The 57,671-nt window shown below is 54.5% G+C and carries 31 protein-coding genes, 1 pseudogene and 1 riboswitch (1 of these 33 running past the window's edge); of the genes and pseudogenes, 11 read left to right on the forward strand and 21 right to left on the reverse strand.

All coding sequences use genetic code 11. The features are described 5' to 3' along the window. Positions 1-188: 188 nt before the first annotated feature. The 4 genes from gltB to PPOP_RS15620 all read right to left on the reverse strand — a co-directional run bounded on the left by gltB (position 189) and on the right by PPOP_RS15620 (position 11,028). A complete protein-coding gene (gene gltB, locus PPOP_RS15605; protein WP_006287522.1) occupies positions 189-4,817 on the reverse strand; it encodes a glutamate synthase large subunit in 4,629 nt (1,542 codons plus the stop codon). Between the two features lie 452 nt (positions 4,818-5,269). Further along, positions 5,270-7,462 (reverse strand): Ig-like domain-containing protein, encoded by a 2,193-nt coding sequence (locus PPOP_RS15610; RefSeq protein ID WP_042229215.1) that lies wholly within the window; start codon positions 7,460-7,462, stop codon positions 5,270-5,272. A 281-nt stretch (positions 7,463-7,743) separates the two neighbouring features. Then, on the reverse strand, positions 7,744-8,316 hold the full coding sequence (locus tag PPOP_RS15615) for a TetR/AcrR family transcriptional regulator (protein WP_006287524.1): 573 nt from the start codon (positions 8,314-8,316) through the stop codon (positions 7,744-7,746). 291 nt (positions 8,317-8,607) lie between these two features. Further along, positions 8,608-11,028 (reverse strand): Ig-like domain-containing protein, encoded by a 2,421-nt coding sequence (locus PPOP_RS15620; protein WP_234399866.1) that lies wholly within the window; start codon positions 11,026-11,028, stop codon positions 8,608-8,610. Positions 11,029-11,526: 498 nt separating this feature from the next. On the opposite strand from PPOP_RS15620, the gene PPOP_RS15625 reads away from it, so the two are divergent. Together PPOP_RS15625 and PPOP_RS15630 are read left to right on the forward strand one after the other, a co-directional pair. After that, on the forward strand, positions 11,527-12,633 hold the full coding sequence (locus tag PPOP_RS15625) for a UDP-N-acetylglucosamine--LPS N-acetylglucosamine transferase (RefSeq protein ID WP_006287526.1): 1,107 nt from the start codon (positions 11,527-11,529) through the stop codon (positions 12,631-12,633). 47 nt (positions 12,634-12,680) lie between these two features. Continuing rightward, on the forward strand, positions 12,681-13,058 hold the full coding sequence (locus PPOP_RS15630; protein WP_006287527.1) for a hypothetical protein: 378 nt from the start codon (positions 12,681-12,683) through the stop codon (positions 13,056-13,058). A 147-nt stretch (positions 13,059-13,205) separates the two neighbouring features. Here PPOP_RS15630 and PPOP_RS15635 read toward each other — a convergent pair whose 3' ends face one another. From PPOP_RS15635 to PPOP_RS15650, 4 genes are all read right to left on the reverse strand, one after another. Then, positions 13,206-13,985 (reverse strand): C40 family peptidase, encoded by a 780-nt coding sequence (locus PPOP_RS15635; protein WP_006287528.1) that lies wholly within the window; start codon positions 13,983-13,985, stop codon positions 13,206-13,208. 593 nt (positions 13,986-14,578) lie between these two features. Then, positions 14,579-14,860: an acyl-CoA synthetase gene (locus tag PPOP_RS15640; RefSeq protein WP_006287529.1), complete on the reverse strand. Its 282-nt coding sequence runs from the start codon at positions 14,858-14,860 to the stop codon at positions 14,579-14,581. 17 nt (positions 14,861-14,877) lie between these two features. Then, positions 14,878-15,390 (reverse strand): hypothetical protein, encoded by a 513-nt coding sequence (locus PPOP_RS15645; protein WP_006287531.1) that lies wholly within the window; start codon positions 15,388-15,390, stop codon positions 14,878-14,880. Between the two features lie 410 nt (positions 15,391-15,800). Beyond that, entirely contained in the window at positions 15,801-17,432 is a 1,632-nt protein-coding gene (locus tag PPOP_RS15650; protein WP_006287533.1) for an ABC-F family ATP-binding cassette domain-containing protein, read from the reverse strand. A 111-nt stretch (positions 17,433-17,543) separates the two neighbouring features. On the opposite strand from PPOP_RS15650, the gene PPOP_RS22880 reads away from it, so the two are divergent. Next, positions 17,544-17,684 carry a hypothetical protein gene (locus PPOP_RS22880; protein WP_159101847.1) on the forward strand — a complete coding sequence of 47 codons (141 nt, stop codon included), beginning with the start codon at positions 17,544-17,546 and terminating at the stop codon, positions 17,682-17,684. 29 nt (positions 17,685-17,713) lie between these two features. Here PPOP_RS22880 and PPOP_RS15655 read toward each other — a convergent pair whose 3' ends face one another. After that, positions 17,714-18,676, reverse strand: a complete 963-nt coding sequence (locus PPOP_RS15655) for an MBL fold metallo-hydrolase (RefSeq protein ID WP_006287534.1) — start codon at positions 18,674-18,676, stop codon at positions 17,714-17,716. A gap of 459 nt (positions 18,677-19,135) precedes the next feature. Here PPOP_RS15655 and PPOP_RS15660 point away from each other — a divergent pair, with 459 nt between their 5' ends. From PPOP_RS15660 to PPOP_RS20895, 3 genes are all read left to right on the forward strand, one after another. Then, on the forward strand, positions 19,136-20,287 hold the full coding sequence (locus PPOP_RS15660; protein ID WP_006287536.1) for a virulence factor: 1,152 nt from the start codon (positions 19,136-19,138) through the stop codon (positions 20,285-20,287). Positions 20,288-20,593: 306 nt separating this feature from the next. After that, a riboswitch (Lysine riboswitch) is annotated at positions 20,594-20,780 on the forward strand. A 117-nt stretch (positions 20,781-20,897) separates the two neighbouring features. Then, a complete protein-coding gene (locus PPOP_RS15665) occupies positions 20,898-22,349 on the forward strand; it encodes an amino acid permease (protein WP_006287538.1) in 1,452 nt (483 codons plus the stop codon). A 335-nt stretch (positions 22,350-22,684) separates the two neighbouring features. Beyond that, positions 22,685-22,849, forward strand: a complete 165-nt coding sequence (locus tag PPOP_RS20895) for a hypothetical protein (RefSeq protein ID WP_422730655.1) — start codon at positions 22,685-22,687, stop codon at positions 22,847-22,849. 116 nt (positions 22,850-22,965) lie between these two features. Here PPOP_RS20895 and PPOP_RS15670 read toward each other — a convergent pair whose 3' ends face one another. Further along, positions 22,966-24,168 (reverse strand): transglutaminase domain-containing protein, encoded by a 1,203-nt coding sequence (locus PPOP_RS15670; RefSeq protein ID WP_042229218.1) that lies wholly within the window; start codon positions 24,166-24,168, stop codon positions 22,966-22,968. A 292-nt stretch (positions 24,169-24,460) separates the two neighbouring features. Then, the gene (locus PPOP_RS15675; RefSeq protein ID WP_148277974.1) at positions 24,461-25,432 is read right to left on the reverse strand and encodes an alpha/beta hydrolase; all 972 of its coding nucleotides are present in this window, start codon (positions 25,430-25,432) and stop codon (positions 24,461-24,463) included. A gap of 305 nt (positions 25,433-25,737) precedes the next feature. Between PPOP_RS15675 and PPOP_RS15680 the strand changes: the two genes are divergently transcribed. After that, complete coding sequence (locus tag PPOP_RS15680; RefSeq protein ID WP_006287541.1) at positions 25,738-25,947, forward strand: hypothetical protein; 210 nt, start codon at positions 25,738-25,740, stop codon at positions 25,945-25,947. A gap of 181 nt (positions 25,948-26,128) precedes the next feature. On the opposite strand, the gene PPOP_RS15685 is transcribed toward PPOP_RS15680, so the two are convergent. From PPOP_RS15685 to PPOP_RS15695, 3 genes are all read right to left on the reverse strand, one after another. Then, positions 26,129-26,863 (reverse strand): YkyA family protein, encoded by a 735-nt coding sequence (locus PPOP_RS15685; RefSeq protein ID WP_148277975.1) that lies wholly within the window; start codon positions 26,861-26,863, stop codon positions 26,129-26,131. A 23-nt stretch (positions 26,864-26,886) separates the two neighbouring features. After that, positions 26,887-27,744, reverse strand: coding sequence for a polysaccharide deacetylase family protein (locus PPOP_RS15690; RefSeq protein ID WP_234399867.1), 858 nt, complete (start codon positions 27,742-27,744; stop codon positions 26,887-26,889). Positions 27,745-28,175: 431 nt separating this feature from the next. Then, on the reverse strand, positions 28,176-30,308 hold the full coding sequence (locus tag PPOP_RS15695) for a DNA topoisomerase III (RefSeq protein WP_006287544.1): 2,133 nt from the start codon (positions 30,306-30,308) through the stop codon (positions 28,176-28,178). 313 nt (positions 30,309-30,621) lie between these two features. Between PPOP_RS15695 and PPOP_RS15700 the strand changes: the two genes are divergently transcribed. Continuing rightward, positions 30,622-31,329 carry a TraX family protein gene (locus tag PPOP_RS15700; protein WP_006287545.1) on the forward strand — a complete coding sequence of 236 codons (708 nt, stop codon included), beginning with the start codon at positions 30,622-30,624 and terminating at the stop codon, positions 31,327-31,329. A gap of 189 nt (positions 31,330-31,518) precedes the next feature. On the opposite strand, the gene PPOP_RS15705 is transcribed toward PPOP_RS15700, so the two are convergent. Beyond that, positions 31,519-32,559, reverse strand: coding sequence for a copper amine oxidase N-terminal domain-containing protein (locus PPOP_RS15705; protein WP_006287547.1), 1,041 nt, complete (start codon positions 32,557-32,559; stop codon positions 31,519-31,521). Positions 32,560-32,762: 203 nt separating this feature from the next. On the opposite strand from PPOP_RS15705, the pseudogene PPOP_RS26025 reads away from it, so the two are divergent. From PPOP_RS26025 to PPOP_RS15720, 3 genes and pseudogenes are all read left to right on the forward strand, one after another. Next, a pseudogene (locus tag PPOP_RS26025) lies at positions 32,763-32,975 on the forward strand (IS256 family transposase); the annotation flags it as partial. A gap of 656 nt (positions 32,976-33,631) precedes the next feature. Then, positions 33,632-34,039, forward strand: a complete 408-nt coding sequence (locus tag PPOP_RS15715) for a hypothetical protein (protein WP_006287549.1) — start codon at positions 33,632-33,634, stop codon at positions 34,037-34,039. A 39-nt stretch (positions 34,040-34,078) separates the two neighbouring features. Further along, entirely contained in the window at positions 34,079-34,690 is a 612-nt protein-coding gene (locus tag PPOP_RS15720) for a hypothetical protein (protein WP_006287550.1), read from the forward strand. Positions 34,691-35,912: 1,222 nt separating this feature from the next. Here the strand turns inward: PPOP_RS15720 and PPOP_RS15735 are convergent. The 6 genes in view from PPOP_RS15735 to PPOP_RS25345 are tightly spaced (at most 35 nt apart) and all read right to left on the reverse strand, a layout consistent with a single transcriptional unit that may run on beyond the window. Further along, entirely contained in the window at positions 35,913-41,450 is a 5,538-nt protein-coding gene (locus tag PPOP_RS15735) for a non-ribosomal peptide synthetase (RefSeq protein WP_006287553.1), read from the reverse strand. 35 nt (positions 41,451-41,485) lie between these two features. Beyond that, entirely contained in the window at positions 41,486-42,229 is a 744-nt protein-coding gene (locus tag PPOP_RS15740) for a VOC family protein (protein ID WP_006287554.1), read from the reverse strand. Next, positions 42,201-44,432 carry a bifunctional Gfo/Idh/MocA family oxidoreductase/class I SAM-dependent methyltransferase gene (locus PPOP_RS15745; RefSeq protein ID WP_006287555.1) on the reverse strand — a complete coding sequence of 744 codons (2,232 nt, stop codon included), beginning with the start codon at positions 44,430-44,432 and terminating at the stop codon, positions 42,201-42,203. Before PPOP_RS15745 ends, PPOP_RS15740 begins: the two co-directional genes overlap by 29 nt. 3 nt (positions 44,433-44,435) lie before the next feature. After that, positions 44,436-45,581: a saccharopine dehydrogenase family protein gene (locus PPOP_RS15750; protein WP_234399868.1), complete on the reverse strand. Its 1,146-nt coding sequence runs from the start codon at positions 45,579-45,581 to the stop codon at positions 44,436-44,438. Continuing rightward, a complete protein-coding gene (locus PPOP_RS15755; RefSeq protein WP_042229232.1) occupies positions 45,578-54,643 on the reverse strand; it encodes a non-ribosomal peptide synthetase in 9,066 nt (3,021 codons plus the stop codon). Before PPOP_RS15755 ends, PPOP_RS15750 begins: the two co-directional genes overlap by 4 nt. 32 nt (positions 54,644-54,675) lie before the next feature. After that, positions 54,676-57,671 carry the 3' portion of a salicylate synthase gene (locus tag PPOP_RS25345; RefSeq protein ID WP_006287559.1) on the reverse strand. 1 nt of this gene lie beyond the right edge of the window, so 2,996 of the gene's 2,997 nt are visible here — the last part of the coding sequence; its start codon straddles the right edge of the window (only 2 of its three bases are visible, at positions 57,670-57,671); the stop codon is at positions 54,676-54,678.

The following is a 57,671-nucleotide window of genomic DNA, read 5'->3' on the forward strand; positions in this document are numbered from 1 at the left end:
ATTTCCCCTGTATATTTGCTCATCAGGCCGCCCGACACGTGCGGCATCAGTTCCAGGTAATTGTACCGTCAGTCCCCCGGAAGTTCGGCCTTCCCGCCAACGGGCAAGAGCCTTGCTCCGCCGCCAGACCCGAGGGATCCGTACTGGCGAATCAAGGCTACCGTAATCTATTTTAGTTGCCTCCGGTCTTAGCTGCCTCCGGCACGTGTCACTTCTTTTACATTGGCCATAAATGCCGCATGCAGCGCATCCCTGCCCGTCATGCCGGACGCTTCCGCGAGCGCGATATGCTCCTGCATCCGCTTGTAATCCTTCGGAATGACCCGGACGAATTGCTGGCGCACCAATTCCCACCGCGCCAGCAGACGTTCGGCAAGACTGCTGCCGGTGTAGGCCGCATGTCGTTCCAGCATACGGCGAACCTGCTCTTCCTCCGCGTCCGAATCCAGCCTCTCCAGCAGGACCATCTCCAGATTGCAGCGTCCGGCGAAGTCGCGTTCCGGATCAAGCACATAGGCGATGCCGCCGGACATTCCGGCCGCGAAGTTGCGTCCGGTCGGGCCCAGGACGACGACCGTTCCGCCGGTCATATATTCGCAGCCGTGATCGCCAACGCCTTCGACGACCGCTTCGGCGCCGGAGTTGCGCACCGCGAACCGCTCGCCTGCCACACCGCGGATGTACGCCTCGCCGCCGGTTGCGCCGTACAGCGCCGTATTGCCGATGATCACATTGTCCTCCGGCCGGAACGTCGATTTCGCCGGCGGCTGTACGATCAGCTTGCCGCCGGACAGCCCTTTCCCGACATAGTCGTTGCAGTCGCCCATGACGGTCAGCGTCACGCCAGGGGGAACGAATGCGCCGAAGCTCTGCCCTGCCGAACCGTGGAAGCTATACCGGATCGTGTCCTCCGGCAAGCCGGCAGCGCCATGGCGGCGCGTAACCTCGCTGCCGAGCAGCGTGCCGGTCGCCCGATCCTCGTTGCAGATGGCGTATACCCCTTCCACCGGAAGGCGGTGCTCTAGCGCCTGCTTAGCGTGTGGGATCAGTTCCCGTGCATCGAGGGTCGCGGCCAGCTCCCGCTCCTTCCGCTCCGCCATCACTTCCTTGCCAGCCGCGGCGCCGTTCCCAGCGGCACTGGTCGGGCGGTGAAGGAGCGTCGACAAATCCAGATGCCGCAGCTTCTCGTGGCACGTCATATCCATGCCGGCCTGCAGCAGGTCGGTGCGGCCAATCATCTCCTCCAACGAGCGGAAGCCAAGCTCCGCCATCAGCTCCCGCAGCTCCTTGGCGATGAAGCGCATGAAGCGGACGACGTGCTCCGGGTCGCCCTTGAAGTTGTGGCGCAGCTCCGGATTCTGCGTCGCTATCCCGACCGGGCACGTATCAAGCTGGCAGACTCGCATCATCACGCAGCCCAAGGCGACCAGAGGAGCGGTGGAGAAGCCGAACTCCTCGGCCCCGAGCAGCGCGGCGACAGCGACGTCGCGGGCGGTCATCATCTTCCCGTCCGTCTCCAGCACAACGCGCTCCCGCAACCCGTTCAGCAGCAGCGTCTGGTGCGTCTCGGCCAGGCCGAGCTCCCACGGCAGGCCCGCATGGCGGATCGAGCCTTGCGGCGACGCCCCCGTCCCGCCGTCGTAGCCACTGACCAGGATGACATCGGCCTTGCCTTTGGCGACCCCGGCGGCGATCGTGCCGACACCCGCTTCTGACACGAGCTTCACATTGATGCGGGCGTGCGGATTGGCGTTTTTGAGATCGAAGATCAGCTCCGCCAGATCCTCGATCGAATAAATATCATGATGCGGCGGCGGCGAGATGAGTCCGACGCCAGGCGTCGAGCCGCGCACTTCCGCGACCCACGGATACACCTTGCGGCCCGGAAGCTGTCCGCCCTCGCCCGGCTTGGCGCCCTGCGCCATCTTAATCTGAATCTCGTCGGCCTCCACCAAATATTGCGAGTTGACGCCGAACCGTCCGGAAGCGACCTGCTTGATCGCGCTCCGCCGGGAGTCCCCGTTCTCATCCCGCTGGTAGCGCGCCGGGTCCTCGCCCCCTTCTCCTGAATTCGAACGACCGCCGACCCGGTTCATCGCGATGGCCAGACTCTCATGTGCCTCCTTCGAGATCGATCCGAACGACATCGCCCCCGTCTTGAAGCGATGCAAGATGTTCTCCGCAGGCTCCACTTCCTCCAGCGGAACCGCCGGGCCGTTCGGCTTCAGCTCCAATAAGGAACGCAGCGTGGAATGGCGCTCGCCCTCACCCTGCACCCGCTCCGAATAAATCTTGTACTGCGCATAATCGTTGTTGCGGCACGCTTGCTGCAGCGCATGGATCGTGTGAGGATGGAATAGATGCTCCTCCCCGTCCCGCCGCCACTGATACTCCCCGCCGGGATCCAGGGTACGGTCGCGATGCTCGACTGCGGCGAACGCCCGCTCATGCGGAAGCAACGCTTCCCGGGCGACCTCCTCCAGTCCGATTCCCCCGATACGGGACGGCGTTCCGGTAAAGTACTGCTTCACGAGCGCCTGATCGAGACCGACCGCTTCAAAGATTTGTGCCCCGCGGTACGACTGGATCGTCGAGATCCCCATTTTGGACAGCACTTTGACGATCCCTTTGATCGCCGCTTTGCGGTAATTTTTCACGGCCTGCTTCGGCGAGACGCCGGCGAGCAGACCCTCCCGAATCATATCCTCGATCGATTCGAACGCCAGATACGGATTGATCGCGTTTACGCCGTAGCCGAGCAGCAGCGCGAAATGATGCACTTCCCGCGGCTCACCCGATTCCAGCAGCAGGCTCACCTTCGTCCGCGTCCCCTGCCGGATGAGATGGTGGTGCAGGCAGGATACCGCCAGCAGTGCCGGAATAGCCGCTTCCTCCTCGCTGACGCCGCGGTCGGAGAGGATAAGCAGATGATGTCCCTTCCCAACGACTCGATCCGCCGCTTCGCACATCGTATGAAGCGCCTCCCGCAGACCATCTGTTCCCCCAGACGCCGCGAACAGGATCGGCAGTGTAATCGCCCGGAAGCCTGGCAAACGGATATGGCGCAGCTTCGCGAATTGCTCATTCGACAGAATCGGGTTCTCGATTCGAATCTGGCGGCAACTCTCCGGCCCAGGCGCCAGCAGATTCCGCTCCGGACCGATGGTCGTGCCCGTAGCTATCACGATCTCTTCCCGAATCGCATCGATCGGCGGATTGGTGACCTGGGCGAACATCTGCTTGAAATAATTGTACAATCGCTGGGGACGTCGGGACAGCACGGCCAACGGCGCATCATAGCCCATGGAGCCAATCGGCTCCACCCCGCTGGACGCCATCGGCTCCAGCACCTTGCGCAGATCCTCGAACGTGTAGCCGAACGCTTGCTGGCGGCGGCGCACGCTCACATGCTCCGGATCGGGCATGCGCGGCGCATCCGGCACCTCGTCCAGATCGACGAGATGTTCATCCAGCCACTGCTGGTACGGCTGTTCGCCGGCGATGGCAGATTTCACCTCTTCATCGGAGATAATCCGGCCCTGCTCCGTATCGACCAGCAGCATCCGCCCCGGGCGGAGGCGATCCTTGCGGAGCACCTGCTCCGGAGCGATGTCAACGACCCCGGTCTCCGAGGAGAGGATAATGACATCATCCTTCGTCACCCAGTATCGGGAAGGGCGCAGCCCGTTCCGATCGAGAATCGCCCCGATCTGGACCCCGTCGGTGAACGCCATCGCGGCCGGTCCGTCCCACGGCTCCATCAGACAGCTGTGGTACTCATAAAATGCCCGCTTCGCCTCCTCCATCCGCTCGTCATTGGCCCATGGCTCCGGCACCATCATCATGGCGACATGAGGCAGCGGCCGTCCCGCGAGATATAAAAATTCCAAGGCATTGTCGAACATACCCGTATCGGAACCGTCCCCGTGGATAACAGGAAACACTTCTTCCAGTCCGACGCCGAACGCCTCGGATTCAAATTGCTTCTCGCGGGCATTCATCCAATTGACGTTGCCCCGCATCGTATTGATCTCCCCGTTGTGGATCATATAACGGTACGGATGGGCCCGCTCCCAACTCGGGAACGTATTGGTGCTGAAGCGCGAATGGACCAGCGCCAGCGCCGTGTCCAGCGACTCCTCCTGCAAATCCAAATAAAAACGGCCAAGTTGAGCCGTCGTCAGCATCCCTTTGTACACGATCGTACGGCTGGACAGGCTTGCGATATACATCGCGCCATCCCCTATGCCGGACGCATAGCGAATCATGCGCTCCGCGCGCTTGCGGATCACATATAGCTTCCGTTCGAAATCAAGCGGACTTTCCGCTCCCTCCCGCAACGCCTTCCCGCGGCCGATAAAAACTTGCCGGATGCACGGCATCGCTTCAAGGGCGGTGGCCCCCAGTCCGTCCACATTCACTGGCACCGTCCGGAAGCCGAGCAGCATCTGCCCTTCTTCCCCAATCAGCTTGCCGAGAGCCGCTTCCTGTCCGGTACGGATCGATTCATCCGGAGAGAGAAAAAGCATGCCGACGGCATAGTCTCCGGGCGGAGGAAGATCTATTCCTTGAACGGCCATCGCTTGCACGAAAAATGGATGGGGAAGCTGAAGCATAATTCCAGCCCCGTCCCCGGTATTCGGCTCGCTGCCTTGTCCGCCGCGATGCTCCATCCGGACGAGCATGCCCAACGCTTGGCGGACGATATCATAGGATCGCTTGCCCTTGATATGAGCGACAAAGCCCATGCCGCATGCATCTTTTTCGAATTGGGGATCATACAAGCCTTGCTGTGGAGGTAAACCATTCGGCTTCATGAGGGCACCGTCCTTTCCTGATGTAATTGTATTCTGAACATGCGAAATCACATATTTATGCATTTCTATTGTTTCATCATTTTATCATCATGTTTTTTTTAGAGCAATTGAATGTTTTTATGGATTCGATAACTTATTCGGATATCGAGAGATTACGGTTCTATTATCCGTATTTTACACTACACTTGTATATAAGAACGTCCATCGATAACAATCTTATATATTGGTAATTATCATATATAATACTATATTTTATTAATCAATCCATAAGCGTACTCCTAATCATTTCCTGTAGGAATCGAATTTTTATACATAAATCAAAAAAACTGTCCCTTTTTTCGGAAGATACAGTCTGCGGTTCACATTCTGTTTTGGTCTGGGACGCAGATTTGCCCGCCAAATAAGGACGGCCTGCCGCTTCCTAGGAAGCCGACAGGCCGTACATGATTGCTTTATTTCACGCTGACACGCAGCGACGTGCTCTTGCCATCGAAGGTCAGCTTCACGCTGGTCGAGCCTTTCGACACACCCTGAACGCTGCCCCGCTCCACCTTCACATTCGTATTGGATGGTACGAACGTGACAGAGGAAGTGACATCGACGACTTGCCCGGTGTCGTAGATCGCACTCACCTTCCAGTTCTCTTTCTGACCGACAGTCAGCTTCACACTGTTCGGCTCGGCAATCAGCTTCGTCAGCTTCGGTTCCACTGTGACAGGCACTTCCAGCTTCTGTCCCTGGAACTCGCCGACCAGCAGCGTGCTGCCGATAGCGACTCCCTTGACGGATGCGCCTTTCACCGTCGCTACCTTTTCATTGTCAGACTTCCAATCCACCTTGGATCCGAGCGAAACCTTCTTCCCGTTCTTGTAGTAGCCCGTTACCTTGATGCTCTGGCTCTTCTTGACATTCAAGGTGAGCTTCTCCGGTTCAATCTCGAAGCGGACAACCTCTTCTTCAATCGTGACTTTGACCGATATTTTGAGATTCGCATAGGTTCCGTTCAACGTCACCTTGCTTGCCACCAGTCCTTTGAGCTTGCCGTTCACGACGAGCAGATTCGGAGAGCTCGACTCCCACTCCACTTCGGAGGTGATATTCTCCTCGTCCCCGTTCATATAGATGACCGTCACATCCGGAACCAGCTGCTCCCGTCCCGTTACGATATTCATTTCCGCCGTGTTCGTTTGGAGAATGAGCGCTTTGCGCTTTACGGTCACTGCCATCGAAATCGTATGGTCGCGCACAGTCGCGGTCAGGGTAGCCGTTCCCAAGCTCTCCGCCTTCATCTTCTCGTCTTCAATGGAAATGACGCTGGTATTGGAACTCTTCCATTCCGTCAGATCGGATACATCTACGGTGTCTCCTCCCAGTGTAACCGCGCTTACTTTCGGCAGGCTTTGGGATTCTTCCAAATAAATATCCATCTTGCGGATGCCGTCTTTATCTTTATCCTTGTCTTCCTCCGGCCATTTCAGCTTCTCGATCGCCGGAATGACATTCACTTCAATCGATTTGGACAGTCCTTTGTACTTCGCCGTCACGGTCGCTGTGCCGGCTGCCTTGGCATAGACCTGGCCCTTCTCGACCGTCACTGCCATCATATTGCTCGATGTCCATTCCGCGAGATGCGTGACCTCTTCCTGCGTGTCGGCCGAGTTCAGGACGAACGTCTGCACATTCAGCGGCGCGTCGCCCAGAAGCATCGTCTGCTTCTTGTCCGGCGAGATGCGCATCGCCTGGTACGACGGACGAACAACGACCGTGACCGATTTCGTCACGCCCAGATAGGTGGCTGTAATCGTTGCCGTACCAACGCCGATCGGCTTGACGGTACCGTCCTTCACTTCCGCGACGCTGCTGTCGCTTGTCGACCAATCCGCCTTGTCGGTCACATCCTCCAGATCGCCATCCTTCATCTTTGCCTTCGCGATCACGTTGACCGCCTCGTCGCCGAACTCAAATTCAATCAGCTTGTCGGGAGACAATGTCAATTCCTCATACGGAAGCTCGACTTTGATCTTGATTTTGCTGCTCAAGCCTTTATGCTTGACCGTGATTTCGGCTTCGCCCTTATCCTTCAGCGTAAGCTTGCCCTTGTCCACCTCGACAACACTCGTATCGGAAGAACTCCATGAAGCGTCGGTGGTTACATCGTTCTCCGTATTTGCTTCCTGGTCAAAAGCGAATGCCTTCCAGTTCGGATTCATGCCAAGGTAAAGAGTCGTTTCTTTGTCGATATCTACGCCGGTATCTGCGGCACGTATACTCAATTCATCATACATGAGATTGGAGATGACCGTCTTCTTCAAGGTATACCCTTGGTACTTCGCCGTAATCTCCGAGGTCCCCTTGCCGACGCCCTTTACCCAGCCCGCGTCTACCTCGACCGCGCTCGGATTGGAGGAGCTCCATGTCGCCTTACCGGTCACATCCTTTCTTTCTCCATCGATCGTACCGATCAGCTTCAATTGAACGGACTGTCCATCCACCAAGACATGAATCGGTGACACATCAGATTCGAATTGGACATCCGTTACCGTGTCCGCAGCGTTAGCCACTCCATTGATCGGCAGTAAGCCGATCACAAGCGCGAAGACCAACACGACGCTGAGCCACGAAGTTCTTTTCCAAGTTGGGTTCACTCTTTATCTTCTCCCTTCCAGCCTTACCTTTCACTATGTACATTATTATATAACGGACAAAAGACGGTAAAATGTTACCTCATCCCAGAAAAAAATAAGTGTTCCTCCTCGATTTAGGTCTTATTTCCTATACCCATCCACATACGTCTCACAGGGCCGTTCGTCGCATCATCCAACAAAAAAAGCCCTTGGTAGCGGTCATCCGCCGCAACAAAAAAGATATCTGGCCAACAGCCTTGCGGTCGCGGACCAGATATCTCCTCTATTGTAATCGGCAAATTTCACGGCGCAAGCCCTTCCATAAAATGAAGCCGGAAATGGATTTTAATCTCTTCCTTGTCAAGTGGATGATACAGCTTATTCCATTCTGTCGTCAGCGCCTTGTACATCTGCAGCATAACAAAGCTGATAATCCTCGGATTATCCCCCTTCACTTCGCCCTTATCCATGGCGAGACGCACCTGGCGTTCAATATAGGCGAGCAGCTCGCTCTCCAGCTTCTGAAACGCCTCTCGGGCCATTGGCGTGCCCAGGTCGCGGACTTCCTGCGAGAGCTTGATGGCCAGCTCATGGCGGCCCCGGAATTCAAGCACCCGATCAAGGACGCGATACAGATTGTCGAAGAAAGGCTTGTCTTCCTGAATTTCTCGGTCGGCAATTGCTTTCATTTCCATAATCAATTGTTGTAAAATCTCATCAAAGAGTTCTTCCTTGTTCGTGAAGAACGTGTAAATCGTTCCCTTCCCTACCTTGGCGATCTTGGCGACTTGATCCATCGTCGTCGCCTTATAGCCGAACAAAGCAAAGGACTGGGCGGCCGCATCTACGATGAGCTTACGGCGGTCAACGGACATGTACTCCGCCTCCTTCCTCCCGCTGGGAGGCTGATGTGACTGAATGACCATTATAATTTTCCGGTTAACCTCTTTATACTATCGAAAATAGCATATATCCGGCTTGTTTTCAACTTTGACAGCTTCCGCATACTGTTCTTCTATAATATTGTCACCCTATAACGGGTCTGAGATAAAAGAAGTGAAGGTACTCGTCGTGGAAAATCATAGATGGGCGGATGCTGAACTCGCGTATCGGCGCCAGGATGGCCTGCCGCTTCCCAGGAAGCCGACAGGCCGTACATGAACGCCTTATTTCACGCTGATACGCATCGACGTGCTCTTGCCTCCGAAGGTCAGCTTTACGCTGGTCGAGCCTTTGGACACGCCCTTCACTCTGCCCCGCTCCACCTTCACATTTGCATTGGATGGCACGAACGTGACGCTGAAAGTGACATTGACGGCTTCCCCAGTGTCGTAGATCGCCTTTACTTTCCAGTAGGCTTCCTCGCCGACAGTCAGCTTCTCACTGTTCGGTTCGGCAATCAGCTTCATCACCTTCGGCACTACTGTGACAGGCACTTCCAGCTTCTGCCCCTGGAACACGCCGACCAGCATCGTGCTGCCGATAGCGACTCCCTTGACGGACGCGCCTTTCACCATCGCTACCTTTTCATTGCCCGAATACCACTTTACCTTGGATTCGAGCGAAACCTTCTTCCCATTCTTGTAGTAGCCCGTTACCTTGATGCTCTGGCTCTTCTTCAGATTCAAGGTGAGCTGCCCCGGTTCAATCTCGAAGCGGACAAGCTTTTCTTCAACATCTTCAACCGCTTCCTGGCCAATGGTCAGCTTCACACTGTTCGATTCGGCAATCTGCTTCGTCAGCTTCGGCTCCACTATGACAGGCACTTCCAGCTTCTGCCCCTGGAACTCGCCGACCAGCCGCGTACTGCCGATAGCGACTCCCTTGACGGACGTGCCTTTCACCGTCGCTATCTTTTCATTGGCCGACTTCCAATCCACCTTGGATCCGAGCGAAATCTTCTTCCCATTCTTATAGTAGCCCGTTACCTTAATGCGCTGGCTCTTCTTCAAATCCAAGGCGAGCTTCCCCGGTTCAATCTCGAAGCGAACAACCTCTTCTTCAATCGTAACTTTAATCGTAACTTTGACCGATATTTTCACATTGTCATAGGTTCCGATCAACATCGCTGTGCCTGGCACCAGTCCTTTAAGCTTACCGTCCACGACAAGCAGATTCGGAGAGCTCGACTCCCATTTCATTTCGGAGGTGATATTCTCCTCATCCCCGTTCATATAGATGGCCGTTACATCCGGAACCGGCTGCTCCCGTCCCGCTACGATGTTCATTTTGCCCGTGTACGTTTGGAGAATGGGCGCTTTGCGCTTCACGGTCACTTCCATCGAAATGGTATGGTTACGCACGGTCGCGGTCAGGATGGCCGTCCCCCGGCTCTCTGCCTTCATCTTCCCGTCTTCAATGGAAATGACGCCGGTATTGGAGCTCTGCCATTCCGCCAGATCGGATACATCTACGTTTTCTATCCCCAGCCTTAAAATTGCCTCTACCTTCGGCAGACTCTGGGAATCTTCCATATAGATATCCATCTTGCGGATGCCGCCATTATCGGTATTGTCTTCTTCCGGCCAATCTAGCCGCCGCACGTTATCCGCCGAAATAACCTTCACGCTAATTGATTTCGACAGTCCTTTATACTTCGCCGTCACGGTCGCAGTGCCAGCTCTCTTCGCATAGAACTGACCCTGGTGTACCGTCACCGCATGGTTCGATGTCCATTCTGCGAGATGCCATTCCGTGAGATGCGTGACCTCTTCCTGCTCGCCCTCCGAATTCAGAACGAACGTCTGCACATTCAGCGGCTCACTGTCCAGGAACATCGTCTGCTGCTTGTCCGGCGAAATACGCATCGCCTTGTACGACGGACGAACAACGGCCGTGACCGACTTCGTCACGCCCAGATAAGTGGCCGTAATCGTTGCCGTGCCGACACCGATCGGCTTGACGGCGCCGTCCTTCACTTCCACGACATCGCTATCGCTTGTCGACCAATCCGCCTTGTCGGTCACATTCTCCAGATTGCCATCCTTCATCTTCGCCTTTGCGGTCACGTTGATCGCCTTGTCGCCGAACTTAAATTCAATCAGCTTGCCCGGAGACAATGTCAACTCTTTGCATGGAGGCTCGACCTTGATCTTGATGTTGCTGGTCAAGCCTTTATGCTTGACGGTAATCTTGGCCTCACCCTTGTCCTTCAGCGAAAGCTTGCCCTTATCCACCTCGACAACGCTCGGGTTGGAAGATCTCCATGAAGCGTCGGTAGTTACATCGTTCTCTGTATTCCCCGCTTTGTCAAAAGCGAACGCTTTCCAGTCCAGCTTCATGCCAGGGTATAAGTTCATTTCTTTGTCGATATTTACGCCGGTATCTGCTGAACGTATGCCCAATTTTTCATACATATAATTGGGGATAGCCTTCTTCTCCGAGGTTCCCCCTTGGTACTTCTCCGTAATCTCCGGAGTCGTCTTGCTGTCGCCGCTTCCCCAGCCCGCCGATTCATCAGACTCAAACTGGACGTCCGTCCCCCCCCATTCTGCGTTAGCCACTCCATGCAACGGCAGCAAGCCGATCACAAGCGCGCATACCAACATGACGCTGAGCCACGAAGTTCTTTTCCACGTTAGGTTCACTCTTCATCTTCTCCTCTCAAGCTATGTGTTGCACCAAAAATATACAAATCGGCGCTAGCTTTATATACGGATAAAAGACGAAAAAATGTTACCTCAAGGCAGATAAATAGGATAAGCGCCCCCCCCTATTCGGAACTTCCTTCCTATGCCATCTGCCTGTCTCACAGGTCCGTAAGTCGCATCATCCAACAGAAAAAGCCCATGACAGAGGTCATCCGCCGGGCTTGATGGCCAGCCTATGGCGGCACCGGAATTCAAGCACCTGAATCAAGGACACGATACAGATTGTACAAAAAAGGCTTGTCTTCCTAAATTTCTCGGTCGGCAACCCCTTTTATTTCCATAATCAATTGTTGTAAAATCTCATCAAAGAGTTCTACCTTGTTCCTGAAGTGACTGAATGACCATAATAATTTTTCGGTTACCCTCGTTATACTATTATCATGCAGTAAGATGCTTCCTTTTCATTTTCCGGTTATAATGAGAGTAGGTGAGAATATGCGAAAAAAAAGAATTCTTCTGTTATCCGAAGGCTTTGGAACCGGACATACGCAGGCAGCCTATGCATTGTCCGTCGGGATCAGGCAGTTGGCTCCGGAAGTGCAGACCCGCGTCATGGAACTGGGCAAATTTTTGAACCCAACGGTCGCTCCTTTAATTTTTGCAGCCTATCGCAAAACGATCAGCGTGTCTCCGAAGCTGGTCGGCATGCTCTACCGCAAGCAATATAAAAAATCATTGAATCGGGTTACGCAATCGGCGCTGCATCGCATATTCTATACGCAAGCTTCTCATGTCATCAGACAGCTGCGGCCGGATGCCATTGTCTGCACTCATCCGTTTCCCAGTATCGTCGTTTCCCGGTTGAAGCGGGCGGGATTCGACATTCCTTTGTATACGCTGATTACCGATTATGACGCACATGGCACCTGGATCACGCCGGAAGTGAACAAATATCTTGTCTCGGCCTCCGAGGTGGAGCAGAAGCTGCTCCAGCGGGGCATCTCCCCCGAGCAGATTATCGTCTCCGGCATTCCCGTCCATCCGAAGTTCTGGGAGCGCTGCCCGCAAGCAGAGGCCCAGCAGCGGCTCGGCCTGAAGCCGCTCCCGACCGTCATGCTGATGGGCGGAGGCTGGGGCCTCGCCCTGGACGAAGAACTGCTGCGTTATATGTCGAAGTACCGGGATCAGATCCAGCTTCTCCTCTGCATGGGAAGCAATGAGAAGGCGATGCAGCGGATCGAGCAGGACCCGATCTTCTCGCACCCGAATATCCGGATCTTCGGTTATACACAGGAAGTATCGATGCTGATGGACGCTTCCGACCTGCTTATTACGAAGCCGGGAGGCATGACCTGTACGGAAGGGATGATGAAGGGGATTCCTATGATCTTCCATGCGCCGATTCCCGGACAGGAGGAAGAGAACTGCGGCTTCTTCATTGAGCACGGCCTGGGGGAACTGCTGGAATCGAGAGAGACGATCGACCGCTGGTTCAATGATTTGAGTCAACACTATGAGACGCTTCGGAAGAAGCGGCAGCTCGGGCCTTCCCCGGAAATGAAGCCAGACGGCTGCCCGCGCGCCGTCATTGATTTGCTCTAACGCGACATCCGCAATCCTGAATATAAATATAAAGGAATGATTCACTTATGATGTTCACCCCGGTAGGGTTCGCAGGCTACCTTATTATTGGACTGGCACTGCTGTCCAGGACGCTCGGCTGGATAACGAATTCCTTCCTGTTCGCCGCGCTGATCATTGCCGGCTTCTTCTGCTTCGGCATCGTGGAGAACCGTTGGGGACGACGGCACTGGCTTGTCCGGTATCTCGATTACACGCCGCTTATGGTTCTCATCATTGCCTATGTGGCGGCCGGGAACGAGGTTCCCCAATACGTGGCGATTGCGCTGCTGTTCCCGCTCGGCGCCACCAGCTCCTACGGAGCGGTACGCCTCGCGCGCACGAAGAAGTACCGGACAATGCCGGTCATCGACGAGCATAAGAAGGAACCGCCGAAGTTCCAGTGACCCGATGCCATCCCCTCGCTCTGGCATCATACTCGCGTGCGCTAGCATATACCGTGAACGAAAAAAGAGGCCCTTGCGGCCTCTTTTCCTATAGAGATGAAAGGAAATATACGTGCTGATGAAAGCGTTCAGCAAGTGGTGCTAGTCTTACTTCACTACGCTGCCGCCGAATAGGAAGCGGTGCTCCCAAGTGGTGTTAAGTACATTGTCGACCCGTACACCGCCGGAGTTTTTGGAGTACGTATGCAGAATTTTGCCGTCTCCCAAGTAAATCCCCACATGCGTAATTCGCTCCGTGCTCTTGTTGACGCCTTTATAACTGGAGGCCTTGGAGCCTTTATAGGACATGAAGAACATCAGATCACCGCGCTTCAGTTGGCTGATGCTCGTCTTCGCCGTGGAATTGGACTTAATCCAGCTTCCTTGCTGGCGTGAATCCATCGGGAGCACGATACCGAGCGCTTCCTTATAGGCTTGTCTGACGAAGTCGGAGCAATCGAACGTTTTGGTGCTGCTCCGGTTGGAGCCGAATTCGTATGGCGTGCCCAAATATTTTTTTCCGACTTGGATCACTTTCTCAATATTGGCGGCTTGGCTAGACACCGCCGGCGTATTGCTTGTACTGGAATTCGCCACCTGTATGTATTTGCTGCTCGTGCTCATATACCCGGTATTGCCTTTTGAATCCCGAACTTTGTACCAGTAGCTGTTATATTTGCTCAAGATAGTAACTTTCTCGCCTTTTTTCATCAAGCGGATAACCGAAGAGGAAGTAGAAGCTCCTTTGCGCAAATGAACCGAAGCGATAATATTACCCGTCTGATTAGTTGACACTTGCTGCGCTGCCGCGGCTGCATGGGGAACCTCTGCAAATACTTGTCCAGCCATCGTAACCATCAATAATCCTAGCAATAGTTGTTTTTTCATGTCATCCTCCTTGTTGTCCTAACAATGCTGCTATGTGACGTTGCAATGGGATATTGAGTTGTTGTTCATATGAACTCAATGTAAAATAATAGTTTGTTTTCGTAGTTGTCCTAATATTGTTATCACACCCCAAAAACAACTTGTCCTAATTATAAATAAAGCCGGACGCAGGAAACTATCCGACAATCTACTTAAAAATAGACAAAATTGTAACCTCATCTAGTTCAATATACCTATTATTCATAAGAAAAAAGAATATTTTGTAACTACTAACCAAGAAGATGAGGTGTATTACGGAAAATAGATTACATACTGTAGAGGATCGTTTTGATGGTCCGCATGTCTCGGAATTTCATTTCGTGGCCAACGATCATCCCATTTACTGGTTACAAGGGTCGCTATTTTTATTGCCAAAAGGAAATGGGAATATAATCCTGATAAGCCATCCCGGTAACCTAAAAGTAATGTTATCTTTACGCTCTTCTGGCGAAAGCCTCTTTCTAGGCAAAAAACATCCCTCCTTATCAACAAAGCATAGCAAAAAGCTACCCTCTCGGGTAGCTTCCGCAGTTTATCTGATATCTCTACTCCACTTAATCGTCATTTTCTAATTCTTTCTCAACAAAATCTATATACTTTAAAGTATATAGTGTTCCAAAGCCCGTTTCCTGACTCACATACCTAAACGCTTCTTTTTTATTTTTTTCTCTTAATAAGGATTTAACTTTTTCTCTAAGATTTACAAAGGATTTAAGTTCATCATTACTAATCAATACGAGATATAGCTTTTCTTGTACACTTGTTCTTTTTCTTGTTATAAGAACCCATATAAATGCCAATACACTAAGTAAAAACAAACCCATAGCTGAAGACATTTATACACCCCTTTTTTTTAATCAAAACAATCCTTTTTCACCGTGTTAATTTCAGTTAATTCAGCAACTAAAGCTCCCAAAGCAATTAGTACTTTTTCAGTTTTTTGTTCTGCACTACCTGCTCCAAACAATGCTTTAGCTGCCTTTGTTACACCGCCTAAAGACTCTATATATTTCTTTATTTTTGTTATTTTAGCCACAGGAAGAGCATTAGTAACAAGTAACGCACTTATTGCAAGAGAACAATCCCAAGCATTTCTCTTAGATCTGTTTTTAACTTCATTATTATCATTATATGTTGTTACAATGATACCCATACCTCTAAAATAACTGTCTATCTCCTTGGGATTACTTCTTTCAATTAATTCATCTGGCATAGACTCAATAGCTTTTAGAAAAGGAATTATTCTATTAAAATCGTTGCCCAAACCAGATTTTACACTAAATACTTCTCCAAAATTTTGTGACCTCTTTTCAAAATCAAAAATTTTCTCATTTGCATTAACTTTAACACCTAAAGTCTTATCCACTTCTTCCCTTGCAAAAGCAAAATTCCCATTAGATTATAACAAAAAAACTGATGACAACAAAACAAACTTCTTCATGTTATTTCCCCCTATATGAAATATTTACAAGCTAGTATACCATAAAAACTATTTTATATGGTGAATTAATCAAAAAAAACCACATTTATCCTAAAGTATGTCTTCTTCAAACTATAAACGCAGAGTAACAAACCTGCTGCTTCATAGCGACCAAGGCTTCCAGTATACGCACAGGCTATACCAGTTCTACAATCACGAACGTTTTCAATCAAAGCTAAACAATCTTAGACCGGGTGGAGTACCGGACTAAGACTGCTTAAGATTGGTCTTATTAAGGTTGTCTACTTGACGGGGGTAACATCAGATCGCCCGGGCCTTTCCTTTTTCGATAAGCCTTACTTATTGCTCTCTTGCGGATACATCTGCTCGCGTAGCGCCTTGATCTCGTCGCTCTCAAGGTATTCGTCGAACGCCGTCACGCGGTCGATGATGCCACTCGGCGTAATCTCGATGATGCGGTTCGCGATCGTCTGCACGAACTGATGGTCATGCGACGTGAACAGTATCGTGCCGTCGAAGTCGATCAGACCGTTGTTGAGCGCGGTGATGGACTCCAGATCCAAGTGGTTCGTCGGCTCGTCGAGGATGAGCACGTTCGCGCCCGCCATCATCATTTTCGAGAGCATGCAGCGCACCTTCTCGCCCCCGGACAGGACGCTCGCCTTCTTCAAGGCCTCTTCGCCGGAGAACAGCATGCGGCCCAGGAAGCCGCGCAGGAACGTCTCGTCCTGATCCTTCGAATATTGGCGCAGCCAATCGACCAGATTGTATTCCACCCGGTCGAAGTAAGCCGAGTTATCCTTCGGGAAATACGCCTGCGACGTCGTCACCCCCCAGCTGTACGTACCGGCATCCGGCTCCAGCTCGCCCATCAAAAGCTGGAACAGCGTCGTCTTCGCCAGTCCGTTCGGTCCAACAAACGCGATCTTGTCGCCTTTGTTCACGACGAGATGCATATTGTCGAGCAGCTTCTCGCCCTCGACCGTCTTCGTGAGCCCCTCAATTGTAAGCAACTGCTTGCCTGCTTCCCGTTCGGACTTGAAGTTGATGAACGGATATTTCCGGTTCGACGGACGGATGTCGTCGAGTGTAATTTTGTCGAGCATTTTTTTGCGAGCGGTCGCCTGCTTCGACTTGGACGCGTTCGCGCTGAAGCGCTGAATGAACGTCTGCAACTCTTTGATTTTCTCTTCCTTCTTCTTGTTCTGTTCACGCGCCAACTTCAGCGCCAGTTGGCTCGATTCGTACCAGAAATCGTAGTTCCCCGCATACAGTTGGATCTTACCGAAGTCGATATCGGCGATATGCGTGCATACTTTATTCAGGAAGTGGCGATCATGGGATACGACGATGACGGTGCCTTCGTAATCCATAAGGAAATTTTCTAACCAGTTGATCGACTCGAGATCCAGATGGTTCGTCGGCTCGTCAAGCAGCAGGATGTTCGGGTGTCCGAATAGGGCCTGTGCCAGCAGGACGCGGACCTTCTGGTTGCCGTCCAGCTCCGACATCTTGTCGTCGTGGATTTGTTTAGGAATACCTAGCCCGATTAGCAGCTCCGCCGCATCCGCTTCGGCTTCCCAGCCGTTCAACTCGGCGAACTCGCCTTCCAGTTCACCCGCGCGCATGCCATCCTCTTCGCTGAAGTCGGCCTTCGCATAGAGCGCGTCCTTCTCCTTCATTATGCTATACAGCCGCTCATGACCCATAATTACCGTCTCCAGCACCGGAAATTCATCGTATTCATAATGATTCTGCTTCAATACGGACAAGCGATCTCCCGGAGTAATGTGAACCTCCCCGTTGGTAGGCTCGATTTCCCCGGATAATATTTTAAGAAATGTCGATTTACCTGCTCCGTTCGCGCCGATAAGACCATAGCAATTGCCCGGAGTGAACTTGATGTTCACATCCTCGAACAAAGGCCGCTTGCCGTATCGGAGCGTGACGCCGGTTGTACTAATCATGGCATTCCCGTCCTTTAACACGCGATTTATCATTCAAATGATTATTATAGCACACTATTACCGGTAATGCTCGCTTCCTGCGCAATGACACCATCGGCGTGCTTGCGGCGCATGGAAGCCGGGCAAGCGCCACTAGGCGCAGCCGAAGCGGGCCGTCCTTGCGGCCGGCTTCGCCTTCCCGCTCGCTGGACGGGCAGCGCCCTACCGCAAGATCAACAAAGCCATCTGCCCCAGGCGCAGCGCCTTGGGTAAATGGCTTTGTTACATGCCTTACACTTCTATTATCCGCCGCGCCACGTCTCCCCGAGCGCCAGCAGCCTTACCTGCGACTCCTCGAGCTTCCGCCGCATCCGCTCCGCTTCCAGCCGATCGAGCGCTTCCTTCGGCGTGTCGTCGGCTAGCTTGAAAGTACCGTAATGCATCGGGATCATCAGCTTCGCGCCTACATCCTCGAATGCCTGCAGCGCTTCCTCCGGCGTTACATGTTGACGGGACATGAACCATTCCGGCTCATAGGCACCGATAGGCAACAGCGCAACATCGATAACGAACCGGCGGCCAATCTCCCGGAAGCCCCGGAAATATCCGCTGTCCCCGGCGAAATAAACCGTCTCTTTCGCAGGCAGCCTATCTCCCGTCCCCATAGCTTCGTAATCCATCCGTTCCAGCACATATCCGCCCCAGTGAGAGCGGTTCATATCGGAAAGCGTCCGCCGCGTCCAATGCTGGGCCGGCACGAAGGTCACCCGTACGGAACCGATTACGAGATCCTTCCACCATTCCAGCTCCACGGTCTGCGGGAAGCCTTTGCGCACCATTTTCGATCTGAGTCCCCCCGGAACGGCCAGCACCGTGCGCGGTCCCACCAGCTCGCGAAGCGATCCCAAATGAAGATGATCATAATGAGAGTGCGAGATGAGAATGACATCAATCGGCGGCACCTGATCAATCGAAATGCCGGGAGGAGACAATCGCTTCTCCATCGCCATGCTCGCCGCCCATACCGGATCCGTGACGATGTTCAAGCCCCCCATTTGCAGCAGAAAGGTGGAATGCCCGATCCAAGTGATGGATAGACCGCCATCATTGACATGCAGCCGGGCGAGATCCGGATCCACCTGCGGAACGACATAAGAATAATCCTTCTGCTTCAGCCGAACTTTACGCTCAGCGCGCCAACGCCGGAATTGCTTCCATGCTTTTTCTGTCGACACATTGTCCATATTCGTATAATAGCGCTTCATGGCACCACCTCATTCACACACCAAGTATTCGTAAGCCTTCCCGTTCGAACGTGCGGCAGCAAGGAAGGGCCGGGAAAAAAAAGTCCATTCTCATACTAGAATAACAAATCGGTCCGGCGAACTCCAATCCACCCTGTGGCCTAACCGGCCGGTTGGCGTTCTCCAACCGGGTTCGTTGCTCCCGCTTCCGCGCCGCACACCGCCAGGCGCTGTCTGCCTCTATCCTATGCAACGAGCCACAACGCCGTCTATCCTAGCCCGCCAAAAGCAGCGAACGCCCACGGCGGCGGCCTGGTTGCGGCAGGCTGCTGCAGCAAAGCGCCCTTTCTCTATATTTACTCAAAGCGGCCTGTCCCAACCTACCGACTTCACAACATACTTACCCGATGGCCCGCATTGTTCACAGCTTTGCCTTCATATACAATAGAGGATACCAGAATGATACAGGGGGTGCTGTCAATGCAATTGATCACAATTGAACCGACGCCGAGTCCAAATTCCATGAAGCTTCATCTGAATGAGACACTTCCGGCGGGCTTACGGCGAACCTACTCTGATGACAACCGCCGCTCCGCGCCGCCGATCATCGGGCAGCTGCTTGATATCGACGGCGTGAAGAGCGTCTTTCATACTGCGGACTTCATGGCGCTAGATCGCTATCCGCATGCCGACTGGGCCCGCATCCTGGCCCATGTGAGCGACATTTTAGGGCAGCCGCAGGAAGAGAGCGGACAGGCCGAGGAATGGTCGGCCTGGACTTCCTTCGGTGAGGCCCAGGTCTATGTTCAATATTTCCGCGGCATTCCGATGCAGATTCGGGTCCAGGCGGATAACCGGGAGGAGCGAGTCGGCCTGTCCGAGCGCTTCGTGAAGGCTATCACCGAGGTCGCAAGCGCCACCTTGATCAAGGAGCGCAAGCTGAGCGACTACGGCATCCGTTATGGAGAACTGGCCGATATCGCACGCGAGGTGGAACAGGAGCTGGAGGCCGCGTATCTGGAGGAGCGGCTCGCTTCGCTCGTGCGCCAGGCGATCGAGAAGGCCAAGAGCGATGAGCCATTCATCGAGGTGCGCCGCGAGCTGACAGAGGAAGCTCTGACCGCCCGCCTGAAGGACGGCGATTGGCGCGTACGCTATGCGGCGCTGGATCGAATGGATCCGGAGTCCAGCCGCCTGCCGCTGCTGGCGGAGACGCTCCGCGACCCGCAGAGCCAGATTCGGCGCCTGACGGTCGTCTACCTTGGCGAGATCAAGACGGCGGAATGCCTGCCGCTGCTGTTCGAAGCGCTACGCGATGCCTCAGTCAGCGTCCGCCGCACAGCGGGAGACACCTTGTCCGATATCGGCGATCCGGCGGCCATCGATCCGATGATCGCAACCTTGAAGGACAAGAACAAGTTGATCCGCTGGCGCGCGGCCCGCTTCCTCTACGAAGCGGGAGACGAGCGGGCCGTGCCGGCGCTGGAGGAAGCGGCGAACGACAGCGAATTCGAGGTCGCGATGCAGGTGCGCATGGCGCTCGAACGCATCCGCTCCGGCGAGGCAGCGGTCGGCACGGTCTGGCAGCAGATGGCCCGCCTGCGCGAGCAATCCGAAGCCGAACGGGACTAAGCACGAAGCGGGGCTGTTGCGGTTCAGCAGATAACGGAACAACGGGACGGCCGGACACCTCCCACTTCATTGGGAGGGTACGCCTGCCGGGCACTATCTCTAGGGTTCAAGTCCTGAACAGTGAAAGCAGTACTAGCCATAGCTTAAGATAAGGGTGTCGACATCTGTTTGTGAACTCGGAATGGTATTCGACAAATCATGCAAACTTTCGGCAACATTTGTCATTGATTCGCCCCCGGGGCATTCTTTATACTTAACGAATATAACGTGCCATTGTGCACATCATGCAAATCCTCATCCTATCCGAGATGAGGTAGAGGTTGCGGTTGTTAGTAGTAGCTCTGTGGAGGCGGGAAGCGCCGAGGATGCAGAGGGAAAGGAACCACCGCCGAAGTCTGCGGGCATCTTCCGGCACGCGGGCTGGGGCTGTTGCCGAAAGGCGCAGCACTGTCATACGGGTTTACCCGTTCCCGTATGGTGCGCTATCTTTTATGGAAGGGTATGATTGGGACGGTCTAACCGTCGGACGTGATACGCTCGAACGGTTTTTTGTCATGTCGCCGCTCCTTCCAACCACTGTACAATTAACAAGGAAGCGAGGGTTTCAATAATGAAGGCAACAGAAGATAATCGGCAGTCCGGGCTGCGCCGCAGCCTGAAGACCCGCCATATTACGATGATCGCGCTTGGAGGCTCCATCGGCACAGGGCTGTTCCTGGCCAGCGGCGGAGCCATCGCCCAAGCGGGACCGGGCGGCGCGCTCTTCGCCTATATTGCCGTCGGCATCATGGTCTATTTCCTGATGACCAGTCTGGGCGAGCTGGCAACCTATATGCCAGATCCCGGATCGTTCAGCACCTATGCGACCCGCTTCGTCGATCCGTCGTTCGGATTCGCGCTCGGCTGGAATTTCTGGTTCAACTGGGCGATTACGATCGCTTCGGAGCTGGTGGCCGCTACGCTCATCATCAAATACTGGTTCCCTGACAGCAATTCATTTTTATGGAGTCTGCTGTTCCTCAGCATCATTTTCCTGCTAAATTTTTTGTCTGTCAAAAGCTACGGGGAGTCCGAATATTGGTTCGCGATTATTAAAATCGCGACGGTCCTTATTTTCCTCGCGGTCGGCGTGCTTATGATCTTCGGCATCCTGGGCAGCGAACGCGTTGGCTTCGAAAATTTCCGGATCGGAGATGGTCCATTCCACGGCGGATTCTTCGCGGTGCTCGGCGTCTTCATGGCGGCAGGGTACTCGTTCCAGGGCACAGAGCTCGTAGGGGTTGCCGCCGGCGAGAGCGAGAATCCGCGCGAGAGTGTGCCGCGCGCCATCCGGCAGGTATTCTGGCGGATCCTGCTGTTCTACGTGTGCGCTATCTTCGTCATCGCACTGCTGATTCCGTACACGCATCCGAGCCTGCTGGCCAGTGATCTGAACAGTATCAACACGAGCCCGTTCACGCTCGTCTTCGAGAAGGCCGGATTCGTGTTCGCAGCCGCGATTATGAATGCCGTCATCCTGACCTCCGTGCTGTCTGCCGGCAACTCGGGCATGTATGCCTCGACGCGCGTTCTCTGGGTTCTCGCGAAGGAAGGCAAGGCGCCCAAGTTCCTGAGCAAGCTGAACAAGCGGGGCGTGCCGATCAACGCGCTCATCGTCACGACGATTATCGGCATGCTCGCCTTCCTGGCCAGCTTCTTCGGCGACGGCGTCGTCTATATCTGGCTCCTGAACGCCTCTGGCATGTGTGGCTTCATCGCCTGGCTCGGCATCGCGGTCAGCCATTACCGCTTCCGGCGGGCCTTCGTGAAGCAGGGCCATGATCTGAAGGAATTGCCTTATAGAGCGAGATTTTTCCCGTTCGGCCCGCTGTTCGCCTTCGCGCTCTGTATGTTCGTCATTATTGGACAGAACTATCAGGCCTTCACCGGGGAGGGCATCGACTGGAAGGGATTGTTGATGACCTATATCGGTCTTCCGATCTTCCTCTCGGTCTGGCTCGGTTACAAATGGAAGCACCGGACGAAAATGATTCCGCTGGAGGACTGCAAATTCGACTCCTGACCAGAATCAGTAGATGATACGGCCCGCTTGCGCCGGGGATTTCCCCTATAGCGCAAGCGGGCTTTTTCGGTCTCTGCAAATTGGGCAATCATGCATATCGTGTATCTATTTGATAGACCCTACGATAGCCCCACCTTAATCATTCAACGAAGACCAAAACTTTTCAAGGTTAAGCCTGTGGTGATGATTTCAGCAACGCCCCATGCTGACGGAATGACAAACGCAATTCGCTTTCGCCGGTTTCCTTATGCTGGTTTCTCAACCAAGATAACACGGTTCTAATAGACGCGCCGTTCTCGTTAATTACCTGCTCCCCCGGAGCGAATGGGAGTGATGTGAAACATTTTACCAAGACGGAGATGAGCGTCGCCTTTTTATTTTTCGAGTGGGCGGCCATCATCGGATGTCTGATTTACATTCCGCAGTTCCTCGCTTCCGTGCAGACGTTGGAGGTCGTGCCGCCCTTCGCCGTCGGATCGGCGGCTTCTATGTATTGCTGACCGCCGCAGTATGCTGCATCTTTTTCTGCATTCTGACCCATATGGGGACCAAAAATAGGCCCAGCTCCGCCTGAACGGAACCGGGGCCTTATAGAGAGGAAGAGGACTACCGTAAGTTAGGGCGAATCCGGAATCGTAATCTCCACGATCCGATCCACGCTGTTCGTCAGCGACGAGACGCGGTATTCCAGCGGAGCGGGAAGACCGAGCAGCGCCACCATGTCATGCAGATCCGATCGAAGCTGCAGATCGTCGCCTTCATACCGAAGCTGCATTCGCTCGCTGCCGGACGCGAGGGCCATCTGAAACCGTTCGGCCAAGGTAGAGGCATCATGAACGGTACGAGCGGCCAGAAGCACGTCCGGGCTCCATACTATCTCCAACTGGCGGGCGAAGCTGCTCAGCGCGCCGTCCCCCGCCTTCATCCGATCAACGGCCAGCGCATAGGCCCCTTCGGCAGCCGGGGCCTGGCCCGCCTCCCAAATATGATCACTCTGCATCTCTTCATCGGTGCGCAAATAATACGTATACCGGATCTGGTCGTCCCGGTTAGGCAGCGGGTCGTCCCAAGTCGCATCCAGGTGGTACCAGGAACCGTCCAGTTGCACAAGATTCCAGGCATGCAAGGTGCCGCCCGCCTCGCCCTCGATCATTTGGCCTGGAATCCCCGCTTCTCTCAGCATGGCATATACCAGCAGCGCATAGCCTTGGCACACAGTCTTGCCCTCGGTCAGCGCTTCATACGCCGTGAACTTGGTCATTCCCTCGTCGTAGGTGAGATGGCTTACGACATAGTCGTGTATCGCTTTCATCTTCTGATGCGGCGAATCATCCGTGGCCGTAATCTCCTGCACAATCTCATGGGCCCGGTTCAAGACGAACTGCGTTTGTTCCCGTGTTTCTCTATATTCTACATATACAGTGATAAGCGCATAATCGGCGCTCCCTTTCCATTGGAACGAATACTTGCTTACATTGTACCTGATAAACGGATCGGAATGCAGCGCGGCGGACAAAGCTTCCGTCACCTGCGCCGTCAGCGTGTCAGTGCCGCCTTCATAACGAAAAGAGGAGATCCCCTCCCGCTCCGTGAACCGTTCCTCGAACCATCTCGTCATCGCCGTCATATCATTTAGCACGACTTCGAAGGGACGGGCTTCCACCGTCGGCCACAGGGCCAGTCCGGCCACTACGCTGACGATGAAGCAGCCCAAGAGCATAACACGCAATACGGAGAACGGGGAGCGCCGTCTTGGCCGCTTCCGGATGAACGTTCCCTCATCGTATCCCCCGCCCTCTCGCACATCTGCATCATACAATCCGCAACCCACCTTTCCATCCAGCGGTGTTCTCCGCCTTTGGTGGTTCATATCGTAACATATGGATTTTGCAGATGCTGTCTAGTTATGGGATGCGCTTCGCCGTTCCCGTACTCTGACCATTCTCTTCCGCTCGACAGTGTCCACCAGCAACAGTGTGGGTTCCGGCTTGTTCCGCCCGGCCATTCCCTTTCCACCTTCTTGGAAAAAGACGAGCCGTAGCGAATGGATGCGGCATTTGCCAATAAAAAATGCGCAGCCGGCCGAAAAAACCGGTTGCGCATTGCCTGATTCAAGTGAATAATGTCTGCCGCGCCGCAGACGCCCGCTCCGGACAAGAACAAGGCATCTCAGCCGTCAGCCCCAAATGCCAGTGGAAGAATGGGAGCACCACCGGCCAAAAGCGGGGATCCTGCTCCGAGCAGCTATGCCCTGGACTGTCGACGAAGACGTGCTGCTGCGGAAACGCCAGCCGGGCCAGAATCCCTTCCAGTTCCCCGGCTGGGATGAAGCCGTCCCCCCGGGAATGCACCATCAACACTGGCACCCGGCCTTTCGTCCGGGCCTCGTTGTTAGACAGCGAGCGGGCCAGATCGAGATCTTCATAGACCGCCAAGGGAATCTGAGAGCGGTACAGCCAGATGCGCGGAATGACCGTAGCGAGCGGAAAAGACGGCAGCCGCCACCGACGCAGCTCCGCAGCAACCAGAGTCAACGGGCGTGCAGGCATCGAATCCGTCACCAGCGCCTGCACGTCGAGTCCGCAATCAAGCGCCATGACGGCGCCGAAGCCGCCCAGTGAATGGCCAAGTACCCCGATTCGCTCCGGCTCGACGTCGGAACGGGTGCGCACATATCGAACCGAAGCGAGCAGGTCATCCCGGAACAGAAGCGGCGATGGAGTCTTGACCACCCCGCTGTCTCCGTGGCTGCTGACATCATACAACAGCAGATTGAAGCCGGCATCCGCCAGCGGATACGCATAGCGAAGCACGCGCTCGCGGTTCGAGCCCCATCCGTGGCAAATGATAATGACCGGAGCACGCTTTGCCGGAGTGTTCCCCTTGCCCCAGACGAACCAGCCCTGCAGCTTGGCGCATCCGTCTAAGGAAATGCGCTCGAACGGGCGCTCCGGCTCATTCTGCACCGGCAATTGCCGCGGGGACTGGCTCTTCACCACCAGCGTCCATGTCCCTCCGGCGAGGCAGCCCAGCGCGGCCATCGCCCCCATGCTGTAGGACCAAAGATCAGTCAGCTCTATCATCTCCATACCACCTTCCTTTCCGGTTCATCCAACCCATCGGTGCCGCAAGTCATTGTTGCATGTCCGGCATGCCCTGGGAAGCAGCGATGTGTAGGATCACTTATGGAATAACTTCTTGTATCGGCAGCCGTCATACGGGCTATCCTTTCCGAGAACAATCACCTTTTATTGTATATCACATGTCCAAATTTTCCTAGGTTTCCGGAACTCGGCTCTCCATTCACTCCATATGGAGGGTTGCATTTGGTTATAAATGTGCAATACGCAGGCGCAACGCTCAACCATCGGTTCAAGAGGTGATATTCGTGACATATGTCGATATCCGTTCCATAAGCCCGCAGTTGTTCGTGACGGTACTGTTTTTTCTGCTCATCGTGTGTCCGCTCGTCAGCCTGGGGATCGTCCGTCTTTTTCAGCAGCGTGTCAAGATCGGGTTCACATACATTGCATCCGCCGTCGTCTCCTACATCTTCCTTCTCATCGCTGCCGCATTCGTGCATAAGACGTGGGGGTAAGGGCATATCGTCCATTCCGTTCATCCGGAGCATCCTTTGCTGACAAGGATAGGATGCTTTTTTTGATCCGATCGTCCCCGCATTGGCACATGCAAGAACCTGTTGCAACGGCAACAAGGCCCCCGCCGCCAACTCCACCGCCTGCTGGGCGGAGAAAAAGCGATGAGGGCTAAGCATGATATCATTCGCTGCCGTCCATCTCGATAGGTGTAATTTCCAATTCAGGATCGACGGAGTCATCCTCTTGCTTCAGGGGCACAGGCTTCTTCACTTGCAAGCCCGCCTTCTCGTAGAAGTCCGATTTGAGTGTATTGAACTGCGTCGTGTAATCGTTGAACTGTCTCTTCAATTCTTCGACCTGGCGGTAGGCTTCATTCCGTTCTGCGACCGCCTTATTAATAGACTTCAGCTTCGTATCCTCCGACTTCAACTGCTCGTACAGCGACTGCTCATGTTCAATCCACTTCTCGTAGCTCTCGAAGAGCGACTTGAATGTGTCATACCGCTTCACGTAAGCTTGATAGGCTTCTTCCGCCCGCTTCTTCAGTTCCTCTTCCTTCAGATTCGCGATGATGCCGTCCATCTCGCCAATCTGATCGCGCGCCTCGTCCAACTGGGCTTTCATCTGATCCAGCACCTGTTTGCGCTCGGCGAGCGCCTGATTTGTATTCTCGATCAGCGTCTGCACATTGCGGTTGTCCTGCTTGCCTTGATTAATAATGGAAATGTATTGCTTCTCATCTTTATCTTCAAGGGTTTTCAGCGAGCTCATCGCGGCCGGCACGTTCACTTCCGTCGACGAAGCCCTCTCGAACCGGTCGAAAATTTGCGTCGGCGGCGATGCGCCGCATCCTGCTACCGCCACGGCGATGGATAATAATGCCGCCGCTGCGCCCCCTGTTCTCAATCCTACCACTCTTCGCACCTCCCTAGTTCCTGCTACAGACGATTGTCATGCTGGAAATTGCATACAAAGTGAGCGTTCGGATCATAGACCTCGAACTCATACCCTTTGCTCTGGATATACTCGATAATCGACGGCAAAGCTTCCAGTGTCTGCTGACGATCATGCATCAGGATGACTTCGACATCCGTCGTCAGTCCTGCCTTGACCTGCTCCAGAATCCGATTCGGCTGCCCGACATATTGCCAGTCCAGCGAATCGAGCGTCCAGTCCCACATCTTGAATCCGGCCTGCGCGATATCGCCGCGGAACGATTCCCCGATCTGCGGAGAGCTGCCGTAAGGAGCCCGGATTAGTGTTGCCGTCACGCCGGTCAGATCGTTGACGATACCCTGCGCTTCCTGGAATTCCTTGATGAAGTTGCCTGAACCGCCGCTCTGATACAGCTTATTGTAATCATGAGACATGCTGTGAAGGCCCGGATAATGGCCGTCTTCCACGATCCGCTTCACCGCGTCGGGATAGGTTCTCATATTGTCGCCAAGCATGAAGAACGTTGCCTTGATGCCGTTCTTGTCCAACAGATCCAGTATGTCGTTCGAATACTTGCTTGGACCGTCATCAAATGTAAGATAGACGACCTTATGGGTCATGCCATTATACTCCTTCGGCACTTCCTTCTCGACCGCTGCCGAGGCGAATGCGGCTACTTCCGTGACAACCAGTTCACTGCCGGTCGCCGATGCGGTGCCGGTGCCTGTCAAACTCTTGGCGATCGAATAAACGCCGTAGCAAATACCAATAACGAGCAGCAACAAGACCGTCCGCCCGATCCATCTCTTCCTGCTCTTCCGCTTTCGTGTGTTTCTCGACATCACGTTTCGATCATTCATACTCTATCTCCACTTCCTTCTCCTACTTTCGACACTACTATAATATAAGTCTAGCATTTTGGCATTACAAAAACATGACAAAAAAGTGGAAATAAGCGGGATTAATATACAATGTTGTTACCATTTCATAGAAAAAGATATTGGTAGGAACGCGACTGGAGAGGATAGCAGAACGAGGAGAATCTACTGAAACAAAGGGAGCGGGAAAGGAAACATAGAGTGATGTGGTGAGACGCTGACCTGTCCCTTATGCGGGATGTAGCATTCAGGACCGCCCCAACGATTGATATTCATGGCATGTCAAAAAAATGACCCCGGAACAAATGAGGCCACTGAAAAAGTTCCTTATGCTGTAGAAAAGGTACAGCCACTCAAGAAACATGAGAAGGCCGTACCTTTTCTTATATAATGTAAAGCATTCTTGGGCTTCTTTATTCGCCGTTCTGCTTCGCTAGCGCCACCTTGAGCAGGTCGCCCAGATTGTTGCCGAGCGGCTCCTGCTTCTCGAATTGCTTGACCAGCCTCCGCTCTTCATGTTTCTTGATTCTGCCGCCACCTTCCTCCAGCTTCTCTGTAATATTGCAAGGAAGACACTGCACGAATTTGCCGGCTTTGCCGGTTTTGAACTCCATTTTTTTATGGCATTGCGGGCAGCGCCGGTTCGAGAGATTCTTCTCAGATGAGCGCCGGTACTCGCATGGTTTGTTGGAGCAGACGAGCCACTTGCCCCGCTTCCCCTTGCGCTCCATCAGCCGCGATCCGCAGTCCGGGCAATGGCTGTTCGTCAAATTATGCGGCTTATACTCCGCTTGGCTCCGCTTCACTTCGCTCACGAGCTGCTCCGTCATCTTGCGAATGTCTGCCATGAAGGCGGACGTATGGGCCGATCCGCGGGCAATCTGCTCCAACTCCCGCTCCCACTGCGCCGTCAGCTCCGGCGAGCGAAGCTGCTCGGACACGAGCTTGATGAGCTGGCTCCCCTTGCCGGTCGGCTGGAGTGAAGAGCCCTGGCGTTCGATCGTGTCGGAGGAGACCAGCTTCTCGATAATATCCGCCCGGGTCGCCGGCGTGCCGAGCCCGTATTTCTCCATCTGGGTAAGCAATGTGGCTTCGGTATGCCTTGCGGGCGGCTTCGTCCGTCCGTGCCGGGTGAAGACGCGCTTCGCCTGCAGCCGCTGGCCCTGGGCAAGGCTCGGCAGGCGCTGCTCGGCCCGGCCCGCTTCATCGGCATCGTCCTCGTCATCCGCCAGATCCCAATCGTTCTCATACGCTTTTTTCCAGCCGTTGTCGATGACCGTCTTGCCTTTCGCGTGCAATGGTTCCCCGCCCATGTCGATCGTGACCGCGACCTGCTCGTAACGGACCGGAGGCAGGAACAAGGCGAGGTAGCGGCGCGCGATCAGATCATAGAGCTTGCGCTCCTCCGGCGACAGATTGGCCAGCCGCAGCGGCTCATCCGTCGGGATGATCGCGTGGTGGTCCGTCACCTTCGCGTCATCGACGATGCGCTTCGTCACCTGTAGCTTTCCGCGCAGGAGCGGCTTCGCGATCGCGGCGTACGGGCCGACGGCCATCGCGTCCAGCCGCTCGGGCAGCGTTCCCGTCATATCGGAAGACAGGTAGCGGCTGTCCGTGCGCGGATACGTCACCAGCTTGTGCTGCTCATATAAGCGCTGCAGCACATTCGACGTCTGCTTCGCGGAGAAGCCGTAGCGCCGGTTCGCGTCCCGCTGCAGCTCGGTCAAGTCGTAAGCGAGCGGATGCGGCTCGCTCTTCTCCGTCTTCTTCATGCCGGAGATAACCGCCTCGCGCCCTCTCAGCTTCTCAGCCAGCGCCGCCGCCTCTTCCAGCCGGAACAGGCGGGCATCCCCGCCGGAGGCGCGCCATGCAGCCTCGAAGCCGCCGAAGTCGGCGTGAACCGTCTCATATTCCTGCGACTGGAATTCCCGAATCTCCTGCTCGCGCTTCATCAGCATCGCCAGCGTCGGCGTCTGCACCCGGCCGGCGGACAGCGGGGTATCGAACTTGGTCGTCAGCGCCCGCGTCACATTCAAGCCGATAAGCCAATCGGCCTCGGCGCGGCAGCGGGCCGATTCATACAGCCGGTCGAACGCCTTGCCGGGCTTCAATTGGCGGAAGCCCTCTCGAATCGCCTTGTCTGTCTGGGAGGAGATCCAGAGACGATAGAACGGCTTATTCCACTTCACCATCTGCATAATCCAACGAGCAAGCAGTTCCCCTTCGCGCGCCGCGTCGGTCGCGATAATGAGATCCTTCAGCTCCTGACGCTTGCAGAGCTGCTGAACGGCCTTGAACTGGTGGGATGATTCCCGCAGCACCTTCAATTTCATCCGATCGGGAATGATCGGCAGATCCTCCAGATGCCAGGTCTGGTATTTTTTATCGTAATCTTCTGGCTCCGCCAGTCCGACGAGATGACCAAGCGCCCAGGTGACGATATAGTCAGGACCTTCAAAATACGTTTTATGCGAGTTGCGGCATCCGAGCACGCGCGCGAGTTCCCGCGCGACCGAAGGCTTTTCTGCCAGAACGAGTGATTTCATGCGTCCATTCCTTCCTTATCCATACTCTGACCCCATTATATCATGGCGTTCAACCACAGTGCGGACCCTTACCACGTGAATAACGCGATCGGTCGCGAAGCAGCCCGGCCGACCGTATTGATCAATTAAGTTGTCCCGTGAAATTGTCCCGTGCCAGCTCCGGAGCCAGCGTCTTCGCGAGACCGAGTGCACCGACATTCCCCCATTTCATCCGCTTTCTTTGCAGTCCTCCTCTCAGGTTGTGCTATGATAAGGGAATGGACGACCGTGGCCGGAACGCTGCGGCCCCTTTTGCAAGGAGGGATTCTACGCCTTGAACGCGTTCACGCTGAAGCTGATCGCGCTCGCACTCATGCTGCTCGATCATATTCATTTTTATTTGCCAGATTCTCCCAACTGGTTCCATAGTGCGGGACGGCTGGCCGCTCCCGTCTTCTTCTTCTTCGTGGCGGAAGGCTACGCCCATACGCGCAACATCCGGCGCTATATGCGGCGCATGTTCCTCTTCGCCCTGGTGATGGCGGGCGGCAGCAAGCTGCTGACGTTTACCATGCCGGGTGGCACGCTCGATAACAACATCTTCCTCTCGCTCTTCGCCGCGCTCGCGCTGATGGCAGCGTTGGACTGGGCGAGATCGTCAGGCCAGACGACGGGCGGCATCCTGATCTGCGGCACGATTATGGGAGCCATGTTCTTCGTCGAGTACAGCTTGCTAGCCGTGTCGATGGCGATCGTCTTCCATCTGCTGCGGGGCACCAAAGCGATGATTCCGGCGTTTATCCTCTCTTCTCTCGTGTTCTCGCTCGCCCCGTACGCCAATGTGCACCGAGAGGAGATGTGGACGGCGCATTACCTGTTCGTGGTCAATCCGCAATGGATGATGATCTTCGTGATCCCGCTGATACTGGCGTATAACGGAACACGAGGCCCGGACCCTCCATGGGCCAAATACTCATTCTATATATTTTATCCTCTGCACGTATGGATACTATACTCCATCAGTTGGTTAGCCACACCATAGGCCGGCCTGATGACAGCGCCTACTCAGCGCTTCTCGTCGAGTGCAGCAGAATGCCGCTTCGACGAGAGATCTATGCTAAGTCCAAGCAGCGCTGCGGCCTTATATGCGCGGAATGGATCGAATCCAATAAATGCCGTTATGCAGCAGCCCCCGAGTCGTGAGGCTGCTGCCTTCTTGCTGATGATGCGTTTATTTGGACAGAGATTTGCTTCCTTTCTTGCCCGCATCCATGCTCTCGCTCTTTGTCGCAGTCTGGCTTGCGTTCTTGTCGCTGCCTGGGGTGGCAGCCGCATCCTTCCGCTTCTCGCCGGCAATGGACGTCACCGCGTCCGCAGATGCCCGCAGCGCTCGCCTGACCTCGAAGCTTCCTAGCTCGGCCGCCTTGCCGTCCTTGCCGATTTTGCCGTATTTGACCGTGTCCTGTATCGGGAACGTATGCTCAAAATAGATTAGCGCTTCCTCCCCTTCCGGCCGGGTCCCGCTCTGCTCCACATAGATGTCCGGATTGGCCGTCGTCCGCCCCTGCCATAAGACTTCCGCCAAGCCGTCGGCATTCACGGCGACGTAGCTCTTCACATCCTTCACCGTATAGTAGTAACGCAAAGCCTCCCCTTCCGGGAATTCGATCTTGACTTCGAAGCCTTCCGCGTGATAAGGCAATTCCCGGTTCGGGAAGACAAACGGCAGCAGCAAGGCCTCCTTGCGCGCATCCTCCAGCCCCCCGGTGCGCAGCACCCCATCCCGCCGCACCCGTTCCGGCGTCCGGATGATCGCCGTGCGCTTGCTGTTGTTCCATTCCACCTCGCCGCCCAGCGCCTCGCTTACGAAGCGGAGCGGCACATAGGTGTGGCCGTCAATGATTTTGACCGGGGCCGCCAGCTCCACTTCCTTGCCGTTCACCCAAGCGACCGGCTTGTCCGCGATCAGCTTTACGGCATTCGTCTTGCCTTTGGAATAGACCCATACCGTCTTGGTTGCCGCATCCCATTTATACGTAATCTCCCGGTCATTCGAGTTGCCGAAGTAACTGTAATCGTCAAAAGCAAACAACGGAACCATGATGGTATTTCGCTCCCATCTCCATTCCGTTAGTTGAAATCCGTTCATGTACACGTTGGCCTTCCCGCCAGCCGCCGTCTTGCTGGCCGCCTCCGCATTCCCCGGCCCCGCTAATAATTCGAGTCCCAACCCGATGAACAGACATAATCCGACTAGCATCCATTTGCGCATTGCTTCCTGCTCCTCTCGCATTCGATGTAGGTCCTGATCGTGGCTCTATTAAAGGGATTCGCTATTCATTCAACTGAACCCTTCTTCCAGATGCTGCGATCGAGCAAAAAACATGTGCGGAATATGTCGGGTATGAAAAAAATCAATTCTTTCAATCAATGAGTAACGAATCGTCGCGATCGGAATCTTGAGTTGGCAGTCATGTGGAATGGGTCATTTTCATCAAAGAGAATAAGTTGGTCACCGCACAAGATGCGCAGAACGCCTGCAAAGAGTGGTTCGCGGAAACGATTCTGGAAAGGCTGGAGGAGGAACTGGTCACCCATCTAAGTTAGGAGAAGCATAAAGCCAAAGCCAAAGCCAACATGACCTCCAACCGTCGTAAGGGCAACAGCCAAAAGTCCATTGTCAGTGAAAACAGGATATTTATATCATCTGCGTCGACAACCTGAAAGTTTCTCTGAAACAAGGGGCGCTACTGGAATTGGATCATGTCGTTGACCATGTACGCTAGAAAATACGAAAATCCCCCTCAGCATTTGAATAGTCTCCCAGGAAAATGGATGTTCACTTCGTCCCGCTACGCCCATACGCGCAACATCCAGCGCTATATGCAGCGCATGTTCCTCTTCGCCCTGGTGATGGCGGGAGGCAGCAAGCTGCTGACGTTTGCCATACCGGGTACACGCTCGATAACAACATGTTCCTCTCGCTCTTCGCCGCGCTCGTGCTGATCGCAGCGTTGGACTGGGCGAGATCGTCAGGCCAGACGACGGGGGGCACCCTGATCTGCGGCACGATCCTTCCCTTCGGTCAGTCCGCTATTCCTCGCGCCCTTGACGGCTCTCAACGACGTTCTAATGCCGTGCTAGTACTAACTTCCTTCTGCAGAAAACCGCAAATTGACCCCTTTCCGTTTGTTATCCATAAATAGAGGGTGTGAGAAACTGCGCTTTACAGTCTGTGAAAAATTTTACGGTCGTTCTTGTAAAATATCCTTTTTTTCTTGTGAGTATATGGTATATTTAGGGATATACAACTTGGATAATCCATCTAAAGAAAAAAACGATATTTGGAGGGCAAGATCGATGTTGTTGCTAGTGAAATGGAAAGAAAGCTTTTATCTATTTTGTCTACATTACGGGAACATTGTCTCGTTCGTATAGAAAGTGAATTTCTTTACAATGCTACCCTTTTAAATTTCCCAGAAGAATGTTTAGAAACAAACATTTTATTGGGCATGAAATCGTTATTTGAGCGGGAAATTTTAGAAGAAGTAAGCGATGGGGAAATGATAGAGTGTTTGGTTTTAGCAAGTGTAAGAAATGGGATGACCACTTGTTTATATTTGATCGACAGGAAGATCATTTTATGGACAAAGGCTACGGGTTGTGTGGTTTACATCGCTGATCCGCAACAAGTCGATGTGGTCAGAATAGCATGTGCGGCACATAATTTAGTTCTGTGTGCCAATGGGTGATGAAGTGAGCAGACTGTTTAGAGAAAGGAGAATGTAGTAATGAACAGCAGAGACTCCTTGTGTCATCTATTTGATATAGATTTATCTTTATTGGATGAAAATTTAATTGATAGTGATTGGGAAAATTTTTTGAGTGATAAACGTGAAGAGATGAATATCTGTTATAAAAATAGAATGCACATAATCGATGATATGCCCAAACGGGTTACGATTGAAGGGAGATATGGACAACTGGAATCGTTCTACACTTACGATGATCAGTATGGTTTTAATCACGTTTATTTTGAAAAAGAAAAGAAATTTTTATCTATATTTTTAAAGCTATGCGCATACTCTACAGTCCTTGTAGAGAGCGGCATTCTTTATGCTAACCCCTTTCATTTTCCGGATGAATTTTTAAATAGACCATTTTTGTCGAAAACAAAGTCAATGTTTTCCAGAGGGGAGATCGTAGAAATTGATGACTTGGAAGTTCTACGGTGTTTATTTATCTTAGGTTTAAGGTATTATGGTGCACCTTGTCTATATTTAAAAGATATCAAAGTCATACTTTGGGCTGGAAGTGATTGTGCTATTGTTTATGTTCGCGACCAGGAACAAGTAGACTTTGTAAGAACGATATGTACAACAGAAGGTTTATATTTACGTTGAGACTGGAACAGACGATTTTAAAGAACCGAAAACAGAATGGATTTTAAAGAAAAGTGATACAACACATAAGGAAGGGGAAAAATAGAAGTTGTATAAAGGTAAAAAGCGTATTGCTACGTTAACTGCCGATGGTAAAATTATTGGGGGATAAAGGGATAATGACATTAGAGAATAAGATTCACTTTCTTTCTAACATCTTTCAGGTAGATTTTTCCTCAATAAGGAAAAATCTACCTGAAAGTGAATGGGATGAGGATTGCTTTTTAGTTGACAAACGGTCATTAATGGATGAAGTTTATGAGTCAAGAATGTTTAGAATCGATGATTTTCCGAAAACAATCCCAATAAAAGGGAGACACTCACAATTAGAATTCTCCTTCACAAAAAAAAAATGGTAAGTTTCCGCTTTATCTTGAAAAAGAAAAAAAATTTTTAATGGTCTTGTCTAAGTTATGGGCATATTCTTCGGCCTATGTTGAAAGCAGCTTTTTTTTCAACCCTGACGACTTCCCAAGCAAGATACTCCAAGATAAGAAATTCAGATTGATGAAACAACTGTTTTCTAAGGAAAATGTAATAGCTATTGATGATTGGAATGTTTTAGAATTTGTCTTTATTCTAAGTTTGAGAAGTTATATAACAACATGTGTGTATCTCGTAGATCTTAAAGTGATTGTTTGGGTTGATGATTGTTGTTGCCTCGTTTATTTTTGTGATAAAACCCAAGAAGATTTTGTTAGAACGATATGTACAACAGAAGGCTTGTATTTGTATGCAAAAGGTGAATAAAGGGATGGTCGGCCCGTTGTAGCACCGCGGGCCGACCCCTACTTTGCGGGTTCCACTTGCGTAAATCGTTTAACCGCATTAAACTTGTTTCCTGGACAGCGACGAGGAAATTGACTATTTAGCTCAGTCGGTCAGGAGAAACATTTTCTTTCCCTCCGCTATTGCTCGCCCTTGACGACTTATTGTATCCCTCTTACCGTCTTCTGTCTTGATCCATGGGTTTGGATAACACTTTGGGCGGCTTTCATGGCTAAAGAGTCTACATTCAAGGCTTTAGCGTTCAGTAACCACCCCATATAAGGAAAAGCGAAGGGCGGGAGAACACCATCCGTCCTCCCGCCCATTACGCACATAGGCTTGCAACGCTTCTGTCGGAACAGCATCGCAATTGCCGATCAATAGCATAAGTTATGAATTTTGTCTACCCATCCGTTTATCCCGCAGGGCATGTGTTGAGGAGCGGCAGCGCTATCAGCTTGGCAAGTTCGCTAGCATGAGGCTCTGCTTCTATACAACTAAAGTGATTGCCTGCAATTTCTGTCACTTCAAATTCTCCAAGACAAATATCGCGCCAAAAATCGAGCGTCATTTCTTCCGTGCCTGGTAAAAAACCGAACGGCTCAGCTGCCAGCAAAAAACGGATATTTCCCATAAAAGGCAAAGGGGTGAACCGGGCAGCCTGAAAGCTTTGGCGGTACATCTTACACAGTCCCTCCGCCATCTCGACCGGCATGTGCCCTCCGGTGGCTTGCGCTATCGCATGGACATAAGCCGCGAATCGTTCTCTCCTACTGACAGCCGCCAGACGGCGAAAGAGTTCTCCCACTTTGTCCAGCCCCGCATCTCCCCTGATTGTGCATGAAGAGCCTTGGGGCACACTTCGATTGTTGCTGTCGAAAATATGCAATAGCCCGCGCACGAGATCGTCTGGATCTACATCGCCAAAACCGGCTTGCTGGATGGAAATATTCAAATTGGGAACAAACAACGACTCGATGACGAGGTCGTCGTCGATATCGAACAGCACCGGGTGGCTGTCGATCAACACGAGATCCGTCAAATGAACCCCTTGCTCAACCAGGCGTCGTGCCACTTCAATGGCGATTAATCCGCCCAAGCAATACCCGATCAGCTGCATGCGCTTCTGTCCGCTTGCCAACAGACGCCCGGCGTAATCATCGGCAATTTGCTCAATCAATCGGGAAGGCTCGTACGCGCAGTATTTCTCCGTATCTGCCACGGTTATGCCGATGACAGGCCCGACATGTTGAGTGGTTAACTTCTTCAGAAGCAAGTGAAAACAATTCATCGTTCCCAGACCCGCATGGAAAACAACCCGCAGCGGCCCGGTCTCCCCGCCTCCATAGGGAGTAAGCACCGCATTGCTTGACCCTGACCCGCCTTGCAAATCCGATGATGAGACGTCAAACGTACGCTCCTTCTCCCGGCTGTGCGAACGGATAAATTCCGCCAATGCGGCGACAGTCGGGTAATGCAACATGTGCCTGAGCAAAGCGTCATAGGCAATTTCACCGTGCGAAGGGTCCTTGGCGAACTTGTCGCGCAGCTTCCCGGCCACCTGCGCCATAATGAGCGAATCGGCCCCCAGATCGTAGAAGCTTTGCGATCTGCCGATACCGGGCATGCTCAACGCCTTCGCCCACACTGTCGCAAGCAGCGCTTCCAACGCATCCGAGCTTTCCTCGCCGCTGTCGCCGGCTGCCAGCTCCAGCGCCGTTGTCGGTCGCCATGTCGCCAGCCCGCGCCGATCGATCTTGCCGTTGCCCGTAAGCGGCAGCGCGTCTGCAATCTGCAGTTGGGACGGCAGCATATGGGCGGGTAAACGGAGCGAGAGAAAATCCGTCAGCTCCGGCACACTGGCCGAGATCCGGTCCTGTTTTATGCGCCTTGCAAACAGATGAAAGCCCAAAACGGAAAGCTTGTGCTTCTCTTCTGGCAATGACAAAATCGGATCATCCCCATATTCCTGTAACAGCCGGATCCATCCGTCCCGGTTCAGGTAAGAAGTGTCCGTCCGCACATGATCACCCGGTTCCGTCATCATAAACGCCTGCGAAGCCAGAATCCAAGCATGCTCTGCTGTCGGCTCCGTAAACACGAGCCAGCCGCCAGGACAAACGAGTTCCGTCAACCGGTTCAAGCTGGCCGGAATATCACGGGCGTTCTCCAATACCCCGGCCGCGAGTACAACATCAAAGCTGTTCGGAGCTAGTCCTTGCTCCCGGCAATCCCGATCTACATCGAACAGGCCGAACCGGATTCCCGGATATTGTCCGAACCGGTGCTTGGCCTCCGGAATAAAGAACGAGGACACATCGGTAAATACATACTCCACGTCGAAGCCTTCCAAAGCGCGCAATACGTTGTCTGTCGTTGCCCCCGTACCGGCTCCAACCTCTAGAATCCGCAGCGGTCCTCCTGAATGGTTCTCGGCTATGCGGGTCAGAAGCAGACAAATGCAACGGTTGAGATAGCCTGCCATAAGATGATCAACGTACAAGGAACGAACAAGGTCAAGCTTGCCCTCTGGAAAAAGGAGCGCAACCGGATCTTGCCGCCCGCTTAGCAGCTCCGGCAGTCGTGCGGCATTGCTTCGAACATAAGCCATGAATCCCGATGAGCTTAGCTTATTCGTCCAGGATGCCTCGGCCTGTTCCCAATATCGGTACAACTGGCTCTCGTCCGGCTTATGTGAGCAACGGTAATGGTCGGCAGGGTGCGCTATCAGCAGCCCGGCCTTCGTCAGCCTGGCGATCCAGCGCTGAACGAGCCAGTGAAACGGAGGAGCGATGCCGGCACGCTGCAACCTATCTGTTATCGAGTGCAACTCATCGTCGGCAAACAGCCCCAGCTTGCACAACGCATCCAGCATCGAGTGGAGAACGGCTGTATCCAGACGTTCCACCGCCGCCTTAATGTCCGCTTCGTCAAGCCCGGCGGCCACCGTACTGCCCGGCTCGTCGAAGCCTTGGGTCAGCCGCTCAAATTCCGATTGTTCCGCCGCTTGATTCCGCTCCTGCTTGCGGGCAAGCTCCACCACGCCAAGCAACGTTTGATCGTCGCCCGTAGCTTCCATCATCACAACCCCGGCTGCCGCAACCGCAGGGTGCTTCAGCAGCGTCGATTCGATATCGCCCAATTCGATCCGATGCCCCCGTATTTTGACCTGATGATCCTCGCGGCCAAGAAACTCAATGTCGCCGCCGGGCAGGTAACGGCCCAAGTCGCCGGTACGATAAAGCCGCTGGCCGTCCACAGGATGCGGGAAAAAGCGCCGTTGCGTCGTTTCGATATCGCCCAAATATCCCTCGGCCAAGCCGTGTCCGGTAATGTATAGCTCCCCGGTTACCCATACCGGACAATCGCGCATGCTGGCGTCCAGCACCCGAAATCCCTGGTTGGCAAGCGGCCGCCCGTAAGGAATGCTTTGCCAGTCGGGTTGAAGTCCCTTATATTCGTGATAGATTGACCAAATGGATGCTTCCGTAGCGCCGCCCAGACTGACGATCTGCACAGCGGGCAAACGGTTGGTAAGCCGAGCCGGCAGGGCAAGCGGAATCCAGTCTCCTGAGAGCAGCGCCAGACGGAGCTGTGGCATGGCGATGTGAGGCTCGGCTTCCAAATAATCGATGAGCATCTGCATCAATGCCGGTACGGAATTCCACACCGTGATGTCATGTTTGACTATGAGTTCCGCCCAATGCGACGGGTCGGTCATTCTGTCATTGCTCGGATACACTAATGTACCCCCTGCGGACAGCGGACCGAAGAGGTCATAGACGGACAAATCAAAGCCCAGTTGCGCAAGTCCCAGCACGCGGTCCCCTGGGCAGACGCCAAAACGCCGATGGATATCCGCCACGGTATTGGCGGCCGCGCGGTGGCTAATCACGACGCCCTTCGGCTGACCGGTGGAACCGGACGTGTAGATGACGTAAGCGGGCAAGTCCGGGTCTCCGCCGGACAGTGAGGCATGCTCCAGAAGAGGCTTTACCCGGTCCACTTCGATCGTTGTCACGCCGTCGGGCCACATCAGGCGGGTCGTTGAACAGGTCAAAATAAACCGAATGTTTGCCTGCTCCAGCATCGCCATGCGGCGAAGCTCGGGCTGCTTCGGATCCATCGGGACATAGACGGCTCCCGCCGACAAAGCTCCAAGTACCGCCGCTGCCTGGTGCGCGCATTTATCCATCACGACCGCAACCCGCTCCTGAGCGGCACAGCCCGACGCTGTTAATTGTTCCGCCACCGCAGCGGCCCGCCGGGCCAACTCTCCGTACGTCACCTGGCCTTCGCTATCGATAACGGCCGCGCGATCCGGGGCTGCCGCCGCTTGCACCAGCACCAGCTCGTGCAAGGGACGATCGGGCACTGGCGCTTGCGTAGCGTTGCTGCGCTGTCGTTCCGTGAGCTGCCAGGCAGGCAACGCCACGGCTTCAACGGAATCCCAGCTTCGATGGGAGTAGGGCAGTGAACGCAGCAATTGCTCAAAGCAGTCAAACATATCATCGACCATTCGGTCGGGGAAGACGCCTTCGCGCACATCCCAATTGACCTGCAGTCCGCTCGGGCTGTCCATCGCCTGGCAATCGATAAAGACTTGCGGCGTCTGGCTAATCCCGTACCCGTCGATTTTGCCTGTCAGTTGATGAGCCGGCTCGACAAGACCGATGGCGCTGGTAAATACAACCGGCATCAATGCGGCCTCCCGACCGCGCCTGCGCGCCATCTCCCGCATTACCTCCACCCCGGAAAACAGACGATGATCCAAATCTTCGAACAACTGTTTCTGTAAAGCTCTTGCACGCTCTACAAACGACTTCTCCGGGGCCCCATCTACAGCCAGCAAATCAACCGTTGTAAAATCGCCAACAATATCGTGAACCTGGGAATGCAGCGGCAATCGGTTCAGCATCGTCAGATTGAGACAGAACGGCTTGCTGCGGCTCCATCTCTCGATGACGGTGCCGTAGGCGGCCATCACGGCAGCGGTCGGCGTCAAGCCGTGCTTTTGCGCTCGCTGCTTGAGCTCTTCCCAGGCCCGATTGTCCAGATGAAGGGAGCGGCGCCGAAAGCGCGCGGGTCCGCCGTTGACCGGTTGTCTCGCCACAGGCAGATCCGGCGCCGGAGGCAAGGCGTCCATCCGGCCAAGCCAGTAATCCTTGTCCCGGGCATAAGCGGGGGTCTCCTTCAAGCCGCGCTCCGCGAGCAAATAATCGCGGAAGCGGAGCTGAAGATCGGGCAATCGCTGCCCCGGATCGTTGTACAGCGCTTCAAACTCCGACAACAGCAACCACATGCTGGCCCAATCGGCGATAAGAAAATCCATGGAAACATGCAGGATCGCGTGATCGCGCGTTCGGGTCACGCCAATATCGAATAAAGGCCAACGATCCGTATCGTACATCCGATGACTCATATCATCCCGAATGTCAGCAAGCCTGGCTTCCGCTTCACGCAACGCCCAACCTCTTAGATCGGTGTACGTCACGTTCAGCTTCGGGACGTTCTGCATCACTCGCTGCTGTCCGTCTTGATCGATGGTCGCCCGGAGCATATCATGGCGCTCAACGAGCTGATTCCAAGCCGTCTCCGTCCGTTCGGGGGTGAGATCTGGATAGTTTACTTCCATATAGATATGGCAAGCTATCCCCCCATAATCCATCCCCTGGCGGCGCCCCAAAAAATAAGCGGACTGCACATCGGTGAGCGGGAAAGGTTCAAACCGCGACCCTGGATCGGGTGTGACGGTCGCTGCCCGCGACTCTGCGCGCAAGGTAGCCAGCAGTTCCGCTTTATTGTCTTTCAAGGCCTGCAAATCGCGGTCCGTAAGCGAACCTTTGGGCGCTCGGTAGCGCAGGCTCCCCTCCTCCTCCCATACAGATATTCCCGCCTGGCGAAGCCGCGCCAGCAGTTCTGCACCGTTGGTGTTAAGATGTTGCGGCATCATCGATCCCTCCTGTTTTTTGCGAGCCGACGCTCATGTTACGAATGCACTGCTTTCTCGGCAGTGGTAAATACAGCGCCATGCAGGCGGCTTGGATCCAGCGTTGTTTTCAAACCGGAAAGGCATACCTCAAGCACTCCCGTTTTCGGCGAAGAGACGACTTGCAGCCACTTGTCTCCGTTTGAAACCATTTGAAACGAATGCAGACGTTCATCGGCAACCCCCATTTTGACCCATTCCACTCCGGATGCACCGTTCGGATGTTCTATTTTCTTAGGGCGCTGGGGCGGGTCGTAAGTGGAGACGACAAACGGCAAGCCGATCGGCTCCGGCGCAAAAAGACTATATTTCACTTTCAAGCCGTCCGGTCGAGTTCTGCTGCCATGAATCAGTCGCGAAGTGGAGATTCCCGCCTTGTTGACGGTCGATCTGACCGCTTCCAGCTCCCGGATACGGTCTGCTCCCGACCCATGCGCCGCCTCACTTGTTCGTTCTTCCGGTTCCATCGCAACGTCGCACCAGCCTGCGGCAGATGTGGACCAGTATGTCCATCGTTTGCTTGCGGCCCGTCCGTAAATCCATCCAAGCGGCGGAATAAGCAACGTCAATGGCTTCGGGATTTGAAAAAATTCAATAAACGGTCCTTTCTCAAACCACAACAAGGCGTTGTGCGCCCGCTCCGGCGCACTGCCCCATTGGATCGAAAATCCTTCCGCCTCATAATCCCGCACAACGTCGGAAATGTTGTTCACCTTACACAAAATGTGGCTGCACTTCAGCATCTTTTCCCTTCCTTACGGCAAATAGTTTTTGTCCGAGCGGAGCAAGCGGATGAGCTTCATCCGGAAGGGCCGTCACTTCCTGGGCGCCCGCCCGACGAAATACGTCGCGCCACTGTTGGACGGACATGAAGGTGGTGTTCGTGTTTTTCCTGTCATCTTCCGGAGGGGTCATCATAAAAGCTTGCGAAATCAACATTTCCGTAAATTCTCTGACCGGCTCTGTGATCAGCATCACCCCTCCTGGAACGAGGCACTCCATAAGACCCTGTACGACTCCATCCGTATCGCGCGCGTTGTTCAGCATCCCCGCAGCAATCACGATATCGACGCTTCCCCGCTGCAGACCTTGCGCACACAGGCTTTGATCGATATCGACAATGTGATACCGCATCCAAGGGCAATCTTGATACCGTTCACGGGCAGCCGTTATAAAAAAAGGGCTAATGTCCGTAAACAAGTAATCGGGTTTCAGCCGGTTCGAAAGCGTGGTCTTCAAGCGGCAAACGACTGCATCCGTCGTCGCCCCTGTGCCCGCGCCGATTTCCAGAATTCGCAAGGAAGCTTCCTGTGAAGTGAAGGTATCGCTCACTGCCTGTTTGGCGGCGGCAACACGCATCACGGCATCGGCTACCGACTTGTTCAGATAATGTGACATGGCGGTATCGCGATAGAGCGCATGTGCGATGTCCATGCGTCCCTCGGGAAACAATAACAGCGCCGCTTGCTGTTCGCCGCTCATAAGCTGCGGAAGCTGTTCAGCGTTCGTTATGAGGTAGTCGATAATTTTGCGGGAGCCCAGTGTGCCGCTCCATGCCTCCAGCGCAGACTTCCAACGTTGCTCCACCTTGTCTTTCGTAAGTAGGTCGGTGCCCAGAAAGCAATCCCGGCGCTTGATCAAGTACCCGCGTTCCGCCAGAATTTGCAGCCAGCGGACGATGATCTGCCGATGTCGGGACGCCACCTTCGCGGCAGCGAGAATGTCAGCCTCGCCGTATTCATGCTCCGGCGTTGTCAGCGTCCCCTGCGATTGGAGCGCGAACAGCATCGATGAGAGCGCGGCCGCATCCAGCCGTTCGACGCACTCGCTCACCTGCCCGGCATCCAAGTCGTGGATTTCCGTCAGGGCCGCTTCCTGTAACCGTGCAACCGATAGCGGCTGGTGGCCGCGATGACTCCGCAAGACCGGGTAACCCAACGCTTGGGTCAAATCTTGCCACTGGCGGGAGCACAACAGCTCCTGCTGCGCTCTTGTATCCCCTGCGGCAGCGGCATTCCCTTGCATCATGTCTCCCAGCGCCAGCAGATCACGGCCGATCGCCTGCGGCCACTGTTGCAGGAGAATGTCTCGATAGCTGTCAACCGATGTTGGACCCAGCATTTGCGCACTGTGTTCAAGCAGATGCGCCGGCGCACTCGCCAGAAGCTTGCCGGGAATGTCCTGCACATCTGGAACGTGCAGGCGAGGACGCCAAATGACAGGACCATGGGTATCGATAAGCGACAAGCTGCCGCTAGGGACACCGATCGTCAAGCTGTGCAGCAAATGAAGATAATTGTCCGGATCATCGGGGTCGACTTCATTATGGGCTCTCAGCGTGATCGGAATGTTCCCGATCGACCCGCTTGCCAATTGAAACGGTCCCGCGTCCTTGATCACATGGTTGATCTTCCATGGACGAACGGACGGCAATGCTTCCGCTAAAATATGCATCAGCGGGTAAGAAACTTGGGTGGCACAGGCCGCATCGATGTATAGCGCCTGCTGTTGCCCCAACAAGGCGTTGGCGCAAGCGATAAACCGGCGCACAGCGGGCAAATGCACGTACAAATCGCCTGTCAAATAATGAACTCCATGTTGCCGCGCCACTCTCAGACAAGCGGCCAAGTCCTTGTGATGAACCGGTTGTTCCTGGAGCACGTGAATTCCGCGCGCCAGCAGCTTGCGCGATAACTCGGTGCCGCTGCCGCCCATGACTCCGGATCGCAACACAACGCAGGCGATATCGATGTCATCGGGAAGCTGCTCGACCTCTGTGTATAGAGGAATCCCGTAGCGCTCGGCGCATTGCTTGGAGCGCTCGCTTCCTTGGCCCAATAAACCAATCAGTTCAAATCGGTCCGCAAGCGCCTTTACCGCCTCGAGATAGAATTGTCCGAATCTGGAGCCGCATACCACGGTCCGCAACCGTCTATTTCCGTTCATATTTCACCCCTGCCCAACTTCCGTAAAGGTATGAGTAAGATCAACGTTCCACTCACCCAGCAAATTCATCATTTTTACCGGACATATTCCTTCCATCGCAACATAACATCCCGGCACCCTTTTGTCGTCCTCCATGACCAGCCTAGCGGCATGTGCCGCGACCATTCCCGACAGCGTATTCCAATCCTTGTTGTACAGCAATGTTGACACCAGCCGCAGCGGCGTGCCGGATTTGCACCCGGTGGCGAGCAGATGAAACATGGTGTATTCCTTCGCTTGTTGCCGATATGTGCCGAATTGTTCGACTAGCATCCTGGCGGAAGCCTGTTTCTGCTCTTCCGTTTTATACTGCTCCAACGCTTTGATCATCACGAACTTGTTCAGGATGGACGGGTCCTCATAGGTGTTATAAAACAAGGCCGATGTAAAACGGTAGGCTCGGGCAGCCGCCAGAAATTCATAGTGCAGGATGGGGTACGCCTCCCGCTCGCCCGCAGGGGAAGGCATTCGGTAGCTGCGGTGAAACGGGCGATCGATTCTGCTTGTCTCGCCGTTTTTGCAGTAAGCCATCCCAAGTCCGGTATCTTCCTGAATGCTGCAGACGATGTCGTACGCCGCGTTTACTGAAAAATCGCCATTGCCCGCAAAAAACAATTCGAGCGAATCGATATCGTCAAAATAGGTTTCCGCAATGTAAGCCGGGAAGATCTCGGACAAGCCGGGGTACACCCCGGCCGAGACAATACACGACAGCTGTTTCTCTTCGATGTCCCGCTGTCGGTTCAACAATCGCTTGTACAGATGCTCGTCTCCTGAGACATCCACATAATGAGCGCGATGCCGAATGGAAGCGGCCGCAACCCGATCCAATATTTGCTTCGAGGGGCCCGCGCAATTGATGACGATCGCGCATTTTTCGCAAAAGCGGCCAAGCGAATCGCTGTCGTACACATCCACGTACATGAAGTCGATTCTTGCTTCCGCATGCTGGTATTGCTCACGCAACTTTTCGAGATTTCGTCCCCCAAGTACCACAGGGCAATCGGTTGCAGCAAGCATCGTTTCCACCGCTCCGCCGCCTACTTGTCCGGAGGCTCCCAAAATTCCGATCCTGTTGTTCTCCACCGCCGTCTCTCCTTCTTGAATCAAATTGCGCCCTCTTCATATTCCGCCGCTTGATCCGACGCTATCGCTTTCGTCTCGATAAGCCGGGCAAGTATACCAATATTGGGGGCCTCGAAAAGGTTTTGCAGCGACAAGTCGATGCGGTATCGATCCTTCAGAAGCTGGATACATTGGATGGCGCGCAAGGAGTCGCCACCCAGCTCGTAAAAATCGTCATCGATTCCCACCTGCTGGCAGCCGAGCACCTCTTCCCAGACGCATGCGATCTGGGCCTGAAGCTCGGTTGCCGGTGCAACAGGCGTCTTGTCCGCCGGCCTCTCGCCGGCCTTCGCCAACGCCGCCAGCGCCTGTCTGTCCACCTTCCCGTTGGCTGATAAAGGCAGTTCCTCCTGCAACACATACGTTGTCGGCACCATGTAATCAGGCAGCTTGCGCCGCAAGGCGTCGGACAGCTTAGCCAGCTTGAATCTTCCGACCTCTTCGGGAGCTTGCGCCACGATCAAGCGCTGGCCGAATACGTCCGCAGCGCGGCCGTTTTCCGGCAACACCATCACCTTTGCAAAGCCCTTCTCCATTAGAACCTTGCGCCATGCTTCCGCCGCAAGCAATGGAAGACAGCTCTCCTGTCTCTCATCTTCAAAATGGCTGAAGCCATCCTCGAAAAATCCGACCGTGGTCAGCATCAGCCGGTTATTGTTGGTCGCTTCCATGAAGATTATATATCCGCCGGGCGCCAGCATTTCCTTCAGATGCTCCAGTGTCGTGTCCACATTTCGAGCACGGTGCAGTGTATTATCTGCAACAATCACATCGAATTCGTGGGGCTTATATCCTTGCGGAAGCGGTTTTTTGTTCATGTCGAATAGACGGTATTCAATCGGTGCCGATTGGCCCTGTTGCTTCCTTGCCTGATCGGTAAAGAAAGAGGATTCATCGGCATAGATATACCTTCCCCGGCCCGCACAAAGCGGCGCCAGCGTGTCCGCCAAACCTCCCGCCCTCGTTCCGATTTCCAATACCCGCAGCTCTTTGTCCAAGGGATAGGCATTGACAATCGTCTGGAACATCTCGCGAGCCAGATGGACGTAGTACTCCCGGGCCAGATTGAACCTGCTCAACGCTTCCGGCGTTAAAAAGGAAGCTTCGGCAAGGTAAAGCTCAAGCGGATCGATTTCGCCTCGAAGCAGACCGATCATCGACGCTTGCCCGCGACGAAAACATTCGTATAACGCCCGCGCTTGATCCGCTATGCCAGGGAAACGATGACATTCGCCGTCGATCAGGTCGGGCTGCACAGCGTGTAATGGATAACGGTTCAATAAGAGACCGTCCTCGTTTTTGTGCAGCAGCCCCTCCTCCACCAATACATCCAACCAGTGGCCAATCAGTGCCCGGTAACGGGGATGCAGCTGATAACGGCGCATCCGTTCGTCAATGGCAATGCCCTCTCCTTCGCGAGCGAACATGCCTAGGCTGTGCAACGTATTGCAAATGACCGCAAAGCTTAAACGATCGGTATAATCCGTAAAAGCCGAAATCGCCTCAACGTCGACGGCATCCAGGAGCTGCGACGCCTGCCGTTGACCGGAGGCGCTAATGGCCTGCCAACGCGCCGCACAGCTCGCAGCATCTGCGCGCTCGATGTCAAACCAATCCGAGCCTGCGGCATCGCTAGGAACCACATAACCGACCAACTGCCTATTGCCGGACGCTTCACCTATCACGCCGACGGCCGCGTCTTTCACCCCGTCATGACGCTTCAGTGTCGCTTCAATCTCGCCCAACTCGATCCGATGGCCCCGGATTTTGACCTGAAGGTCCTCTCGTCCGAGAAACTCGAGATTTCCGTTCGGCCAATAACGCCCCACATCGCCCGTACGATAGAGCCGTTCGCCTGTGCGAGGATGCCGAACAAACCTTTCGTTCGTATTGACTTCGTCGTTCCAATAGCCTGCGGCCAGCCCGATTCCGCCGATATACAGCAGGCCAGGCACCCAGACGGGGCAGTCCCCCATCCATTCATTCAGCACATAATAGCGCTGATTCGTCAGCGGACGTCCATACGGAATGCTTCTCCAATCCGGGTCGACGTCCATAATCGGGTACAGGTTCGACCAGATCGATGCCTCCGTAGCCCCTCCCAAACCGATCACTTGGACGCCGTTACCATAAGCCTTGATGTGGTCCGGCAAGTCCAGAGGAATCCAGTCGCCGCTGAGCAGCACCAAGCGCAGAGATGGGGGCAGCGGTTCGCCACTTCCAGAGACATACTCCAACAGCATTTGCATCAAAGCCGGAACCGTGTTCCACACCGTGATATGCTCCCGGCTCATCCACGCAAGCCAACAAGCCGGATCTCTTGTCCGCTCCGCTTCCGGCATGACGACCGTGGCTCCCGCCGCCAGCATGCCGAACATATCATACACCGAAAGATCGAAGTTCAAGTTGGACAAGGCGAGCACCCGATCCTCCGGCCCGACGGAAAAACGCTTGTTCATATCGAGAATCGTATTGACCGCGCCCCGGTGGCTGATCATAACCCCTTTGGGAACGCCTGTCGAACCAGAGGTATAGATGACGTAAGCCAAATCGTCCGGGTTCCCCGACCCGTTCGGCCGCCCGATATCGCCTTCCCTTGGCGCAATCTGATCGATATGCAACCGCTCCATCCCTTCGGGCCAGCCAAGCTGCTCGTCCAGCCAGGACTGGGTAAGCACGACGCCGACGTTGCCGTCGCGCAGCAACTGAAAGCGCCTCTCCTCAGGGTGGGACGGATCGATAGGCAGGTAGGCGGCCCCGGACTTCAGAATGCCGATCACGCCGACCATCTGTTCCCAGCCTTTCTCCATGATCACCGCAACCAACGAATGGGGCTGGGCCCCTTTGGCCCGCAACAGCTCTCCTACCGCATCGGAACGAAGCCGCAGTTCCTCGTAGGTCAAGGTGCGACCGGAGCAAATCACAGCCGGATGGTCCGGTTGCATGACCGCTTGTCTGGCAAATAAACCGTCGAGCGTATCCGGGGATACGGGTGTATCCGTACGGTTCGCCTCGATTCTCCGTTCGAGCCGGGGCACCGCAACCAGATTCGGCTGTTCGATTCGCCATGTCGGCTCTTCATCAGCCAGACGCCGAAGCAAATGACAATAAGCTGCAAACATATCGTCAAGGAGTCCCGGCGGAAACAGTCCCTCTACAGCGTCCCAAATCAGGAGCAATTGTCCGTCCTCTTCCACGACCTGATGATCCAGCCACACTTGCGGCGTCTGCGTAATGTTGTAGACAAGCTTGCCCAACCACTTGCCACCGGATCCGCCCAACTCGTCGACACCTAGCGCGCTCGTAAATACGACCGGCATCGCCCCGCCATGATAGGCTCCGGTTTTTTTGGCCAGTTCACGCTGTACCTGTACTCCCCCGACACAGGGATGATCCAAATCCCGCCACAGCTGCTGCTGCACATTCCGGGCCCGCTCCAGAAAAGTCGCCCCTGATGCATGATCCACGGCCAGCAACGTAAGCGAAGTAAAATCGCCTACGAGCTCCTGTACCTCAGGATGGAGCGGCAACCGATTGAATTGGGTCAGATTGATCGTAAACCGGGGCCGCCTGCTCCACACCGCGAGCGTTTCGGCATAGGCAGCGAGCAGGATGCCCGAAGGAGTCAATCCCGCCTCCGCCGTCCGCTGCTTGAGCTGCCGCCATGTGTCGCGATCCAGACGGGAATCGACACGGATGAACCGCTGCCGGGCCAACGATTCCGGATGTTGCACCAGGGGCAGTTCCGGGGCCGGCGGCAAGTCGGACAGACGATGCATCCAATACTCCCGATCACGTTCATATAAATCCGACTCCTTCAGCCGTTCCAGCGCCAACACGTAATCCCGGAATGACAAGTCCAAGGAGTTCAGACGAGCGTCCGGATCATGATAGAGCCGGTTCCATTCGCAGAGGAGATGAAACATGCTCCAACCATCGAACAGCAAGTTGTCGAAGCTGATATGAAGCCGAACCTGTTTCTCTCCAAAAAGCGACGCCCGCACCTCGAACAAAGGCCATTCGCCAATCGATAGCACCTGGTGGGACATGTCCTCCCGAACCCGATGCAGTTCCGCCGCGGCAGCTTCGGAATCCACCCCCCGCAAATCGGCGACGGCCATTCGATGGGGCGGCACCTGCTCCAAGATTTGCTGGCGCTGACCGTCGGGCAAGATGACCGCCCTCATCATGTCGTGATGATCGATCAGCCGCTGCCAGGCTCGATTGATCCGCTCCACATCCAGATCTGTCCCCTCAAGCTCGAAATAGCAATGTGTGGATACGTTGCCCAATGCATAAACACCGCTCCGGCCGACCCAATAGGCTTGCTGAATATCGGTCAACGGAAAAGGAAGGCTTCGCTCTTCCGGAGCCGGAACGATGTCAGGCAAGCGGATCATCAAATCGCTGCTTCGCTCCTTCTCCTGGGTAAGCGCCTGCACACGTTCGGCCAGTTGGGCGATGGTCGGCCTTTCGAAAACCGTTCCCAATGAAAGCTCGACCTCAAACTTGTCGCGCGCCATGGCACCCAGCTTGATCGCAAGCAAGGAATCCCCTCCCAATGCGAAGAAGTTATCGGTTATCCCGATCGGCTCCACATGAAGAAGACGGCTCCACATCGCCGCAAGCTCCCGTTCGATGGGCGTACGCGGTGCCGTATCGTTTTTTTTCCCTGTCGCCGATTTCTGGTGAGCGGGGACGGGCAACGCCTGCCGGTCAACCTTGCCGTTTGCCGTCAGCGGCAGCTTATCTACAGGGAGAATCAGCGAAGGAACCATATATTCGGGCAGGTTCCCTCTCAAATCATCAGCTAACGTTGCCGGTTTGAAGTGTGTGACGCGATCCGGCGCCCGGGCTGCGATGACATGCTGTCCATAAATGCTGGCCGGATCGTCTTGCTCCGGAAAAGCGGCAGCTTCCGCAAACGTTTCGGACTTCAACAGCTGCAGCCATCGCTCCGCCGATAGGAGCGGCAAATGTGTCTCCGTTCTTTCATCTTCGAAACGGGTAAAGCCGTCCTCAAGATAACCGGTGCTTACCTGCTGCAACCGGCTGTTGCGGGTCATTTCCAGCAATAACAGCAGGCCCCCCGGTGCCAGAAGTGATTGGACATGCGCCAGAGCTGTGCCGATATTCCGGGCGCGATGCAAGGAATCGGCTGCGATCACGATGTCGTAGCTATGGGCATGAAACCCTTGAACTTGCGGCTGTTGGTCGATGTCCAGCAGCCGGTACTCGATGAACGAACTAGGGTTCCCTTTGTTGTCCGCCAAGTTGAGAAAGTAGGCGGAAGGGTCGGTGCATGTGTAGACGACCTCGTCGGGCGTGAGTTCCGACAACATGAAGTTGCTCAGATCGCTGCTTCTTACGCCTATTTCCAGTATCCGTAGCGGTTGAAGTCCGGATCGCGCTTGAACCGTGACTTCCAGCAGTCGTCTGGCGATGCCGTGTCGATAGTCGAAGCCCGGCAGAGACCGCATCAACGTGTCCGGAGACAAGGCGTGATCACTAGAGAAGAACAGCTCGAGCGGGTCGACATCGCCCTTCAACAAGCGGGCATCGAACTGACCGATCTGCCGCAAATACCGCAAAAGACGTGGCGAATATGTATCCCATCCGGAGAAAGCCTTGTTTTCCGGCCCTGTTGCGGACAGGTCTGTCGGCAGCCTTCGCGTGCTGATCCAGGCGCCCGTTTCGTCCTTCATTAACACCCCTTCGCCTACCAGTGTGTCAAGCCACTGACGCACCAGTTCCCGATAACGAGGCTGAATGCCACCATGGTGCAGTAACGACTCGAGCGTGTGCTTCTCCTCTGGCTGGAGAAAAACGCCCATTTTTCTAAGCGCTAGGCCCATTTGACATCCACTCACGCGTTCTATAAAATCCCAAAATTCAGGAAACTGCTCGGGCGCAAGCTTTTGTGGCAGCCCTTCCCGGGACTGTTTTCGACCCGTGTCCACCAAAACATTCCAGAAGGTGTTGACCTTCTCTGGATCAGCGCTGTCGATTTCAAATAAGGACGAATCGTTTTCCGAGTCGGGAACCACATAGCCCACGAGCTGCCTCGTTCCCCGTGGATCGCCGGCCGCCACGACGACAGCGTCGCGTACGCCCGGGTGCCGCTTCAACGCCGTTTCAATCTCGCCAAGCTCAATGCGGTGTCCCCTGATTTTGACCTGGAAGTCTTTTCTGCCTAAAAACTCAATATTGCCATCCGGCCAATAACGGCCCTGATCGCCTGTTCGATACCAACGGGATTCGTTCCATTCGACAAAACGCTCCGCGCTCAGCCGGGAATCTCCCCGATATCCTTGAGCTACGCCGGCTCCGCCGATCCACAGCTCTCCGGCTACCCAGTAGGGACAATCCCTTCCCTTGTCATCCACTATCCGATACGTCTGGCCGGACAGCGGGCGGCCGTACGGAATCGACGTCCAATGCGCAGGCAACGGCAACGAAATATCAAAACAGTTGGACCAGATGGAAGCTTCCGTGGCTCCCCCCAAGGCGACGAGGCGACTGTGTTCGGCCACTTTGTTCAGCCGCGGCGGCAGCTCCAGGCCGATCCAATCGCCGGACAGCATCACGAGACGCAGTGACGACAGGGTTTGCCGTCCGCTCTCGGCAGCCACCAACAGCATATCGAGCAGAACAGGGACGGAATTCCAGATCGTGACCTGATACTTGTTCAGCAGAACCAACCAATCGGCCGCATCCCGGCGCGTCTCTTCCGATAGCAGCACCAGCGAGCCTCCAACGCTCAGCAGCCCGAAAATATCGTAAACGGAAAGGTCGAAATCGAGGGATGAAACGGCCAACATCCTATCGGTTGGACCGACTTGATAGCGCCGGTTGATGTCCGACACGGTGTTCCATGCCCCGGAATGACTGATTTCTACCCCTTTCGGTTCTCCTGTGGAGCCTGAAGTAAAGATGACGTAGGCCAGACGCTCCGGAGATAGGTAAACCGGTTCCGTTAGCGGAATGGCGTTCTCCGCAGCGGCGATCGATTGCACGATGGCAGCGGCCGGCCATTCCACGGCGTCAACAAGCTCATGATCGGTAAGCACATAACGGATTCCCGCTTGCTGATGAATCCTGTCGCGGCGGGCGGCGGGCTGATCGACGCCGATCGGCACATAGCATGCCCCGGCGGCCATTATGCCGAGCACGGCGGCGATTTGTTCCATCCCGCGCGGCAGCGTGACGGCGACAGGCTCACCCTCCCTTACCCCCTTTTCTATGAGGACTGCCGCCACCCGCAATGCGTAGTCGGACAGTTCGCCGTACGAACAGAACGTATGCGAACGGCTGTCTATCAGCGCGGGTTGTCCAGGATTCGCTGCAGCAAGTTCAAAAAAGGAAGCGTGCAGGCATTGGGTCTGCTGTGGAAGCAACTCTTCAACACGATGCTCTTGTCTTGGCGGCTTCCCAGCCCACAGCACATCCGGCGAAGCTTGCCAGTCGTTGTGATCCTCCGCCAGCCATTCGATCAATTCGGCGTACGCAGCCAACATCTGTTCAATCATGCCGTCGGGGAACAAGGAGTCGACGGCATCCCAAGCTAGTAACAAGCCCCCTTCCTGTTCGTATATTTGAAAGTCAAGCCATACCTGGGGTGTCTGCGAGATCATATAAACAAGTTCTCCCAATGCGCGACGGCATTCGTCGCCGATGAGGGGAGTGCCCAAATTACATGCGAATACGACTGGCGCAATATCCCGTTCCCCTTGGCGGACCCGGGCCAGATCGCGTTGAAGCTGCACGCCGGAATAGGCCGCATGGGCCACATCCTGATGAAATTGCGCCTGGACGCTTCGCACCCGTTCCACAAAGGATTGCCGGGAACCGCAGTCGACCGCGAGCAACAGCAGATTGGTAAAATCAGCGACGACATCGTCAATTCCTGCTTCCCCGGTCTGTCGGTCAAACAGCGGGACGTTAATGAGGAATTGCGAATTGGCGCTCCATCGATCAAGCACTTCAGCATAAGCAGTTAACAGCACCATCGCCGGCGTCACTTGGCAAGCTGCGGCCCGTTGTTGCAAAAGCTCCCAGTCCGCTTGATGCACAACATAGCTTCTTCTCGTAAAGACAGGCGATGTTACCGTTGCCGGCCTTACCTGCAATGGCAAATCGGGGGCGGCCGGGAGCGTTGGCAAACGTTCGCTCCAATATTTAGCGGCTCTTTCTTGTTCTTCTGCTCGCCTCGACGCTTCCCGGCGCAAATATTCGGCAAAACTCCAGTCTCCCGGCGCCGCAGGCTTGGAACCGCAGGCATAGGCAGCAGCCAAGTCCCGTAACATAATACTCACGCTTTGCACGTCGGCAACAAGCAAATCAATATCGAAATGAAGGCGGGTACGGCCTCCCGGCAGCAAGCTGAGCTCGATCCCGGCAACCTCCCCCTTCTCCACATCCAACCGCCGATGCGACAACCGGTCGCGAATACGCGTCAACTCGCGTGCAAGCTCGTCCTCCGGACAGTAGCGCCAATCGTGTACGGCCAGCGTGTTGATAACAGGATCATCCAGCACCTCCTGCCGTCCATCCGCCAAAAATCGGGCCCGAAGCATAGCATGATGCGCAAGCAATTGTTCCCAGGCCGATTCCAGCCGCTGAGGATCGACACCTTGGCCGTCAAGCTCCAAATACGCGTGACACCCGACTCCGCCCAGAGGCTGATCGTCGCGCCGTCCGATCCAATAGGCATATTGCACATCGGTAAGCGGGAAAGGTCCGTTCTCGGGCTCACGAACTTCGGCCGCCTTTACGCGCTTCTTCGCTGGCGGCACTTCATGATTGCTTTGTTGCAGTAAGGGCCACCAGTCACTTAGGCGCGGCGCGGCGATCAGTTCGGCAAATGTAATTGTCGAGCCGGCCCGCCGCCAATGGTTGACCAGTCTCATCATTTGCAGGGAATCCATCCCAAGCTCGATCAAGTTTTGATCGTCGTCAAACTCGACCGGTGTGGGCAGCATGCGCTTGATTTGCATCCGCAATTGTTCCAAGCTTATCGCAGAAATATGGAGCAAAGATTGATTCATCACAGATTCCCCTTTCTCCTCCTAATTGAAGCTTATACGCTCGCACCCGTTTCCTGTTTTACACTGCGGACAATCAACTGCCTGGAAAAACTGCTTAATTTTTCGCGCGTCTCTTCCAGTTCTCTGGACGGTACGGACATCTCCACGATGCCTGCTCCGGCTTGAAGCCATGCGATCTTCTCTTTCTGAAAAATCGTCCGCAGTACAAGGGCGGCATCCATGACGCCGTTGCTGTCATAAGTCATTACACAGCCGCTGTAAAGATTTCGGGGCTCTGACTCGAATCTTCCTATGGCATCGATGGACTCTTTTTTGGGAATGCCGGAAGCCGTAACCGCAGGGAACAGGGCATGTAACGCGTGCCATGCATGGCAACCGGGTTTCAGCTTCCCTTTTAACCTCGAAGCGATATGCTGAACCGTTCCCCTGCTGACCACCGACATAAAATCATGTACGGTAAGGGTCCCGGCCTCGCAAATTCGCCTCATCTCTTCATGCGCCAGCCTGACGGAAACGGCATGTTCCGCAATTTCTTTTGGATCGTTCAGCAATTCCTCTTTGAGCCTGTGTTCCTCTTCTTCGCCGCATCCCATGGAACGCGTTCCCGCTAGCGGGAACGTACTCACCCAACCGTGACCGTCGACTTCGACAAGCGTTTCAGGACTGAACCCGGCCGCATGCAAGCCGTCAAGGCACAGCAGAAACGATCGCGCGGGCGTGTTGACTTTTCTTCCCCCCATATAGGTGGCCACCATATCAAGCTCCTGATGGAGCGGGATTTTTCTGGATAAGATCACTTTTTGATATTTGCGCTCTCGAATCTCTTTCACGGCAGCCTCCACCCCCTTCATGTAGGCTTCGGCATGATGCGTGTTTACCTCCGGGAACTCCAGCTCTGCCTGGTTGGCGCTGCCCGCAAAACGGTTTGCTATGCGCTGGTCTTGCGCGTGATTCGCTATCTCCCCCAGCCGTGTTCTAACCTCTTCGAACTGCCCCTTATCCAAAGCTCGCAGCAGGATCGCGCCTTTCTCAAACCTTATTTCAACCTTAGGGATAAACAGCTTCAGCAGGCACGCATCCTCGGACAATAGCGGCAGTCCGCAATGATAACGGGACAGTCCGAAATTGGCGATTCCGTAAGCGCGCCAGTCCTGAACTGAAACCGACGAGAAGGCCTTCTCCATGTTCTCACTTAATGTCTGGTTTACAAATTGCAGCGTGTCTGTGGCTGTTGTCACTGTCGTGTACTCGGGATCGACGGTGAACAGGGCGTGGATGCCCAGGCCCACAGACAATTCGTCCCCGTTTTCGTACAGGAGATAGTTGTCAAACCAACCGGACTCGATCACTTGTGCCGCAGCCAGATGAGCATCACCCTTGAAAGCGAGCGTTTCTTCCAAGTAGGCTGCCCGACTGTCTTCTGCCTTGCGCGCCGAACCTGCAGCCAGCTCTTTCAATTTCGCTTTGTTGATTTTGCCGACGCTGGTCAGCGGCCAAGCATCAAAACATTCGATTTGATCGGGCATTTTATAGCGCGCAACGCTCCTATCCTGAAGAAAACGGTGGATCTCGGCCAAATCGATCGCTTTGCCTTCGGTCAGCAAACAGGCGCAGCTTCTTTCTCCCAGCCTGTCATCGGGAAGGCCGATCAAGACGGCGTCTTTGATATCCGGGTGTGCTAGCAGCCAAGACTCGACTTCAGCCGGCACGATTTTTTCGCCTGCCCGATTGATTTGCTCTTTCATGCGTCCACCAACCTGGATATTGCCGTCCGCCGTAATTCTCGCCCTGTCCCCGGAGCGGTAAAACCCGTCGGGCGTAAAGGCTTCCCGATTCTGTTCGGGCGCCCGATAGTACCCGCTGATCGTATAAGGCCCTCTCACCAGCAGCTCACCGAATTCGCCTTGCGGAACTTCGTTGCCGTCTTCGTCAACCAATTTGATTTCATCATCGTCCGATAGCGGACGTCCTTGGCAGCGATGAATGAGGTGATCGGGATCATCAAGGGAGGTGCAGCAAATGAGACCTTCCGCCATGCCGAAAACTTGCTGAAGCTTGCACTTCATCTCCGAAGTGATGCGCTTCGCGAGCGTTTCCTCCACCATCGCCCCTCCCACCTGGAGGACTTCAAGACTTGAGATGTCGCTGGAATGGTCCCACTCGAGAACCTCAAGCCACAGATGGACGAGGGCGGGCACAAGCGCGGTAATGGTCACCTTCTCTTTCTCAATCAGCGGAAAAGCTTCGTCGCAGCTTGTCGTGTTGCACATGACCACCTTGCCGCCAGCCGACAACGTTCCTAGGATGCCAGGGCAGCACAGAGGAAAATTATGGGCAATCGGAAGAACGGCAAGATAGGCGCTTTGCTGATTCAGTTTGCAGCGCGTCGCGGCCGCTTTGGCATTATACGCGTAATCGGCGTGCGTCCGCGGAATCAGCTTCGGTATGCCGGTTGTTCCGCCGGATAAGAGCAAGAGAGCGGTATCCCGGCAGGAAGGGGATTCCAGCTCGGCTAGCGGCATGCCGCTATCGGCAAGGCGAAGGCCGCCTTCGCTTTCACCGTCGGTAATGACCAAGCGGACGGAAGGATGCCTTTGAACCATTCGATCGGCCAATGGTTTGTAGTTGAAACCGAGAAACTCATCGGGAATGATGTACGCGACCGGTTTCGCGAGATGAAAAATACCGTCCAGCTCCGTCTCCCTATGGACGGGCAATGCGAGAATCGGCACGGCTCCGATGCGAAACAGGGCAAAGCAGGCGACGACGAAAGAGATGCGGTTCGGCAACTGTACAACCACATGATCGCCTTTCTTAATGCCCATATCGTAAAAACCGGAAGCCAGTTCATCGGCTTTGCGGTCAAGCTCCTTGTAGGTAAGTCTGGCGTTGTCTTCGACAAGCGCAACGCTGTCGCGATAAGCTTCGGCCCATATTTTCAATTGTTGCCCCAGCGTCAACGGCTCCCCAAAACCAAGCTGTTCGTATTGACTTGCCAAGCGATCAACCCATTCCTTATTTTTCAACA

Source organism: Paenibacillus popilliae ATCC 14706, from assembly GCF_000315235.1.
GTDB classification, from domain to species: Bacteria; Bacillota; Bacilli; order Paenibacillales; family Paenibacillaceae; genus Paenibacillus_B; species Paenibacillus_B popilliae.

What these genes read in the sequence shown, in the direction of transcription:
- gltB (WP_006287522.1), bottom strand. Translation starts at nt 4,817, where the DNA reads ATGAAGCCGAATGGTTTACCTCCACAGCAAGGCTTGTATGATCCCCAA.
- PPOP_RS15615 (WP_006287524.1), bottom strand. Translation starts at nt 8,316, where the DNA reads ATGTCCGTTGACCGCCGTAAGCTCATCGTAGATGCGGCCGCCCAGTCC.
- PPOP_RS15625 (WP_006287526.1), top strand. Translation starts at nt 11,527, where the DNA reads ATGCGAAAAAAAAGAATTCTTCTGTTATCCGAAGGCTTTGGAACCGGA.
- PPOP_RS15630 (WP_006287527.1), top strand. Translation starts at nt 12,681, where the DNA reads ATGATGTTCACCCCGGTAGGGTTCGCAGGCTACCTTATTATTGGACTG.
- PPOP_RS15635 (WP_006287528.1), bottom strand. Translation starts at nt 13,985, where the DNA reads ATGAAAAAACAACTATTGCTAGGATTATTGATGGTTACGATGGCTGGA.
- PPOP_RS15640 (WP_006287529.1), bottom strand. Translation starts at nt 14,860, where the DNA reads ATGTCTTCAGCTATGGGTTTGTTTTTACTTAGTGTATTGGCATTTATA.
- PPOP_RS15650 (WP_006287533.1), bottom strand. Translation starts at nt 17,432, where the DNA reads ATGATTAGTACAACCGGCGTCACGCTCCGATACGGCAAGCGGCCTTTG.
- PPOP_RS22880 (WP_159101847.1), top strand. Translation starts at nt 17,544, where the DNA reads ATGGAAGCCGGGCAAGCGCCACTAGGCGCAGCCGAAGCGGGCCGTCCT.
- PPOP_RS15655 (WP_006287534.1), bottom strand. Translation starts at nt 18,676, where the DNA reads ATGAAGCGCTATTATACGAATATGGACAATGTGTCGACAGAAAAAGCA.
- PPOP_RS15660 (WP_006287536.1), top strand. Translation starts at nt 19,136, where the DNA reads ATGCAATTGATCACAATTGAACCGACGCCGAGTCCAAATTCCATGAAG.
- PPOP_RS15665 (WP_006287538.1), top strand. Translation starts at nt 20,898, where the DNA reads ATGAAGGCAACAGAAGATAATCGGCAGTCCGGGCTGCGCCGCAGCCTG.
- PPOP_RS15675 (WP_148277974.1), bottom strand. Translation starts at nt 25,432, where the DNA reads ATGATAGAGCTGACTGATCTTTGGTCCTACAGCATGGGGGCGATGGCC.
- PPOP_RS15690 (WP_234399867.1), bottom strand. Translation starts at nt 27,744, where the DNA reads ATGAATGATCGAAACGTGATGTCGAGAAACACACGAAAGCGGAAGAGC.
- PPOP_RS15695 (WP_006287544.1), bottom strand. Translation starts at nt 30,308, where the DNA reads ATGAAATCACTCGTTCTGGCAGAAAAGCCTTCGGTCGCGCGGGAACTC.
- PPOP_RS15705 (WP_006287547.1), bottom strand. Translation starts at nt 32,559, where the DNA reads ATGCGCAAATGGATGCTAGTCGGATTATGTCTGTTCATCGGGTTGGGA.
- PPOP_RS15720 (WP_006287550.1), top strand. Translation starts at nt 34,079, where the DNA reads ATGAACAGCAGAGACTCCTTGTGTCATCTATTTGATATAGATTTATCT.
- PPOP_RS15735 (WP_006287553.1), bottom strand. Translation starts at nt 41,450, where the DNA reads ATGATGCCGCAACATCTTAACACCAACGGTGCAGAACTGCTGGCGCGG.
- PPOP_RS15740 (WP_006287554.1), bottom strand. Translation starts at nt 42,229, where the DNA reads ATGCTGAAGTGCAGCCACATTTTGTGTAAGGTGAACAACATTTCCGAC.
- PPOP_RS15745 (WP_006287555.1), bottom strand. Translation starts at nt 44,432, where the DNA reads ATGAACGGAAATAGACGGTTGCGGACCGTGGTATGCGGCTCCAGATTC.
- PPOP_RS15755 (WP_042229232.1), bottom strand. Translation starts at nt 54,643, where the DNA reads ATGAATCAATCTTTGCTCCATATTTCTGCGATAAGCTTGGAACAATTG.